This is a genomic window from Pseudomonas sp. NFACC24-1 (genome assembly GCF_900115235.1).
In the GTDB taxonomy this organism is placed as follows: Bacteria; Pseudomonadota; Gammaproteobacteria; order Pseudomonadales; family Pseudomonadaceae; genus Aquipseudomonas; species Aquipseudomonas fluorescens_AA.
Genome location: NZ_FOVS01000007.1, coordinates 1 through 53663 on the forward strand (window position 1 = coordinate 1; position 53663 = coordinate 53663).

Consider the following 53663-nt stretch of genomic DNA (forward strand, 5'->3'; position numbering starts at 1 on the left):
GTTTACCGCAGTCACGACAGCCAACACGCCTGAGCAAAACGCGGAGGCGTACCGCACGACCGAGAATCGGCAAGTCACGAACGGTACGCTCGCAATACTCATGAGTGCTTGAACAGGTTTTCTGGCACCCGCCGCAGGATGGGAATCGGGTGGGATGGGGAATCAGGTCGATCTGAAGCGCGTCGCCATCAGGCTTGATCGTAACGACAGAAAAGCCCTCCCAAAAAGGAAGGAAAGTATTAATATCGCGCATAAGAACGCCGGTTTGTTAGATGTGTTTGCTCGCACGAACATCATCAATCAAATCGGCGTTCTTGTTTCTGTGTTTCCCGGGATTCCGTGAAGAACCTTTTTTTATGCTCAGTCAGTTGGACCGAGTCGCTGCCATCGCGAGCAAGCTCGCTCCCAGAGCTGGATTCAATCCAAATCCCCATGTGGGAGCGAGCTTGCTCGCGATGGCGATCTACCAGTCACCACAACAGCTTACTTCTCTACAAACGCCCGCTCGATCAGGTAGTCACCCGGCTCGCGCATACGCGGCGAAACGGTCAGGCCGAAGCTGTTGAGCACTTCACTGGTCTCGTCGAGCATGCTCGGGCTGCCGCACAGCATGGCGCGGTCGTCCTGGGGGTTGATCGGCGGCAGGCCGATGTCGCGGAACAGCTTGCCACTGCGCATCAGGTCGGTCAGGCGGCCTTCGTTCTCGAACGGCTCGCGCGTCACGGTCGGGTAGTAGATCAGCTTGTCACGCAGGGCTTCGCCAAAGAACTCGTTCTGCGGCAAGTGCTCGGTGATGAATTCGCGGTAAGCGACTTCATTGACGTAACGCACGCCGTGGCACAGGATCACTTTTTCGAAACGCTCGTAGGTTTCCGGATCCTGGATGACGCTCATGAACGGCGCCAGGCCGGTACCGGTGCTGAGCAGGTACAAATGCTTGCCAGGCTTGAGATCGTCCAGCACCAGGGTGCCGGTGGGTTTCTTGCTGATGATGATCTCGTCGCCTTCCTTCAGGTGCTGCAACTGGGAGGTCAGCGGACCATCGGGCACCTTGATGCTGAAGAATTCGAGATGCTCTTCCCAGTTCGGGCTGGCAATCGAGTAAGCGCGCATAAGCGGGCGGCCGTTGGGCTGTTGCAGGCCGATCATCACGAACTGACCGTTCTCGAAGCGCAGGCCCGGATCGCGGGTGCACTTGAAGCTGAACAGAGTGTCGTTCCAGTGATGAACACTGAGGACACGCTCGTGGTTCATGTTGCTCATGTACGGGGACTCCTGGGAATGATGCCTGCGCCGATAATCTGCGCAATTGCATCGCATTCTAATGGCGGCGACAATATCTGTTAAATGGATTATTAAGATAAGGGTTATCGGTTATATCGATATGCGATTTACTCTACGTCAACTTCAAGTCTTCGTCGCCGTCGCCCAGCAAGAAAGCGTGTCTCGCGCTGCGGGCCAGCTCAACCTGTCGCAGTCGGCGGCCAGCACCTCCATCACCGAACTGGAGCGGCAATCGAGCTGCCAGTTGTTCGACCGTGCCGGCAAACGCCTGAGCCTCAATGCCCTGGGCAAACAGCTGCTGCCCCAGGCAGTGGCGCTGCTGGACCAGGCCAAGGAGATCGAAGACCTGCTCAATGGCAAGTCCGGTTTCGGCTCACTGGCGGTCGGCGCAACGCTGACCATCGGCAATTACCTGGCGACCTTGTTGATCGGCGGCTTCATGCAGCGCCATCCGGAAAGCCAGGTGAAGCTGCACGTGCAGAACACTGCCAATATCGTGCACCAGGTTGCCCACTATGAAATTGATCTGGGTCTAATCGAAGGCGACTGCAGCCATCCGGACATCGAAGTGCAAAGCTGGGTCGAGGACGAACTGGTGGTGTTCTGCGCTCCTCAACACCCACTGGCCAAGCGCGGCCAGGCGACCATGGAGGAATTGACCCATGAAGCCTGGATTCTGCGGGAACAGGGTTCGGGCACACGACTGACTTTCGACCAGGCCATGCGCCACCACCGCAGCGCGTTGAACATCCGCCTGGAGCTGGAACACACCGAAGCGATCAAGCGCGCCGTTGAATCCGGCCTAGGTATTGGCTGCATCTCACGCCTGGCCCTGCGCGACGCCTTCCGCCGCGGCAGCCTCGTCGCGGTGGAAACACCGGACATGGACCTGGCGCGGCAGTTCTATTTCATCTGGCACAAACAGAAGTACCAGACCTCCGCCATGCGCGAATTTCTCGAATTGTGCCGGGCGTTCACCGCCGGGGCCCAGCGCAGCGACGAAATCGTGCTGCCGGTCATTGCCTGAGCAGTTATAGCAGGATCAGGCCCCACACCAACGCGATCATCGTCAGGGCGACGAACTGGGCAGCGCTGCCCATGTCCTTGGCGTTTTTCGATAACGGATGCAGCTCCAGGGAGATGCGGTCGATGGCCGCCTCCACCGCCGAGTTGAGCAATTCCACGATCAATGCCAGCAGGCACACGGCAATCAGCAGCGCCTGTTCGACACGGCTGACGTTCAGGAAGAACGACAACGGAATCAATACGACGTTGAGCAACACCAACTGACGGAAAGCCGCTTCACCGACAAAAGCCGCGCGCAGCCCGTCCAAGGAATAGCCGGAGGCGTTGAGGATGCGTTTCAGGCCGGTCTGGCCTTTAAAAGGTGACATAGAGTGAGCAACTGATCGAAAAGGAGTGGAGAAACTAATTCAAACCCGGTCAAAAAAGCGTGAACCCGAACACTAAGCCGGCGGCGAAATTGACTCAAGTTGTTGCAGCAGCAGGGCCGCCTGGGTCCGGGTGCGTACGTTCAGTTTACGGAAGATTGCCGTGACGTGGGCCTTGATAGTGGCCTCAGACACGTTCAGTTCATAGGCAATCTGTTTGTTCAGCAGGCCTTCGCAGACCATGGTCAACACTCGAAACTGCTGTGGCGTGAGGCTGGCCAGGCCCGCGCTGGCGGCCTTGGCTTCCTCGGACACGCTCACGGCTTCAAACGCCTGGGGCGGCCAGCTGACATCGCCGTCCAGGACCGCCTTCACGGCCTTTTGAATCATCTCAAGGGAGCTGGACTTGGGGATGAAGCCACTGGCACCGAACTCCCGGGCCTTGACCATCACTGACGCTTCTTCCTGGGCCGAGACCATGACCACGGGGATCTGCGGGTATTGGCCGCGCAACAGCACCAGTCCTGAAAAACCGTAGGCACCGGGCATGTTCAGATCCAGCAGCACCAGGTCCCAATCGGACTTCGCCGTCAACTGGACTTCCAGTTCCGCGATACTGGCCACCTCCGTCAATCGGACATCCGGGCCAAGGCCCAGGGTCACTGCCTGATGCAACGCGCTGCGAAAGAGCGGGTGGTCATCGGCAATCAGGATTTCGTATGTGGTCATTTTTCAAATGATCCTGTTTTTAATGGCAGGCCCGAAGCATTCGCACCTCGCCAAGCAACTCAAGACACCGCCCTGCGGCGGCATCCACAGGGGCACGTGCAACGCCAAACATGACGTTTCAACACGGGGCGGCGCCCTGGTCGGCGCCAAGCATGCCCAGCGAAGCCGGGGTGGTCAAGCAGCACGACCGCCCCTGAGTCCAGTATGGGCCACTATTGGGCCAATACTGTGTGCGGCGTACGAATGAAGGGTTGCAACTCGGCATGGGCCGGGGTCGACACATTGACCTCCTGCTGGCCCTTGGCGCCCAGGTAATGCTGGCTGAACACATCGAAATAGGCATCCAGGGCCGACGCGGCGTCGCTATCCCCCGCCAACTCCAGACACAACGCTGCCACTTCCGCAGTGCACAGGTGCTCGCTGCGGGTCGAACGACGCAAGCGGTAGCGCGACAGTTTGTCGGGCAGCAGGCTCAGGATCGGCAGCCGGTCGAAATACGGGCTCTTACGGAAAATCTTCCGCGCCTCCGTCCAGGTCGCGTCCAGCAGAATGAACAACGGGCGCTTGGACTGATCGAGGTCCACCGTGTGGGTGACCCGCGATGGCTCGACATATTCGCCCGGAAACACAAGGTACGGCTGCCATTGCGGATCGTTCAGCAACGCCAGCAGTTGCTCATCGACCTCGGTGCGCGACCAGATGAACGCATGGTTGTCACGCACCACATCGGCAATCAGCCAACCGGTGTTGCTCGGCTTGAACACTTCCTTGTTGGTCATGATCAGGCAGACCCCGGAACGGGTTTCGACGCTCGGACGCCAGGCGCACAGGCAATGGCTCTCGATCACCCGGCAGGCGCTGCAACGGGGGGCGCGCCAGCCTCGGGCCTGGATCGGCTTGATCCCTTCATCGATGCGCTGGTCGCGCAGGCGGGCTACGGCGTTAGGGGCGTGATTCATCGTGGGCGACGCCGACAGACAGGAAAACTCGACACGAACAACACTCGGCAGGGCAATAAAGGCCGGCAGTCTACCAGAGCGCACGAGCCTGTACCGTCCACCCGGGCTCCCCTATAATCCCCGACCACTGAACGCACAGTCATGTGATCGGTCGAACCACCAGTCACTGAACCAGGAGAGTTTCATGCTGCGCCTTATCGTCCCTACCGTTGCCGTTCTGCTGGCGACGTCCTTCAGCGCTCAGGCTGCCTCGCTGAAAGAACTCGAACTGAACAAGATGCTGCAGAACGTTGCCAAGGAAAGTAGCGTCGGTACGCCGCGGGCAATCAACGAAGACATTCTCGACCAGGGGTATACCGTCGAAGGCACCGAGCTGATCAACCACCTCAGCGTGCAAAGCAGCCATGCCCAGAAAATGCGCGCCGATCCGAAGGCCGTGTATTTCCAGTTGGGCTCCACGGTGTGCACCAATCCGGGCTTTCGCAAGTTGATGGCCAAGGGAGCGACAATGCGCTACGAATTCACCGAGGTTAAGACCAACCGCCCGGTCGCGACCGAGCGCTTCCAGGAATCGGATTGCCCGAAACCCGCCAAGACGAAGAAGTAATCAACCCGAGCTTGCGCGCCGCTGCTCATCGTCGGCGCGCAATTCCGCTACCAGCGCCTGCAGGTAGCGCGAGCGCCATGCCCGCCCTTCCAGTCGACGACAGCATTCCTCTTCAAGACTCACCCGATTGGCCTGTGCCGATTCCAACAGCATCAAGTACAACTGCCTGTCGAGCTCCAGAGTCACCCTGGTCATCTCTCCCGCCTCCATGCCCGTCCGCTTCAATCCATCACGTAGCACCAGCTCTGAGCGCCAAATTACATTGCCACGCTTGGTATCAGTAAATCAGAGCGGCACGCACCCGGCCGGCAATCTGACGAGCGGCGCGATATGGCGGTGCACTTATCCAGCGGTTGCCAACGGTCACTTTTGAGCGCCATGATCAGGACAGCAAAGATCGGCTAGATTCAAAAGTATTCTGAGTATTTGCATCGGGCAGAAAGAGGCTGCCCGGCCAACACCTTGGCGTGCTTGTTTTCATCAAAAGGGAAAAACAGAACCCGCTGGATGGCTTGGTCGCCCTGCTGCAGACCGCGTCAAGCCAGGTCAACCTCCAGGCCGCTGCCTGGGCTGACGACGACACACGACGTGTCGTGGCCCTGATGAATCTCTCATCCGGGCCAGGGTCCTGTTAAGAAGGAGAAGTTGAATGCCTTATAAACCGAATGACCTGCTCAGTCGTCATTTTGAGAACCACGGCCACGACCTTACCCACAAGGTCGAAGAACAACTCAACCTGGTGTCTCCCGACAGCCCCAACCTCCCCATTTACCGTGACATGATCCTGACTGTGCTGCGCATGGCCCAGGAAGATCACAACCGCTGGAATGCCAAGATCACGCTGCAGACCCTGAGGGAACTGGAACACGCCTTCCGTACGCTCGAACAATTCAAGGGCCGGCGCAAGGTCACGGTTTTCGGCTCGGCCCGAACGCCTATCGAACATCCGCTGTACGGCCTGGCCCGAGAATTGGGCGCTTCGCTGGCCCGCTCGGACATGATGGTCATCACCGGTGCCGGCGGTGGCATCATGGCCGCTGCCCATGAAGGCGCGGGACGTGACCATAGCCTGGGATTCAATATCACCCTGCCTTTCGAACAGCACGCCAACCCGACCGTCGAAGGTACGTCGAACCTGCTGCCGTTCCACTTCTTCTTCACCCGCAAGCTGTTTTTCGTCAAGGAGGCCGATGCACTGGTGCTCTGTCCTGGCGGTTTCGGCACGCTTGATGAGGCGCTGGAAGTCCTGACGCTGGTCCAGACCGGTAAAAGCCCACTGGTACCGGTGGTCCTGCTGGATGTTCCCGGGGGCAGGTTCTGGCAAAGCGCCCTGGACTTTATCCGCGAGCAGTTGGAAGAAAATCGCTACATCCTGCCCACCGACATGAAGCTCATGCGCCTGGTCTACAACGCCGAAGAGGCCGTGGAAGAGATCAATCAGTTCTACCGCAACTTCCACTCCAGTCGCTGGCTCAAGCATCAGTTCGTGATCCGCATGAATCACAAACTAAGCGAACAGGCACTGCAGCAGATGCAGGTAGATTTCGCCGACCTGTGCCTGAACGATTGTTTTCATCAACATGACTACAGCGGTGAAGAGCACGACGAGGCCCGGTTCAGTCATCTGACACGTCTGACGTTCACCTTCAACGCCCGTAATCATGGTCGCTTGAGGGAATTGGTGGACTACATCAACCTGCCGGAAAACTGGACCCAACCTGCCCAAAAGACCCACCCCCTTACCTGGGAGCCGATCAAGGTAACCTGAGCCCATAAAAAAACGGCCCGCTATCGAAATAGCGGGCCGTTTTTTAATTAATCATCCATGCCGCGACCGCTGAACAAGCGGTTGATCATTTCCATGGAGTAGCCTCGGTACGCCAGGAAACGCCCTTGCTTGGCTCGCTCTCGTGCATCGATAGGCAAATGTCCGGAGAACTTGCGACGCCAGGTGTCCGTCAGTTGCGCCTGCCAATCGATACCGCTTTCGCGCAAGGCGAGTTCGATATCCGGGCGCTGCAAACCGCGCTGGCCCAGCTCCTCACGAATGCGCAAAGGACCGTAGCCGGAACGGGCGCGATAAGCGACGAAGCTTTCCAGGTAACGGGACTCCGACAGCAGGCCCTCTTCAGTCAAACGGTCGAGGGCCGTGTCGATCAACTCATCGGGCGCGCCACGCTGACGCAGTTTACGCGTCAGCTCGACCCGACCGTGCTCGCGCCTGGCGAGCAGGTCCATCGCGGTTCGCCGCACCGCGACGAGGGTATCGAGTACGGCGGTCATCGGATCGATCAGATGTCAGCGTCAGCCAGATCGTCAGCGGTCTCGCGATTAGCCACGGACTTGACGTCTGCAACCGGGCTCAACAGCTTGTCACGCAATTGTTTCTCGAGAGCAGCGGCGACTTCCGGGTTATCCGCCAGGAACTTGGCCGAGTTGGCCTTGCCCTGACCGATCTTGGTGCCGTTGTAGGCATACCAGGCGCCCGACTTCTCGACGAAACCGTGCAACACACCCAGGTCGATCATCTCGCCATTGAGGTAGATGCCCTTGCCGTAAAGAATCTGGAACTCGGCCTGACGGAACGGCGAAGCCACCTTGTTCTTCACGACCTTGACGCGGGTTTCGCTGCCGACCACTTCATCACCTTCTTTCACCGCGCCAGTACGGCGGATGTCGAGGCGAACCGAGGCGTAGAACTTCAGTGCGTTACCACCCGTGGTGGTTTCCGGGCTGCCGAACATCACGCCGATCTTCATACGGATCTGGTTGATGAAGATCACCAGGCAGTTGGCGTTCTTGATGTTACCGGTGATCTTGCGCAGGGCCTGGGACATCAGGCGAGCCTGGAGGCCCACGTGCATGTCGCCCATTTCACCTTCGATTTCAGCCTTTGGCACCAGTGCCGCCACGGAGTCGACGATGATCACGTCGACCGCGTTGGAACGCACCAGCATGTCGGTGATTTCCAGGGCCTGCTCGCCGGTGTCCGGTTGGGAAACCAGCAGGTCGTCAACGTTGACACCCAGTTTGCCAGCGTATTCCGGGTCCAGGGCGTGTTCGGCGTCGACGAAGGCGCAGGTCGCGCCGGCTTTTTGGGCCTGGGCGATCACGGACAGGGTCAGTGTGGTTTTACCGGAAGACTCAGGACCGTAGATTTCAACGATTCGGCCTTTTGGCAGACCGCCGATGCCAAGCGCAATGTCCAGGCCCAGGGAGCCGGTGGAGATGGAAGGAATAGCCTGACGGTCCTGATCGCCCATACGCATTACGGCACCCTTGCCGAATTGACGTTCGATCTGACCCAAGGCCGCAGCCAAGGCTTTCTTCTTGTTGTCGTCCATTAAAGTCCTCACGTAATCAATAAGGCCTGACGGCCAACACCTGTATAAGTAGCCAGTATTATTCCACAGCGATTGAGGATCGCCTACCCCTGATTTGAGATTTCTACAGCGGCATGTTGCAGCAGCCCCTCTAGCGCGGCCCTCACCGTTTGTCGGCGGACCTCGTCGCGGTTGCCTGGAAAGAAGCGCTGCTCGCTGATCAGCGTCTGGCCAACGGCCCAGGCGAGCCATACGGTGCCCACCGGTTTGCTCGGCGAACCCCCATCCGGCCCGGCCACCCCGCTGACCGCCACGGCAAAACGCGCCAGGCTTTTGCGCTGGGCGCCTTGTGCCATGGCCTCGACCACCTCGCGGCTGACCGCCCCGACCTTCTCGAACAACTGGGCCGGCACCTCCAGTTGCTGGCTTTTCTGGCGATTGGAATAGGTGACATAACCGGCCTCGAACCAGGCGGAACTCCCCGGAATCCGGGTAATCGCCTCGGCAATCCCGCCGCCCGTACAGGACTCGGCCGTGGTGACGTGGGCATTGAGCAACTGCAGGCGTCTGCCCAATTCAGCGGCCAGTTCGGTAATGTCGTCCATGGTGCTCTCCTGATTCCCCACGATTGAGGCCTACCGTACACGAGCAGTCGACGCTTGCAAGGCTCGCCGGATTACCGACCCAGCGCTCTGATATAGGCCTGACAGGCCTGCAAGGCAATCAGTGCGCGATCACCGGCGTCGGTGATGGCGATAATTCGTTGAGCATGCGCCGGGTCAAGTCGGGCGCGTGGGGCGCCATGATCCACGCCGCCGGCGCCGGTGGCGGCAGGCACTGCACAACCGACGGCAACATCGTTGGCGTCGAGGAGGACTGACAGCCGGACATCGGCAGTAGCAAGGCGATCGCGCAGGCGATCCTGGTCACGTTGGGCATCGCTCAAGGCTCGGTAATGGGTTTGTTCGCTGGTGGAGAGTTGTTGCTCAAGGGCGAGGCGTTTGTCCCGCTCGGCCTTTTGCTGCATCGCGGCCGCCTGGCTTATCTGACTCAGCGTCGCAGTCTGGGCTTGTGCCAGTTGCGCCAATTGTTGGCCATAACGCCAATCCTGGAGTCGCCACGCGAGCATTGCCGGCCCCCCCGCCAACACTGTCAGTAAAACGACAATGCCAAGGGTGCGAGCAGAAAAAGGCATCAGGCCGAAGACTGGCATAACACCGCCCTCGCCCGCGCCCAGAGTTGCAGGCGCTCCTCCAAGCCATTCAAACCACCGTTGATACGGCGGGTGATGGTGTTGAACTGATCGCGGTCGGCCAGTTCGTTCAAGCCGTTCTGCTCCCAGAACCACGCCGCGGATTCAGCGGCCCATTGCGGTTGCTCCAGCAACTGCGGCAACGTCAGCAGACGCGCGTCGCCAAACAGGCCCTGACTGCAACGAAGGTAATTGTCGCGGCCGGTAATCTGGATCAGTCCTCGGCCACGATACTTCTGGCCGTCACCGTCGGCCTGGGGTGAGTTGCCCAGGCGAACGGCCAGGGTTCCGGTATCGTACTTGCTCAGATATTGCTCACTGCCCAGCTCGCGGACATAACGCAATTGCCCCGACTCATGACCGACCTGGGCCAGGAACGCGGCCATGCGTTTGGGTGTGTCGATACGATAGCGGGACATAGCGGTGTTTAGCGCGGAAATAAAAACGCCCGCTTGGGCGCGGGCGTCGGGCATGATGTTGATGAGTTGCTGCTGCATAAGATCCATGTTCAGGTCATCGCAAGTGCATGATCAAAGATGTCCGGCCAGCCAGGACGGCGCCACCGGACGATGTTCAGTGGCTGGAAAGTGCTCATCCTGTGGCCAATCCCTCAAAGCCCGGCGATAAGCCTGAAGCTGCGTGTACTGTGTTTGGTCCAGCGTCGTACCGCCACCGTCATCCATTTCGTCGCGATCTCTCGCTATGAGGCGGTCGGTGGCTGTGAGCAATGCATCACGCCAATTCTTTTCACCGGCCATTCGTACCGTGAGCTCATTAACGGACATATCCGAGAGCACCGGGCGACCTTTGGCGTCCGACTCGATACATTTGTTCAGAAAGGGGGCGGCAAATAACGCTCTATATTCTTCATCGGTGACCTTGATCGCATCTTCAGGAAGATTGTTAGCGTGATCGATAGAGTTGTAAAACCCGCCCGTGGATTGAGCGTAATAAATCAACATATTCATCTCCCCCTCAATAACCTATCGCTCGCCATAATCCAGTCCAATTTGAATAGGCGCCATTGTAGTCCCGCCCATAAAGCCTGAATTGGCTCAGCGAGCCTGTGGAGACTCCAAAGGACGCACAAGTGGGGCCTCCATCGGTCACTACAATGTTTCTGACGGCATTAGGGAAGGACATTGGAAACGTTACGATAACGCCGTTGGCATCCGCTCCGCTGGAAGAAATGCCCCACTGCTCGATAACATATCCCGTCGGACTCGTTGCATCAGGCGTGCGCTTCCAGCCATTGGGTTGCAATGACGAAATGGACATGGCCGAATACTTCAAGGCAACAGTACCGCCAATAAGACGCCATTGGTTAGTGAGTTTAATGAACTCCGCCGTTTCGCCCAGACCAATAGTGATTGCCCCCTGCGCACCATTCGAAGCGCATAGCACATCAATAGCGGATGCCGTTGAAACGGTGACCATGCCGGTTCCCGCATTGACAATCGTCACTGTGGCGCCCTGTATGATTTCGGCGGTAGCCGGCAGTCTGGCGGTAACCGGTGTGTTACTGGCGAAACTGGCAACTCCGCCGACATCCGACACTGTCAATGTTACCCCAGTGCTGTAAACATCAAACCCGCCATACTGCATGCCCCTGCGAAGTACGTATTCTGTCGTTGCAACGGCCCTGCTGTTATCAAATAGCGGCGCGGTAAGAAACAGCCCGCTACTCCGTATGGCAGTGAGCAATTGGTTGTAGCTGGCTTCCGACGGCGCTATCCCAGCTGCCTGGATGACACTGAGTAATTCCTGCGTCACACCATTGCCCCAACTGGCGGGGATCAATGATCCCGGCGTACCTGCCAGTGGATCCTCATCCACGAACCGGCCATTCACCAGGCCCGCACTGGGCACACTTTTGGGATAATCCAAGTTCCTCTCCTTTAAATTTCAAACGGTCGAAAACGGCAATAGAAAGCCTCGCCTGTTGACTCGCGCCAACAGTGCCTGGGAAAAATGAACGTTTCTTAGCCGTCCAACCTGTATTGGGTTTAAACAGCGGACTCAGGCACGACCGGCCAGGTGATGTCGGTTGGAAAACCGGTTTGATGCTGGATGCGGTTCAATTCGACGCTGTAGAGCTTCCACTCCATCAACATCAGCTGTTCCTGGTCAGTGGCGTCGCCAATGTCTTCGGCGTACTGGAGGGGAGCGATTGTCTGAACCGTGTCCCGCAGCAGTTTGTCGCGCTTAGCTAACCCTTCGCGCTTGAGGTCGGCCAGTTTCAGCGTTTCATCAAAGACCCAGGCGTTATCACGCCAGACGTAATAGTTACCGGGCCAGGGCTCGGCGGTGTACATCTCCGGCAATTCGCCGAACTCGGTCCATTGCAAATGAGCGCCGTTGTCCTTGCGATAAACCGCCCCACGCCAGTCCACCATCTCTCGCGGAACGCCGTTCACCATGACCCATGAATGGTGCTCTTGGGCAGGGGGTAATTCGAAGGAAAGCTGGATGCCGTTACTTGGGATTTGAATGCCCATGCCGGGGGTTACGAAAAGTTCTATCGGGCCAGATAGAACACCTGAGCCGTCAAACAGATAAATATACATAATGGCCTCAGATCAGCTTGATTCGGGCGGAATAGGCAATGTTTCTAGGGCGAGTTTCAGTGCCGAAAGTGCCGATATTGCCTACAAGTTCCCCACTGGAAAAGAAAAGTGGATTGGGATACGTCGTACCAACTATCCCCGTTGCAGGAGCAGCATTAACGTCACGAGTCACGTCCCAAGAGCCATCAGCAATACCAGGCCCCGGACGATTAGCACTACCCGAACTGGTAGGCAAAAAGTGGTTGTGGCTTTCAAGGGCATACATTTGTCTGCTGCCCGCCGAACGATCAACATCTACGCCTCGGGCCTCATCCAACACGCGCAAGAACTCGCCACGAATATCGGGAAGTCGAAAGGTTGTCGCACCATCACCGCTGGTCCACGCACCTTCGTTCCCCGCTCTGGCAGCTTCGGCCACTAGCGCACCGGACGATTGCGCAAAGTCCCACAGCCACGGCCATTCGCTACGCACCAGCAAATTACCGTTAAGCACTGCATACCCGCCGGGGATAACCTGGCGTGTGCTCTCGAAGGAAATGCGTCCCAGCGCCGTCGAATCAAAGCGATTTACCGGCCACCAGACCCCAGCCTCGTCGCTGCGCAAATGCCACCAGTCACCGCTACCCATCAGCACCAAGAATGGATAACCACTGGCTGCCAAGTGAGTGTGGAACCTAACCCTATCAGTTCCTGCAGCGCGCACCGTCAGGCGGTTACCGCTGTTATCCACACGTCGCACAATCACATCGCGAACACCAAGCGCCGCATTGGCTGTCGGCAGGGTTACAGTGTTCGCACCAGCACTGGCATCGATCAGCACAAGCCCCAATTCCTCAGCGGTCAGCACTTTTGAAGCCGATAACCGTGTAATCACCGAACGCATCGGGCTGCTGCGTCCAAGGATGGTTTGCAACGCCTTGATCAACTGTCCGGTATCTGCTTCGGAGGGTGTCATGCCGGCCGCCGAGATCACGCTAAGGATTTCCTGGGTGACGCTGTTGCCCCAGACCGCTGGAATCAGCGATCCAGGCGTGCCCGCCAGCGGGTTTTCATCCACGAACCGACCGTTCACCAGCCCGACACTGGGAACACTTTTTGGATAATCCATGTTTTATTGCTCTCTATGAGATGGGGTTCAAGCACGAAGAGGTAGCGCTCGGATAATCGCAAGCACCTCATCAGCGGCTTGGCTCGCAAGATCCGCCTTGCCTTTGGCCATGTGTGCGCGAATCTGTGCCTTGGCCTTGAGGCGCAGTTCGCGAAGCGCCAGCAAGTTCGCTTCAAATTCAGCGGCTTTGGCGAGAATCTGATCCGCCGCCTGCCTGGCTGTACGGCCTTTGACGACCCACGCAGAAACGGCCAACGGGACGGCTTTTTTCGGATAACCCTGATCCTTGAAGGCCTGCGCTTCCAGGGCGGCTTGCTGGTATTCCAGAGCCCGCAACGGATCTCCGGCCATCATGCGACGGGCGCTGTCGGCAGCGGTATCGACCTTGGCGCACAGGCGTTGGACTTCCTGGCGCAACTGCTCGGCGGCATTCTCTTCGGTAAGTACCCAAGTACCGTCCTCCCAGATATGGGCGGACGAAGGTGCAGGCGGGCGAAGTCCATCTTCGTACTGGTGCAGTTCTTGAATGACTTTCATCGGATCAGCTCCCAGGACAGGTGAACATTGATTGCATTGGTAAAGTTGACGGCGATACCCACGCTGTAATCCGTCAATGCCTGGTGCCCCTTGATTCCCATGCTCAATAGCAATTCGTCGCTATCGGCATTGGTTGCGCCCAATGTGTGCTCGGCCTGGTACGACTGCCAAAGCGAGCGCGATTGGGCATGGTCAAAACTGGCCGTGACCGTGGCGACGCTTACGTCATTGACGACGTTATTGGAGAACAACACGCACATATACGGACTTGCGGTATTCGCCCAGCCCACGGCATTGTTACCGGGAGTGCTAGCGGCGGGTGACAGGTAGCTGTAATTGCCCCCTAGCCACCCAGCCTGAACAAACGCCAGCGAGGTCACGACGTTCGGCGCGGGTGTCGGATTCCCCGCCACAAGCCGCGCCGCACGCGCATGCGGATCCAGCGGCAGATACACCACTCCAGTGCCATTCACCGTTTGCGTCCAGGTCAATTGAGCACGGTTGTAAATCGTGCGAATCGTTGGCAAGGAACCTGGCGCCCCGGTCATGACCCAGGCCAGGCACATGTCCAGGGAGGTGGACGCAAAGCCGCCGCCGGACGCTCCGTTGACCGTACCCTTCAAGGACTCCGGCGAAAGGTCATACAGGCTTCCACGCTGCATATAGAAGGTCAGCACACCGCCGATGACCTGTGCGCGTAGAAAATAACTGGCGCTGGGCAATAAATCGGCGCTGCTCCAAGCCGCCGTCACGTAGGTACGTGATCGCCCCAACCGTCCACTCACCACCTCTTGTCCAATGCTGATGTACACACCCGCCGGAATCGAGACACGGCCGCCGCTGGTTGACAGTGCCGTTGGCGTTATCGCCAGGCGGGCGTCCGCTGTTGCAATCGTCGGCAGCGGCAAGGCAGTGATCGGAAGCGCGAGGTCCTGGTTCCAGCCCTTGGCGGTAACCAACTGAATCGCCTCGAGTAGCTGATCGTTCTGGGTTTCATCTGGCGTCAGATCACCCGCTTTGATGACATTCACGATTTCCTGTGTCACCCCGTTCCCCCAAGCCGCCGGAATCAACGACCCCGGCGTCCCGGTCAGCGGGTTTTCATCCACGAACTTCCCATTCACCAATCCGGCGCTGGGCACACTCTTCGGATAATCCATCTTCTATTCCCTAGTCATAATTGATGTGAACCTTGGTATGCGCCGGTGCACTGCGGTGGATCAGGCATTCCAGGGCCGAGCCCGGATTGACGCCAAAACGCTCCCCCCAATAGCTCGCACCAAAACGCCGCCCCAGCAGCAGCCGGCCACCGGTATTGAGGGTCCACATGAACTGCGCCTGCCAGGTGCCAAAATGCGCTTCGCCGAACCGTGCACGGCCCATGCGCGGCGCCTTCAGTTCGGTGATGGTGGCGTTGGGGTAACCCTGGCTCTTGGCGATTTCCACGTAATAGGCAATGGCTTGGCTGCCCACCGCCAACAACCGTCGACGCACCGCCAGACGGCGATCGTCATACAACGGCGTGGCCCCGAGGCACGGATCCGGCAGGTTCATCACCCGCTCCCAGTCCGGTACCAGCTCACTCACGCCTGCCGGGTCCATCTCGTTGAGCAGGTCGGCGGCACGGGCGTCGAGGCGGGCCAGTTCCTGGGCGATGCCTTGCAGCACATCGTCCAGTTCCGGTACGCGCTCCGGATCCCATGCCGGGCCGCTGGGCAGCAGGCTACGCAGTTGGGCCTGGTACTGTTCGGCGGTTCTTATTCCAGCCATGTGCAGCCTCCGAACGTCAGCAACTGGTTGCTGGCGGCGACGACATCGGCGACTGGCGCACTGAGTTTGTGGTCGGTTTCGCCGGTGGCGCTGCTGATGGCTTCAGCGATATGACTGAGCAACAGCGGTTCGCCGAGACCGGCTTCACGGTTATGCAAGTCGCGCAGTTGGGCCTCGATGGCGGCCCGCACGGCACTGGTGTCCGGCGTGATGCGCAGCCTGTAGTTCACCGGTACCTGCGTCGGCGCCAGCACGTGCAGCTCGGCGGTCACCGGGCGCAAGGGCTCGATGTAGGCCCGCACTTCTTCCAATTGCTCGGCGTTGGGGATCGGTTGCGGGTCATCGTCCCGCATCACGAACAGGCCGACGGTGCCTGGCCCCAGGTAGCTACCCCGGCACCAAGCACGGGTGATGCCGGGGCACTCCAGGGCCCAGGTTTCATAGTCCTGGGCCGAACCGCCGTGGGGAATCACGCGATAGGAACGGATCACCCTGGCGCGCAGGGACTCAAGGCTTTCCCTGGCAACACCGCCGGTCAGCCCCGGCGCCAGCACGGTGAAGCGATTGTCGATGCCCAGAAGCGGCTGCACCGGTGTCAGCACCAGGCCGGCGTCGGCATTGCCCAGGCTACCGGCTTCCAGCGCCGCGACGGTGGCGGTGTTCAGGCCATTGCTGGTGGTGCGGGCGGTGGTCACTTTATAAGTGCGGCCATCGGTGGATTGCAGCAGCGTATCGACATCCAACACGGCACCTGCCGTAGCGCTGAAGCTGACATTGCCGCTGGCCACTTGGGCCGCTTTGCGCGCCTGGTTCAGGCGCAGGGCGGCGATGCGTTCCAGGGTGGACTCATCGGCTTTGTCCGGCAGGATCTGCTCGGCGATCCAGTCCAGGTAGCCATACAGGCCGTAGGCGGCGCCGCCAAGAGTGCGGGCCAGCACTTGGGCATCGGACTGGCGCAGCGAATCGCTGGCCAGGTCGCTTTGGGCGCGTTTGATCAGCACCGGCAGCGAAGGGGTTTCAAACGGCATAGGTCACCTGCCAACTGTTATCGGGGTTGATGTCCAGGCGCTCGCCGTCGGCCAGGGTCAGGACCGTGCTCAGGTTCAAGCGCTGGGCGTCGAGGCGTTCGCTGATGATGTCGATGGCGCTGCAGTGGCCGTCATCGATCAGCCATTGCAAGGCTTCGCGGGCATAGAATTCGGCGTCGAGCTGGGTCTGGCGGGTCAGCTTGACCCGGCGCAACAGCCACAGCCGCGAGCCGATGCGGTCGTCGGCAACGGTGGGAAAGGTGTCGCCCCACCAGCCGAAACGTTCGTCATCATCGACGGCATCGTCGTCAGCGGCGCGGCGCCAGGTGAACAGGCTGATCAGCACCGAGCGGGTCAGCGCGGCGTGCAGGTTCTGGCTGATGAACATCATTGGCCTCCCGCCGGCGCGCCGGTCTGGCCGTTGCCGGCCTGTACGCCGCCATGCACATGTTTGATCTGGCTGATGCCGCCGGCGATCTGGTCGCCTTGGGAGACGATCTTGCCGGTGTGGTTGATGACCGGGCTGTCGATGTTCACCGCGCTACTGGCGCGGATGTTCAGGGTTGCAGTCTCGATGTCGATGACACGACCGCGCTTGAAGTGGAGCTTGTCGCCTTCGTCGGTGTAGAGCGCCACTTCGCCGGGGGCCAGGGCCTGGAGACGGAAGCGGCGATCGGCAACCACCAGGACCACGGCATGGGAGCGGTCGCCCCCCAGGAACGTGGCAATGCCCTCGGCACCGGCCAGCGGGTTGCTGGTGAAGCCGTAGGGTTCGAAGTGCTCCATGTCGTCGTTCACTTCGCCGGCGGTGAGGCGCATTTGCAGCGACTGCAGCTTGGTGGCCGAATGGGCGAGCACGACAGTGCCGCGCGCCAGGAGGCGGGTCAGTAGGCTCATTGAGGTTTCCTTGAGAATCGGGGACTTGAACGCGGTGTTCGGATCAACATCTCTGTTGGCTGCACTGCCGCTATCGCGAGCAAGCTCGCTCCCACAAGGGATCTGTGGTGGGCGGACACTTTTGGGGCGCTCCCACAGGGAATCTGTGGCGGGCAGGCATCGGCGGGGCTCAGGTTTTTGGCGGCACCGGGTTGGCGTCGAAGGTATGCGGCGGTGCGACTTGCAGGGTGGTGACGGAGCCCTGTGCCGACAGCGAGTACGTCACTTTGGAAATCAGCATGTCTGCGTCGAACCCCAGCACCGGGTCGATCACCCTTACCAAAGTATTGTGCCGCCACAAGTCGCCATTGGCCTGGCGCCAGCCTTGCACGCGGTAGGTGGTGGTCAGGGCCTTGCCGGTGCGGATGGCGCTTTCCCAATCGGCCCGTTGCTGGGCCAGTTCGAAGGTCAACTGCGCGCTCTCGCTGATCACCGTCACCCGCTTGCGTTTGAAGCCCAGATCGGTGGCGGTGCCAGAGACTTCACTTACCGCCGCCCCGCTCTGTTGATCATTGCCCTTGTGCTGGCCGATGACCCGGTATTCGGAGAACACCTGGCTATAGTCCATCGGTGCGTTGCCCGACAGAATGTTCTTGCCCAGCTCCAATACATCACTGGCCCGCCCACCGCTGCCGGGTTTGGCCAGCAACACACGTCCTTGTGCGTCGTCGGTGGAGAACACTCGGAACAACGTCAGCAAACGGTCGATGGATTGAAAGACCGTTTCCCCCGGCACGATGCTGTGTTCGCTCAACCGCGCGGTTTCAGGGATCTCGCTGATGACTCCCACGCCGTATTGCGATGCCAGGGCCTGGACGATGCTCAGCAGCGTTTGCCCGCGCCATTGGGTCGGGCGGTTGATCGCGGCGCAGTCCACCAGGTCCTGGGTCTTGGAACCGCCTTCAATGCTCAGGCTGATCTGTCGACCGTCATAGCTGACCGGTGCCTTGAACACATAACCGCTGAGGACCAGATCGGCACCAATGCGCACCTGGCATTCATCGCCCGGACGGATCGGCACCGCTTGGGTCTGCCCCGGCCATTGCCAAGTGATGTCGAGTTTAAAGGTGCGAAACTGGCGCTCCAGGTCCGCACTGATTTCCACGCTTTTCCAGCCGCCGTAATCCAACCCGCCGACAGTAAGCGAGACAGCGTTGTCGAGCTCGTTCATGGCTTACTCCCCCGAGACTTTCAGGTCATTGGGCGGCAGGAAACCAGGATGGGCGACGCCGTTACGCTGGGTCACTTCCGTCACCCGGGTGGCATCGGCGAATTGCTGATACGCCACCACCAGCGCCGGCAGGCTTTGCTTGAACGACAGGTTGATCAGCCTGACGCCCGAAGACGCCACCGCCGTCAGGTGCGCGGCCATTTGCTGGCGCAGGTTGTTCATCGCCTGGTAGTGCTCCGGATCAGCCTTGAGGGAGGCCTGCCAGATCGCCTCGTTAAGGGCATCGCGCAGGGCCAGCACATCGTCGGCCACCGGCACGTCCCGGCGCCGTACCGGTTGTACGGCCTGTTGCGCCACCGATGGCGTGGCGCCCAACTTGACCGCAGGCGCTGCTACCGGCATCGCCGCAATCCATTGCGCGGCCTGCACCAACAGTGTGTCCTGCACCAGGTCGGCCACGGCCTGGGCCGCCGCCGTGGTGTCCTTGCCCGTCGTGAGTTTGGGCGCGTCGGCCTTGCGAATGGCCTCCACCTGTTGCGACACGCTGGCAATCACGCCGCGATAGCCGTCACGGGCAAAGTCCTTCAGTTCCCGAATATCGCCCAGCAACCCCTTGAACTCGGCCACCACCTCCTTGGGCAACGCTTTCACCGCCTTGACCAGATCGCTGAGTTGCCGATAGGTCTCGATCAACGGCTTGAGTTCCTGCTCGATCACGCCGTAGATTTCCTTGAGGCTGTTGCGCAGGTCAGCGATGCCGATCCGTGCGGCCTTGATCAAGGTCATGGCGTCTTCGAAGCGCCGCACCGCCGAACCGAGGAAGCTGTCGGCCGAGACCAGCAGCAGTTTCTGGCTGTTGATCGTGGCCGAAGGGAATTGCAGCGGCTGGTCGGGGTAGAACTTCAGCGCGAACGTCACCAGCCCGCCGTCCTGACGGGTCTGGGTCATGTCGCACTCACCAACCTTGACCTGCAGGCGCCCCAGCCACGGGTGCACCAGTTCGCCGCTGCCCTGCTCCAAGGCCTTGAGCAGCTTGTCGCGCTGCTCCAGGCAATCGGGGCCGACGATGAACGCCGTCAGCTCATGAGTTTTTGCCTGCTGGCCGAGCCCCTCGAAAAACGGCTGGTCACGCTGTGGATATTCATGCAACTGGCCTTTGTGGCCGACCGGGGTTTTCGCCTGGTCGACCCAGAACCCGACGCCACGAAACGACGCCGGCAACAAACGATCACGCCAGCTCATTGGAGCCTCCTGTGGACAGTGAGCGATAGCCGATGCGCGAACTCACCGCCAGGGCCGGTTGATTGGTCTGGGGCGGATCGGCGCGCAACCCGGCCGGCGCATTTTCGAAACGCACGGTCAGGCCGCCTTCGAGTTGCGTGCGGTTATTGGCGGCGCTTTGTTGCACCAGGGCGCTGGAGGTTTGTGGCAACGTACCCGGCGCCAGCGAGGTCTTCGCCGGAACGTTGGCGGAGGCTGGCGCCAGGCTGGACGACAGACCCGGAGGCTGCTCGCTGGCCGCGCCAAAAAACGCCGGCGCCAGCTCACCTTTGCCTTCGGCGTTGGTGGCGCGCTGCGCCTCGGTCAAACCCTCGACCTTAGCGGTGAACGAGGTGATCATCTCGCCGAAGCCGCCGTTAAAAAATGCCTTGATCGGCGCGATCACCGCCTGCAACTCGTTCCACCACTGGCTGAACCACTCGCCCACCGGCCCCCACTGCTTGACGAGCCCCTCGACGGGGGACCAGTCGAACAGGCCGCTGAACACCGCCAGCATGATTGACACCTGGTTGCGCACGCCCTCCCAGATCCCGGCGAAGACTTCACCGATCGTGCCCCAGTTGGCCATGATCAGTCCCAACGGCGTCCAGTCGAACAGGCCTTTCAAGGCGTCCATCACCGGCACGGTCAAGGCCCTGAGCAGGTCCCAGATCGCCGCGAACAACCCGGTCAGGGGCGCCCAATTGGCAACGATCAAGCCCAAGGGCGACCAGGCGAACAACGTCTGCATGAAACCGATGACCGGCGTTGCCGCCGCCACGATCACATTCCAGAGTGCGCCAAAAAAACTGCTGATCGGCCCCCAGTTGCTGATCACCTGCCCCATCGGGGTAAAGGCGAACATCGTCTTGAAGAACTCGACCATCGGCAGGACGATCGGCGCAAGCCTCTGCCAGAGTCCGGCGAAGAACGCTGAAATCGGCGCCCAATGGGCGATGATCATCCCTGCCGCCAAGGCGATGCCCATGGCAATCAAGCCGATGGGGTTCATCTTCAAGGCCAGGCTCACCACTTCGAACGCCTGGCTCGCGCCGCTGACCGCCATCTGAATCGCGTTGAACGCCACGACGCCATTCGCCAGGCCCTGTACCAGTTGCGGGTTGTCCTGCAGCACCTGGGCCACGCCGCTGACCATGGGCTGCAAACTCACCGCCACCGCATTGACCGCAGGTCCCAAGGCCGAACCGAACTGCACCGACACGTTACTGATGGAAGTCTTCAATCCCTCCAGGTTCTGTGCCGCCATACGGGGCGCTTCAGGGGCCTGGACGGCGCTGGCCGCCGCGCTCGCGGCGCCCGCTTCGTCCTTGAAGGCCAGCGCCGACTTGAGCCCGTCCATAAAGGGCTGGTCCAGGCCGCCGCTGGGCAGCAGACCGGAAATATCCAGGCTGCCCAGGCCCGTGGCGTCGAGGTTCTGCTTGAAACTCGCGACCTTCGCACGAAGGCCGGCGAGCTTGGGTGACAGCTCGTCGATGCCCGTCAGCAGCACCGCCTTTCTCTCTACCTTTTGTGTGTCTGCCATCACTGCACCTGCTGCGTCGCATTGATCCGTTGCGCGTGCTCCAAGGATTCGCGGAGCACATCCAGTGGCCTGGCCATCATCTGTTCGGGGTCAACCTTCCAGAACCAGGCCAGGTCATAGGCGGCGGCGATCAGGTCGCCGATGGCTGCGACGCCGCACTCATGAAAAAACTCGCGACGGCCCAGCTCAGGGCATTGAGGTCAGCCAGGTCCAACTGGTTGACCGACGACGGTGGGATGCCGGCGCACACCGCGATGTATTTGGCCGCGACGTCCATGTCCAGGCTCACCTCCTCGCTCTTGTCGATCTTGTAGGGCAGCGCCTTGATCGCCCGGACCTCTTGCACCGTCGGACGGCGCAGGGTCAGTTCGCTCAGCGGCTCGCCGTGGGCCTCGATGGCCACGCGCAGCGTCACGAGATCAGTCATTGCCAGGTCCCCTTGATGCCTTCGAATTTCAGCTCGATGGTGGCGTCGTCGCCCTTGGACACCGGCTCTTCCACCAGGTAGGCGCCGGCCAGCACGTAGACCTTGCCGTTGTTGAATTCGCAGGTGACGGTCATATCAGTGCCGGCGACCAGCTGCTTGAGCGGGAAGTCCGCGGTGTGCAGGGCCGTCACCTTGAAGGACGGGGCGATGTCGGTTTCCTTGTAGAAACCCGGTACGACGGTTTCGCGTTTGGTGAACATCAGTGGCGCTTCGCAGCCGCCATTGATGGTCAGTTGAGCGCCGTCCACTTTGACGTAGCAGGTGCCCGCAATCAGTTGACCCATGGTGTTTCTCCCTTCAAATAAAAAGCCCACGCAAGGTGGGCTGAATGCATGCGACTGAGTGCTACCGTCAGGCGGCGGCGTCGTATTGCAGGCGGAATTGGTTGAGCAGCGCGAACACCCGCAGGCCGTTGATGTAGTCCGGTGGGAACAGCACATTGACCCGGCTCGGGTCCTGGCTGTCACGCTCGACAACCAGGTGTTCGGCGAACAGCTCGGCGTTTTCCACGTGGCCTTCCAGTTCGAGCTTGGCGTATTGCGCGATCAGTTCGCCGCGGATGGTGCTCGGGGTCACGATAGGCTGGCCGGCGCCGAAACGGGTGCCGTCGGAGGCCAGTTTGTGGCGACCGTACTTGCTGGTGATCACGCTTTGCAGGCGGCGGACGATGAACGCCGACTGGTGCATGGTTTCGCTGTCCAGGTAGGAGTTGTCAGCCTGGCCGAAGGCATTCTTCTGATACGTGGTGATGGAACGCTGGATGCGTACGTAGCCACCTTCGTAATACGCCGTGGCGATGCCGTAGTTGAGCAGCGACTGGCGCTCGGTCAGGGTGAAACGCTCGCTGGCCGGTGCCGGGTCCAAGCCTGGCAGGCTGCCGCTCTGGGTCGGACGGCTGGCGTCGGCGGAGATGAACACCGCCGTGCGAGCCGCCAAGGCCGCGGCCTGGACCCAGAACGGTTGCGGCACGCCCAGCTCCAGGGCCTGGAGGGTCATGTGCTGGTCGTTGCGCGCCTGTCCGGCGGCGACCAGGGTACCAATGGTGCCGCGCTTGGCGCTGTAGACATGGCCGAACAACTGCTTGGCCCAGGACCAGCGGCCGGTGTTGTCGTCCATCACCGCTTGCCAGGTGTTGAGGCTCGCCACGTCGGACCAGGGCATGGCGATGAATTCGAAAGGCTCGTCGCCCAGGGCCGCGACGGCAGCGGTCTGGTCCGGCACGCCGGCGCCACCGGTCATCGCGGTGATGGCGGTGGTCAGTCCCGCCGGGGTGTCTTCGCCATTGCTCTTGCCCAGGCGATTGAACTGCAGGCTGATGTCGTTGCCGCTGTCGCCGGTCCATTTGGCGCTAAGGGTCACGACGCCTTCGGCGGCCGCAGCGGTCACCGGCAGGTCGGCGGCGGCGTTGATTTTCAAGGCCAGCGCAGTGGCGGCCTGGGCCGCCGTGGCGCCGTTGACGATGGCGGCCTGGACGCGCACACCGCCGACGTACAGGTTGAGCACACCGCTTTCAGTCGCGGTGCCGGTGAAGGTCAGCACGCCCTTGGCGATGGCGCCTTCGACGTTGTGCAGCGGCAGGCACCAGATTTCGCCGAGCGGGTCGGTCTTGCGCCAGGTTTCGTACATCGAGGCAAGCATCGAGCCTTGCCCGCCGATGTTCTTGGCCAGCGCGACGCTGGACACCAGCACCAGTTTGCCGACATCGGCCGGGGCGACATTGTCGTTGACCTGGGCGACGATCAACCGGCGCATGGCCGATGACGCGCTATTGGCGGCCGAGTTGTCCATCTCGGCGTAGAACAGCGGAACACGAATGTCCGCGGGAATGTTGCTGAATCCGATCGCCATTATTTGGCTCCCTGTGGTTTGGCCGTTTTCACGGCTTTGGTAGTGATATCGCCATCGGCCAGACGTCGACGCCACCAGGCGTTGTCCGGCACTTCACGGCCCTCGAGGGGCAACAGATCGCCCGCTTCCGGGTCCGGTACGGCACGGCCCGGGGCCGGCAGCACGGTGATGCGTTTGCTCATGGGGTTACGTCTCCAGAGAAAGTCAGTTCCACGCGCCCGTCGGGGCCGGGACGTTTCAGGTTGGGGTCCGCCGGGTCGATGGCATCGACCCGCACGGTGGCCCCGGTAAAGGACGACAAGCCGTCCAGTTCACGCTCGTGCCAGCTTTCGGCAGGCTGGCTCGCCAGATTGCGGCCCAGCTGGAACTCGGCGAAAAAGCGCAGCCGGTACGACACCCGGCTGTTGTTGAGGGAAACCAGTTCGCTGCCGTCATACTCGACGCCGGTGTACTCAGCGCCCGGCTTGAACCCCACCAGCGCGCGCCACAGTTCGGCCCGCAGGTCGTGCAACAGATCCAGCGCTTTTGTCGCGTCAGTGGCGTCGAGCACCAACACGGCATCGAAGCGATCACGCACCGCTTGCAGCGTGACGTTCTGAGCCGCGTTCTTGCTGGCGATGTCGGCGGTGGGCAATACATAGGCGCAGGGGGTTTGCAGCGGGGTCTCGGCTTGCAGCGTGGCGAGGTCAAAACCTGCGGCCACACGCTGGGCAAGCGTCGGACATTGCTCACGCAACTGCGTGAGGATCGGTGTGATCTTCAAGGGGAGACTCCAGTATCTGAAGGTGCGAATCTCCCCTGTGGGAGCGGGCTTGCTCGCGAAAGCGGTGGGGCAGGCAGCATTGATGTCGGATGTGCTGTCGTCTTCGCGAGCAAGCCCGCTCCCACAGAGGGACTCGGTTGGGCGCAGGGGGTATGTGCAACGCTGAACAAAACTGTGGGAGCTAGCTCGCGATGGCGGCGTGTCAGTCAGTGCAAATGTTGAATGTCGGGGCGCTATCGCGAGCAAGCTCGCTCCCACAGGGGGATCAGGCCTTGGCATCCAGGCAGGTTGCATCAATCAAGCAGCGATAGCTTTTTTCCCGGTCGCCACTGGCGGTGACCTTGTCAATCGACCAGCGACCGCGCATGAAATCCGGCCAGGAGGGATCCAGCAGGACGATGCCCTCGGCGGACAGCCCCGGGTTACCCGGGCACTCGATCGTCACCTTGAGCGCTTCGCGCAGCATCCGACGAACCTCGCCTTCACCGGCGGCGCGGGCATCGTCGGCGCTCTGGAAGCGCTGGCGCAGGGTCTTGAACGGGGCGATACCGCTCTCCTCGACCTGCAGCTTGCCCGCTGCCGCATCCCACCAACGGGTCTTGCAGCCTTGGTACTTGGCCCGGGCGCCTTCATCCAGCTTGGCCGAAATGAAGGCGTGATCGCCCGGGCGGTTGTTGGTCGTCACCGCCAGTTTCATTTCGGGCAAAACTTTGCCCGACAACGACTTCGCCTGGCCGCGCCGGGCCAGCACATACAGTTCGTTGACCGGCTTGGCGACGGCGTCATACCGGTGGGCCAGACGCGTGAGGAAACCCATGTCGGTTTCGTTGGACTGATCGATGTGCTCGATCTTGATCAGCGACAGGTCCGGCGCCACCCGCGGGGAAAACCCGTGCCTGGAGGTCAACTGACGAAACAGCGCGCCCAAGGTCGTCGGGCCATGGCTGACGGAGCGGCGCTGCTTGAATCCGGTCTGGTCCGCCGCACTGAACGGCGCGGCCATGGCCACCAACGTCAGGCGCAACGGGAACAGCGTCGGCGTGCGCCGGGTAATGACGAACTCGCCCTTGTCCACCAACCCCGACTCCAGATAACCGACCCGCAGACCGATTTTCCCGCCCAGGCTGGGCAAGCCTTCAAGCCCCTCCAGGCTGATCGTCAACGTCAGTTGGTCGGACTCGATTCCCGCCGCGTCGACGTGGCTCCAACTGAGCAATCGTTCGTTGAGCAGCGCGGCGTTCGCGCCATAAATTTCCACCGCAGGCGTGAAACCCAATGACATGTCGCCTCCTTAATCCCAGGCCGAAACCGGTGGGGTTGCCACGGGCTTGAGGTCCACTTCCGGCAAGACAACCCATACGCCCGCCGGCAACACCGGGCCCCATTCAGCCAACCCCGGATTGAGCAACCAGAGCGCCTCCTCGACGATATCGTCACAACGCTCCAGTTCTCGGTACAGCAGCAGATTCACCGAATCACCGGCGATACTTCGAACCCTACGCATTGGCGAACTCCATCAATTCAACCACCCAGCCGACCACCATCGCCGTGCCGTCATTGATGATTTCGGTCTGGGTTTCCGTGACCTTGTTGATCTGCCACAGGCCCCAGTTGCGGCCAATGCCATCGACCAACGGCAGAGGGATGCGCTGCGCCTGCAATGCGCGCAGCTCATCGAGACGATCCATGGCGGTCGCGTACATCGACTTGCCCGTGATCGTCAGCCCTTGCAGCCCCTGGCCGATCTGGCTGGACTTGGGTTTGCTGGTGAGAATGTCGATGCTTTTCCAGCCACCGTCCGACGTGTGTACCAGTTGGTGGTACGCAAACTTTCTCGACAGCCCAAAGATGAAACTGCCGAGTGCCATTTGTTGACGCATCACGTACCTCCGTCGGTCAAGGCAGCATCACTGCGCATGGCCAGTGAGCTGGGCATGGTCGTCAAGCCGAATTGGCCCGAGAGCTGCTGCACGACCAGGTTGGCCAACTGACTGGCACTGGCCTGGTCCTGGCCGTTGATGTAGATGTTCGCGGTCATGGTGTTCTGCTGTGTGGTTGTCTGGGTGCTGGCCAAGTCTTTGCTGACCTGGTCTGGAGCAGCGAGCCTGTCGGCGGGGGCGACGAGTTTTTCCCCCAGGGAGGCGCCGGCATCGCTCCCCAGCCAGCCGCCCAGCAGTCCGCCAACCAGCCCCCCAATGGCAGTGCCGATCACCGGAACGACACTGCCCAAAGCGGCACCGGCCGCAGATCCCGCAGCCGCGCCTGCCCAGCCGCCACCCGCGGCTCCCAGGCCTGCGCCCATCATCCGTTTGTCGCCGGTCAGCACACCCTCGGCCACATCAGCGACGGCGCCGACCACTTTCAATGGGCCGGGCGCTTTGCGCGTCATCGAGCGTAATGAGGCCGTTGGCCCGAGTGGAAAACGCCCTGCGGTCCCCCGCGAGCCTCGTGTACTGACGCGTATTTTCGGTCCTCTCGTGGATTCGGGACGCTGGCTGGCATTGCTTGTATCCAGCTTGTCCCCAGGAGGATTTTTCCTGAAGTCTTCGGAGATCACCTCGCCCAGTCGGCCGGGAAGGTGCGCAGCAGCCTTGCCCAACACCCGCTTGGCCACCTGATTGGACATCTCATCCGCTACGGCTTTGAGCAGCGCCCCCACCAGCGGTTTGATCGCCGCCCCCAGCAGCACGATGGCCGCGGTGGCTTTAGGGGAGGACTCAGCCAACTCACTCATGCCATCGGTCAACGACCCCAGCCACTGAAACGAGCTATCCGCCACAGGCATCATGGCGTTTCCCGCGGCCATCGACAAACGCTCGTTGCGGGCGTTGAGGATGTTCAACTGGCCTTGCCGGGTTTTCGACAGCGCCAATGCGTCCTGCCGCACCGAGCCGTCGTTGCCCAATTGCGACGTGGCGTATTGGCCTGGGTCTTTCACCTGCAAGAAGGCGGCGTTCACATCGGGCAACTTCTGCGCCATGCGCAGCACCGCCTCATCGCCATTGCCGAAGAGCGTGGCGGCAAGGGTCGAGCGCTTTTCGGCCGGTTGCGCGTTCAACGCCGCCAGCACCGTCATCACCGTGCCAGGCGCGGTGTCCTTGTCACGCAAACCGCTCGCCACCGCCTTGGGCTCCAGGCCCAGCTGTTTCCAGGCCGTTTGCTCGGTGGCGGAGGTCTGGTCAGCCTTGCCCAGAGCCGTGGTGAAACTATCCAGCGCCACGCCGGCTTCAGCTTGTTGGGTACCGGAATTGAGCAACGCCGCCGTCAACGCTGCGGCTTGTGCAGGGGCCAAGCCTGCCGTCGTCGCCGCCGCACCGTCACGCTGCAAGACCGCACCGATCTCAGCCGGTTTCGCACCATTGGGTAGCTTGCCCAACTGATTGGCGGCATCCGCCAAGTCAAAGGCTTCGGCGCCGTTGAGCTTCATGGAGATGCGCCAGTCAGCCAGCATTTCGGCGGCCTTCATGGCCGGCATCTCGAACGCCGTCGCAGTGACGCCAGCATCCGAGGCAAAACGCGACAGCGCCAACTGTCGCTCCGAGGCATCGTGCACGTCACTACCGATGCCCTTCCCCGCCGCCAGGCTTTGCATCCTCACCACTTCAACCGCCGTGGTGCCCCTGGCCGCCACCAACGGTGCGGTGGCGATCTGCTGGGTTGACTCAGCCACCTGTTGAATCTGGCGCGGCCCGAATTGGGTGGCCTTTTTCAGATCGGCCATGGCCGAATCCATCGCTATCGCGGGTTTGAGCAGCGCCGGTGGTTCGATACCGCCACTCGGCTTGCCCTTTGGCTCACTGGCCGACTCGCCCTTGGCGTCGGCGCCCATCGTTTGGGAGAACAATCGTTGCGCCGACAGCTTCACGGTCAGCGACTCGATTGCCGTTGTCAGCACGCCAAGCTTGAGCCCGAGTGTTTCCAGCGCCAGATCGAGGCTCGCCAGTTGGTCCCTGGCGAACGCGCCTTGCGCCGACACGCCACTGGTGAGGCTGGTATTACCGAACGCCAACCCACTCTCGTTGAAGGCTGCGTATTTGAGCGAATATCTATCGTCCGCCATCCCGCTCTACTCCTGTTTCACGCCAAGGCGAGCGATCGCGATGTCGTAGCGGCGCAAGGCCTTGCCGGCGTCCCACTCCAGGATTTCCGCCTCACTTACCGAGTAAATGAGCGGCACCACATCGAGGATCACTTCGATGTCGCGCTCCGAAAGAAGTCCGCCGGTTTGTTTAAAAAATCGTCGATGCGCACCTGCAACTGGGTCCAGTCGGGCACGGTCAGCCGATCGAGATCGGGAATCATCAGGCCAGTGCAATGGGCGGTGATGAACTCCGCGCGTTCCTTGGCCGTCTTCAGTTTCTTCATCGCCTTGGTGGCCCGCAGCACCGGCATTTCCAGGGTCAGCGAAGTCATGCTGCGGCCCGCGACGTCGAGCGGTTGCAGCAGCTGTACCTGGTCAGGGTCGACGGGTGCGCCGGCCACCTGTTCCAGGAAGTGGGACGTCGGACGGCTGGACATTTCATGCACGTACTGCGCAATGCTCACGTAGTCCGGGCGCTTGAGCTGGTCGAGCTCCTTGACCGACAGCCCGGTGGCCAGTTTGGCCAACTCGAAAAACTGATCGTCTTCGTCATCGCCGGCGCGGGCCAGGGCGTCTTTTTGCGCGGCGTAGTACAGCGGCTTGAGGGGGAGTTGCTCGATCTGTGTTTCGTCGTCACCGGTGATCGGCGACAGCAAGACATGAACGGGAGGCGTCCAGGACATGGAATCAGTTCCTTGATGAATACTGGGAAGGCGCAACACGGGGCAGTAATCGCAAATCTCTGGCTGGGCGGATTCCCCTGTGGGAGCGGGCTTGCTCGCGAAAGCGGTGGGTCAGGCAACATTAATGTTGGATGTGCTGGCGCATTCGCGAGCAAGCCCGCTCCCACAGGGACTGCGTTTAACTGACCGGCATTGCGAGTACTGCGGTGATTAAGGCAACAACACCGCACGGCGAGCATCACCGAGGATGTCGACGCCGTTGAGCACGAACTTCTGGGTACGCACGTCGATGTCGATCACCGGGATGCCGTTTTCCAGGCGGTTGTAGGTGCGGCAGGACAGATCGAGGATGGTCTTGGGCTTCTCGTTCATCTTCAGCGTGGTTTCCTCAAGGGACTTCAACTTGCCGCCCACCGTGTGGTAGGTGAACCAGGTGTTGCCGTCCTGATCCTGGCCGGCTTCACGCACGTTCAGCAGAATGTCGTCGCCCACACTCACGCCCAGCGCCAGCATGACTTCCGGACCGAGGCCTTGCAGCGTCAGCTTGGCCGTCAGCGCTTTGCCGGCCTTGGCCATCTCCTCGCCAATGAAACGGCCGCCACGCATCTCTTCCATCTCGAATTCGATCTTCGGCGGGGTGAAATCTTCCACGGTCGCCGACAACGGCAGGCCCTGCAGGGTGGCCGCGATGGCCTGTCTTACGCGGTTGGTAAACATTAGAGAACGTCCTCCAGGAACTGCTCGATGATTTCATCGCGGGCATTGAGTTGGTAAATCATGTGTTCGTTCGGCGCGTAGCGGCCGTAGTCGATGACCACGTACCAGGTGCCGTTCTTGTACTTCTCGACGCTGTTCAATTCCGGGTGCAGGTACACGCTGCCGCCAGGAATGGTTTCGTCAGCGACCAGGGTTTGCAGCCAGTCGTTGATGCGCTTGACCTCCTGGTCCATGAACGACTTGGTCAGGTTCTTCGCCATGGCCTTCTGGCCGGCCTTCACCAGCTTGCGGCTGATGGCATCTTCCAGGCCGACGTAGCTGATGAACTTGCCGGTGATGGAACGGTTGCCCAGCAGCGAGAAGCCGCCGAGGATGGTCCGGGCGTAGTAGCTGACGCCGTAGCGGTTGAGCAGATCGCCTTCGGTGGAGGTGTCGAGGATGTTGTATTCCACGGTGCGGGAAACGTCTTCGGCGTAGGTGACCTGGTTGCCCGGGCTCTCCCATTGCTTGACCTTGGCGAGGGCGGCGATGGCCAGGCTCGACGGGGCCAGGAAGACGTTTTTCTTCGCGGCCTTGGAGTACACCGCCGGCATGTTGTGCACCACCAGGCAACGGTCGAAACCAAGGTCCGCGCCGCCCAGTTCCTGGCTGTAGGTCACCTGGTCGGCGACCGCGACGTCCTTGCCATCGAGTACCACACGGGCCTTGATGCGCTTGCCGAACGAGGCGAACTCGCTGGCCACGGCCTTGGTGCCGGTAAAGCCTGGCGCGCCGATGATGGTCAGGTCTTCAGCGACCCCACTCAATGCGGCCAAGCCCAGCTTGCGCCCGGTCTGCGCCTCGATACCGCCGATCACGTTGTTCTGCGTGTCGGCCAGCGTGGCGCCCTCTTCGACGATGACCACGTACACCGGCACCTTGACCACTTTGAGGATCTGGTAGACGGCGTGGAACAACGTCCCCGCCTCGGCACCGGTCGGATCCAGCTGGGCCTGGGTGGTGAAGCTGTTGATACGGAACGGGGTGTTTTTCGGAATCAGCGGGTTGGCATTCGGCGCGGTGCCGACCAGCCCGATGACGTTGTCACCCAGGCCACCCATGGCCTCGGGAGATTCAGTGGCATTGACGGTAATGCCGTTGTGCTCGAAGTTCAAAACCTCAGCCATGGTTATTCAGCCTGTTTGGTGGCGGCCTTTTTGGCCGGGGTGGTTGCAGAAGCCGGTTCGACGGCTTCGGTTTTTTTCAGCTCCAGGCGACCGGCGCTGCGCAAGGCGTTGGCCTCGACGTCGAGCAGGTCGAGTTCCTGGCCGGTGGTCGACCAGTGACCACCGCCGATGGGGAATGGGAGGAGCACGGTGTAGGTTTGGCGTGGTGCCATTTTTTGGGTTCTCCAGATATGAAAAAGCCCCTTGAGAAGGGGCTGTCGGATGTTGTCAGTTGTTTTGGCGGAAAAGAAAACGCCCCTTAGTTACGGGGCGGTTACTGGGATTGCTCGGCGAGCCAAGACGGTGTGAGCGGACGATGCTCCTTCAGCGGGAACTCCCCGGCCTCAGGCCAATTACGTAGAATCCGGCGATACGCTTGCAGCTCAGCGTATTGCTCAACCGAAAGCGTGGTTTCGGTCCCATCTTCCAGCTCATCTCGATGACGCGTTACCATCCCATCAGTAAGTGAAAGCTGCCTATTCCGCCATGCACGCTCAACGAGCGATAGCTCAGCTAGCGTCGGCAATGACGGGTCTTGCAATTGCGGAAAACCATCAGGCCCCCTGCCGATGATCTTCCTCCCCTGTCGCGGCTCAAAGAGCGCCGCATGATCTTCATCAGATATCTCAATGCCCCCGTTATCAATTAGCTCGAAGGCAAATCGACCGTCTTCTTCAATCCATTTTGCGTACATAGTCGCCTCAGTAGCCGATGGCTAGCCAGTTGTAACCACCCACAGTGACAGCAGAGTTATTGCCAGCCACATTAGTGATGTAGCCCGTAAAACCTGTACGGGTCGGTATCCCGGACTGACAAACGGATGGATTCGTCGCGGAAGTAGCCCCGGAATAGATCGCCCCTACGTACATACAGGCTGTAGGGAATGCGACAGGAAACGTTACCGGCACTGTTCCTGTCGCGACATCCGTTGAAGCGTGTCCGATTTTGAATATCCAGCCGCTTGGTAATACCTGATTGGCGGTATTTCCAAAAATTGCGGCAAATGCATTGGAGAACTTCAACGCAGCGGTACCGCCGACCAATCGCCACTCGCCGGTTAGTCTGGTCAATATCGCAAAATCACCCTGTCCCAAAACAACTGTTATTGCGCTTCCGCTCGAATTAGTAATCTGCTCGCCATTCGAAGCCAGCAGCGTGACAGCACCTGCCCCACCACTCAGAACCATGATCATGGCTCCTGGCCCTACTGGCGCGGTGGGCGGCAAAGTAACGTTGATCGCCGTCGACGCTGACGCAGTAACGATGCCGCCAGCGCTTGAATTCCCCAGAACGGTGTTGGCGCTGACCGAGGTGAGGCTCGACCACTCGACCCCCATTCTCTTCACAAACTCAGTAGTTGCCAGCAACTTGCTGCTGTCGAATTGTGCCGCAGTAGCACCAAACACCTTGGAATATTGCAACTGCGCGGATCCAGCAGCCCACCAGGCGCTCGCACCATTACCGGTCAGTTCCAGTGAGGCGCCTATTTGCAACTCAATACTTGTAATCTGTCCGGCGCCCGAGTTTATGCTGTCAGTACCAGTACAAACGACAGTGACAACGCCGCTGCCGATATTGCGGAAGTGGATCGCGCCACCATAGGGTAAAGCGTTGACCGGCGGCAGGGTGAGTGTGAACGACCCGATGGCCGTAACCAATGTGCCTGCGGCAGCCGCCGTCAACGTGGCTGCTGCCGTCGCGTTGGTAAAGCCGCGATAGTTACCGCTGGCACGCATAACGTATTCAGTCGTCGCGATCGACTTCGTGTTGTCGAATAGCGGCGGCGTATTTGCCGTCGGATTAACGAGCACCGGCGAATTGAGCGGCGCAAATCCTTGAGTGATGTTCTGAAACGTCAACGCCGTAGTGCCCAGTACAATCGTACCGTCGGTAATCAACTGCCAGATCGTGTTGGCAAGCGTCGCGCCCTCCTCCACCGAGACAATCAACCCCGAAGTCACGTCGACGCTCGCATCGGCATCCTTTGCCCGAACCCAAGCGCCGTTCGCAACCACGTAGATACCGTTGTCTTTCGCCAATGTCTGGGACTTGACCAAGACCCGGTTCCCGGCGATCACCGCAACACCATCGATGGCTTGCGCGCCACTCAAGACAATGTTGGCCGTCGTCGCCACCCGCACGGACTGTTTCCTGTCGAGTTTGGCCAATTCGTCGGCAACGTAGCTGGCAACCCAGGCCCGAGTCGCCTTGACCACCGTATCGTCGATAAGCAACGTCACCAGCTCGGCATTGCTGGTCTCAAAGATCGAGCGAATGTAGAACTCTTTCCCCGAACCGGACGTTGCCAGAATCGGCTTGAACGACTCCGGGTATTTGACGATGGCGTACAGGATGCCCGTATCCGTCCAGATCCCGGCCTCTCGCACATACCAGCCACCTACATCAGAAGGGATGGTGACCTCGGCCAGCAACCAGCTCGGGTTGTTTTCATCCTGGAACAGCGCATTGAGCGGCCCACGCCAGACTTCGCGCTTGAGTGCCGTCGCCGTTGCGGCCGGGTTGTATTCCGCGCCGCCGCCGTCACCGACGGAAATCTGCGACAGCTTGATCGGTGTGCCCGCCGCCTTGCAGGCGGTTTCGTAGGCGATCCCCGCATCGGTGAGCAGGGTGTAGTAGTCGGCCATTTAGGACCCCTGTGGATAAATAGTGGAGGTTTCGACGCTGTAGAGCGCGGCGGCCATGAAGGCCTGGCCCGAGGCTTCGAGCCCTTCGATGACAACCGGATAAACCGTGGTCAGTTCGCCGCACAGCGTCGCGGCGCCGATGACGTGCCTGCCGAAAGCCCTCAAGCCGACAGACACCGTCAAGGTGTCGCGCTCGCTCTTGGCATCGGCCAGGCGACGGTCGAGACGGGCATCGATGACTTCGCTGTAGGGCTGCTCGGTAAACGCCCTGACGGAAAAACTGTAGGGCGGACCCGGTGGCGTTTGCTCATACCAGGCGCGTACTTCAGGCATCAGTTGCAAACCCTTGGCGGCATTTTCCAGCGCCTTTCGCGTTCCGGCCTGCCGCGCGGTGGGCCAGGCGAGTTCAACGGTCAGGCGCTTTTCAACTGCGGGCGCCGCGGAACTCCATTCACTGACGCCGCGGTCTGCTGCGAGATATGGCAGGAACGCCAAGGGCGTGGTCGCCGGGTTCATCAGCTCGGGAAATGGCGGATCGATGCGTTCGAGCAGCCGGGCGAAACCGAGATCCAGGGCCCGTTCCAGTGGCGAACTGTTGATCGGCAGCAGGCTCAGGCGAGGTGTGTCGTCACTCATAACGTCTCCACCTCGACCTCGACGCCCGTGCAGTACGGGGCCTGGAAAGCCGTCGTCACCATCGGTGCAAGCGGTTCAAGAATCTGGAGCTGAACCGCGCCGGCATTGTGCAGCGTGTAGTCGATCCAGCTCGGGTCCACTCGACCTTCCAATCGATGACACGCCTCGGCGTATTCCCGCAATTGCTGTTCGGCGGCAACCTGGGTCAAGCCCGAATCCGGGCCGGCATTGATCTTCGCCACGACGCGGATTTTGTAGGGTTTGATTTGCGCAGCCTGCACGATGACCAGATCGGTTTCCGGTCGTACATCAGGCCGGGCGAAGTGCTGGCGAACACCGTTCAGCAGCGCTTCGGATGGTGTGCCGTCGCCCTCGCGGGAAAGCACCGTGATCGTGACTTCGCCCGGTGCCGTCCGGCGTCCGTTGCCGTCCTTGACTTGCGCGGCGAGACCATCCGGATCGAACGTGTAGGTCACGTTCACGACACCGCCTGCGGCACTGTCCACCTTCACCACTGGCCGTTCACCGAGGGTGAAGATCTCCCGCCGATACTGCATGCGCGAGCCGGCCGCCGGGGCGTGGGGCGCCAGGTAGTAACGCAAGCGGGCGTCATCGTCACTCTCGTACACCGGGGCGATGGGCGGGAAGGCCGCCGGATCGCCCGGGTCGAGCAACTGACGTTCCAGACCCATGTCCGCCAGGCGAGCATCGAGGTTGGTCCCGGTGGCCCACCACGCCAGCATCTGCTTGATGCGAGCGTTGTATTTGCGTTCGTGGGTTTGCAGCCGGACACAGAACGCCTCGAGGGCCAGGGTCAGCAGTTCGCTTTCGTTCTCGAGGCTGTCCAACAGCTTGGCCGCACTCCCGGGAGAGCGAGCGCCGACGTACTCGATAACGAAAGTCTTGAACTCTGCGAGCAGATCCTCGAACGCGTCGACGGTGACGATGGCCGGTTCAGCCAACTGGTTCTGGCCGGGGATCAACATGCTCATGTCACCACCTCAAAAGTCTGTTTACGGTTTTTCCAGGTGCCGGCGAAGCGCAGCAGCAAGCCGGCGCCGTGTCGGCTGGCGACAATGACCTGCGGCTCGAAATCACTGATGCCGTTTTGTGGGTTGTAAAACGCTTGGGCCGCGTGGCTCTGGGCAAGGATCAGCAGGTCGTCGCCGAGGTTCTGCCCCAGCAACTGCGTGAGTGCGCAGCCATACAACGGGCGCTTCTGGCGAGTGCCCAACGGCGTGGTCAATGCACGGGTGGCGCGCTGCACGAACTGCAGCCAGTCGTCGACGGTGGCGCCGGTATTTCGATCGATTCCAATCATGAGGAAATCTCTTATGCGGTACTGATGACGCGTCCTTGGTGATCCACCACCGGGCCGCTCAGGTGCACACCGGAAGCGTCGAGCCGCAGGCCGACGGCGCCCAGTTGCAGTTCGATGGTCTCGGGCGTCATCGCCAGCCGCGCCGGGCCGATGTTCAGCTCGAGGGATTCACGAGAACCGCTGAACGCCGCCGGGCCGTTTTGCCAGTGCAGGACATGGCTGGCGTGGTCGTAGCCGTTTTCCGTACCGTCCTGATAAAGACGACGCGTCAGCGAGGCCTGGGTCGAGACGGGCGGGAACTGACCGCCGTTGAGGCCGAACAACGCCACCGCCTGCCCGCCGCTCTCGCCGCCGCCATGGTTCAGCAACAGGCACTGCTCGCCCACGGACGGAATCCGCGACTCGCTCTGGGCGCCGGCGCTCGGGTTGAAAAAGCGGATCGCCGGGGTCAGCAGGCCACCATGGCTGACCTTGCAGGTGTTGCTGGCCGCATCGACTTCCTGGCAAACGCCAATGCGGCAGAAACTCTCCGCACGCCGATGCAAATCTTCCAGCTCGGTTTCCATCTGAGCCAGACGCTCGATGATCGGCCCCAGATGCATCCGTAACAGCCCATCGAACATGGCTCAGCCCTCGAGTGCGGTGTATTGATCCGGGTCGTCGATGTTCGACACTTCCCAGGTACTAGCAAATTTCGGAATGCCCAACGGGTCCTCCAGCAGCGTCGGGCCGAGGTACAGGGTTTGGTTGAAGGAAAGGGTCCAGGCGCTGTACACCCGTGCTTCGTGGATGAGCGTGGATACGAGGCCATCGATTTCCGTGGGCAGGTCGCATTGATCTCCCGACAGGCCCCAGCGGTTATCCACGACCAGGTGCTTCAATTCACCGGCCAGATCGCAGGCCTCCCAGCCTGGAACGGCCATGACCACTTGCAGGGAAACCGTCAGGACATGGGCGATACGCCCGTCATTGGCACGCTTGCCTGATGCATCGCGTTCAATGGCAATCAGCACCCAGGGTTGGTCATCGGTGCCATCGAAATCCTGGGGGCTACCGACTTTCAAGGTGGGATAAGTGATGCGCAGTGCCTGGGCAATGGCGACAAACAGCTGCGACGGTTTTTCGATAAGGACGGGCATTGATCGCCTCCTTGTGTATGGATCAGCGAGGTGGGTTCACGGCTGGTCGGGCGGAAGATCCCGCGGTGGCACTTCGCATACGCCGATCCGCTTGGCGACCCAGCGCTCGTAAAGACCGATCGCCACATCGGCACCGGCCATGGCGGTCAGGCAACCCAGCGCGCAAGCACTCCAGATCGACATACCGAGGGCATACAACAGCATGGTTGCCGAAACCCCGCAGACCACGCAGGCACCGGAGCGCAGCACCACGCGACGCAGCAACGGCCAGCCACGGGCGCCCTCCTTGTCAGCGCGCCACATCTCGCCGGACACCCCGCCCACCAGGGCGAGCACGATGACCAGCCAGATCGGCATGTCCAGCAACGCTTGTTGCTCGTTTGTCATGTCTCGTTTCCTGGGGAGTAAGGGTTTGAAGTTAAGGGGCCCAATCGCGCTTATCGAGTGATGAGCATGTCGATGCTGGTCGCGTCGCAGGAGTTGTTGGCCTTCCGGTCGATGACCAGATAAAGCGAAGACGTCGGCGTAACCGCTACGCTATTCAACATAAACGTAGTGCTGCCGCCGTTTGCCAGGCTTCCGGACTGGAGCACGGTGTCGCCCAGGTTGAGCGACCAGCCAATCCCATCCCCGCAGGCGTTATGCAGGTCGTTGACCCGACCCAGCACGTTGATGTTGCCGGTGACAGGACTGGCCCAGCGGAAGATGCTCTGGCTGTTGGTGCCGGGATGTGTGGCTACGTCGCCCTGCTTGAATACGAAACTGGTGCCTGAACCCGTGAAGGTGAAATTTGCGTTGGGAATGGAAATCCAGGCTCCCGTAGCATCGTCCCGCCAGCAGGTGGTTGGCTGGCCATTGCATGTCCCCGCCTTGAACGTAGGAAAGAGCGTGTAGTTAGCCGAGACATTCCCCCCCGATTTGTTTTGCATGAATGACCATGGCGAACCGGCCGGTGCGGCTTCGATCATCAGGTACATGTCCCGGGCCAAGTTCCACGACATGGCCGTATCAGCCCAAGTGTTCAGGGATACGAAGGACGACAGAAACGCAGTCGCCAGTAGGATTTTTTTGAGTAATTTCATTTTTCTTACCTCGATGGATGTCATTGAGTACGGAGTGCAGGGTCTATTCCGCACGCTGTTCGCTCGCCGGCGTTCACTCGAGGCTCAACGGCCTTCACATGATTCAACGTCCCACACCGGGAACATTTGATCTGGAGTTCGGTGTTCTCGCCCACGCGGGCCAGAAGTCGTTTGCAGTGACCGCATCTGAAATTCTTCAGCATTGAAAGTCCTCCATTGGCGGTGGTGATGTGTTTGAACGCACCTCACGGTGCAGGCATTCCAAAAAGCCCGGTTGCCCAGGCTTTTCAGTAATGCGCTTGATCTTTCGGCGCGACTGGCGCGGTACGGATCCATTCAAATTGTTCCTCCGGCCGCGGTCCCTGCCCGCCGGATAACTGCTTCTGGTGCTTTACGCTGCACACCCGGGTCAGTTGCCAACCCTCTGAACCGTTAAGGCCGGTTCATCGCTGCCTGTTGGTGGAACTAAAGAGCTTCGTTGCCAGCCACTTTGTCGAGCGGCTTGGACACAGAATATGCATGGATGCATATACAGTCAATGCACAAACGCATTTATTTATGCACAGAGAATGCGTAAATGCATGTAGCCTTTGCAAATACGGGGTTGCGGGTTTTCGGGAGGCGAAAAAAAACCCGCACGGCGGCGGGTTTTATCTGACAGCGGAGGGGTTAACGGGCGTACATGCCCCACCAGAAGACGTGACCGAGGATGACGATTTGCTCGTCCTGCATTTCCTGGAACGTGTAGTCCTCGTCCGGATGTTCGTCGCGGTTGAAGCTGCGCAGGCGGATGCCGGTGGGCAGGCGATAAAGCTGCTTCACCCGCAGTTGGCCGTTGTGATTGATGGCGTAGAGGTCACCATCGACGATGTCGCCGATCCCGCATTTGCCTGCGTTCACCCCGACCGTGGCACCGTCGCGCAGCACCGGCAACATGCTGTTGCCGCGCACCGTCACGCACTTGGCCTGGTCGAACTGCACGCCGTTATGCCGCAGGCTGCGCTTGCCGAAGCGCAGGCTTGAGCGCTCGCTTTCCTCGATGACGAATCTTCCTGATCCAGCAGCCAATTCAACCTCGCGCAGAAAAGGGACCGACACTTCGTCTTCTTCGACGGGTGTTTCGTCGTCCCACAGGCTTATGTCCTTGAGTTCGGAATGCGGCTCATCGCGGCGGGCATTGCCGGCGGGCACAACGTCCGCGCGCCCGCGCAACTGGTCGGTGCTCACCGCGAAGTACTCGGCGATCTTCGAGATGTGTTTATCCGAAGGATCGACGATCTTGCCGCTGAGGATCCGCGAGAGAGTGGACTGAGGCACGCCGGTACGCCGGTGAAGCTCCGTGGGGGAGATCCCGTGCTGATCGAGCAATGCTCTTAATACGGTAGAAACGTTGCGTTTTTGCATAACGCGCATAGTGCTTGTTCTTTTCGCAGAAGACAAATGCTGTTTTGCATAAGCATGCATATGAATGAACAAATCACCGCCTCAAGGTCAGTTGATCGTTCCCACGCTCTGCGTGGGAATGCATCCCGTGACGCTCTGCGTCACCTTCCAGAAGCGGAACGCGGAGCGTCCCTGGCGGCATTCCCACGCTCTGCGTGGGAACGATCCGCTGGGTATCAGGCCGATTGCGTTCTATCCAATCCTTGGATGAGGAATTTCCCCTACAACCTCTTGGGAAATCCCTCGATCCGCTTCCTTCAAATGTGCGACACCAGGCTACATCGCCTTGCGCCTCTGCCTACGACTGCGCCAGAATCCGCCGGCTTGTCCACCTTGGATCCCATCGGTACTTTGGACTCGTCACTGCCCATCAGTGATCGGGTTTAGTAGCTCGATATCCAAGATGTTCATTGCTCCATTCAGTCAGGTACTCCTGAACTCAATGGTGGCTGTGCGCAGGGCGCCTTCGGGTGCGCCGGTTTCTTGGATCCCCGGTCTACTAACCTGCGTACAGCTGCCACCCACTTCGTTTAGTAGCGAATGAGTGGTGGCTCAACTTCAAGGATCCATAGAATGCCGAAGAACACTCCAAATCCCCCAGACGATCACGTCTCCCGCAACACCAAGAAACTCGATGACGCGGCCACCCGCGCCCTGGACTATTACCTCAAGCCGAAAGCCGACAAAGACACCTCTGACACACCCGACACCCTTTTCATCATCGCCCCCGACATCGACGCCGAATGCCTGCTCGCCAACCTCAGCGAAACCCTGGCCTCGGCCAATGCGATGGTCAGCGACCTGGCATTCGACCTGGAGGGCTCACGACGACATATCGCGCTGGGGGTTCAGCAGATGATTGAGTTGGGACAGTTGTTGGCGAATCGGGCATTGGATGTGGTTGAGCCGAGTTAGGCGTTTTTGATCGTTCCCACGCTCCGCGTGGGAATGCATCCCGTGACGCTCTGCGTCACCCTCCAGAAGTGGAACGCGGAGCGTCCCTGGCGGCATTCCCACGCGGAGCGTGGGAACGATCCACTGGGTATCAGGCCGATTGCGTTCTATCCAATCCTTGGATGGGGAATTTCCCCTACAACCTCTTGAGAAATCCCTCGATCGCGTCCTTCAATTTGCGTCACCAGGCTACATCGCCTTGCGCCTCTGCCTACGACGGCCCCAGAATCCGCCGGCTTGTCCACCTTGGACCCCATCTGTACTTTGGTTCTCGTCACTGCCCATCAGTGATCGGGTTTAGTAGCTCGGTATCCAAGATGTTCATTGCTCCGTTCAGTTAGGTATTCCTGCACTCAATGGTAGTTGTGCGCAGGGCGCCCTCGGGCGCGCCGGGTCCTTGGATCCCCGGTCGACTAACCTGCGTACAGCCGCCGCCCTCGTTTAGTCGCGAGTGAGCGCTTCGCGCTGGAGCGCCAATGAACAGCCATCTGGAGCGCACTATGATTTCGATCAAGCAAGGCTTGCCCAAAGGAGCCAAACGCCCCTTTGCTGATTTCATTCGTAACGCAAAATCGAAGGAAAAGAAGCGTGTTTACCGCATGGTATTGGCTGAGGCTACCAAGCAGCAGAATCTGGTGATGATGCAAGCCGAAGTAAAACGAGCCTGATCTCCAGGTTCAAGAGAGCCCGAGCAAGTGTCGTAATGCCGTCCAACATTTTCCTCGACTGTCGTGCCGCCTTCGCGAGCAAGCCCGCTCCCACAGGGGAAACGCGGTCCCACCAAGAACCAGGTCGGCTATCAGGCCGCCTCGCGGTGGACGTTGATCTCGGCGCCCCATTAACCACGTTGGCTGAACGAAGGTATTGCGCAGTGGGCCCACGGAGCAATGCCTTCGTTCAGGCATGCCGAGCCTAGGCGAGGCACCGAGTGGTGGGGCATAAAGCGTTTTGCTTACTTTTGCGCTTCTCAAAAGTGAGCCGCCGTAAGGGCGGAACCATAAGTAGCCGTTACCGCAGCAACGGATATACACACAATCCCAAACGCTGGGTAGCACCAGACCACCCATGTTAACCTTGCGCCCATCGCGGAAAAGCCGGGCCAATGCCCCTCCTTTTGCCCCACACCTTTCAACGAGCTTGCCTGACACCCCATGAATACAGCCGTGAACGACCTGTCCTCCCACACGCCCATGATGCAGCAATACTGGCGCCTGAAGAACCAGCACCCTGACCAGCTGATGTTCTACCGCATGGGCGACTTCTACGAGATCTTCTACGAGGATGCGAAGAAGGCTGCCAAGCTGTTGGACATTACCCTGACGGCGCGTGGGCAATCGGCGGGCATGGCGATTCCGATGTGTGGGATTCCTTACCACGCGGCGGAAGGTTACCTGGCGAAACTGGTCAAGCTCGGCGAATCCGTGGTGATTTGCGAGCAAGTCGGCGACCCGGCCACCAGCAAGGGCCCCGTGGAACGCCAAGTCGTGCGGATCATCACCCCGGGTACGGTCAGTGACGAGGCCTTGCTGGATGAACGCCGGGATAACCTGATCGCCGCGGTGCTGGGGGATGAACGCCTGTTCGGCCTGGCGGTGCTGGACATCACCAGCGGCAATTTCTCGGTGCTGGAAATCAAGGGCTGGGAAAACCTGCTGGCGGAGCTGGAGCGGGTCAACCCGGTGGAGCTGTTGATCCCGGATGACTGGCCCAAAGACTTGCCGGCGGAAAAACGCCGTGGCGTGCGGCGTCGGGCACCGTGGGATTTCGAGCGCGACTCGGCGCTGAAAAGCCTCTGCCAACAGTTTTCCACCCAGGACCTCAAGGGCTTCGGCTGCGAGAACCTGACCCTGGCCATTGGCGCGGCCGGTTGCCTGCTGGCCTACGCCAAGGAAACCCAGCGCACCGCCCTGCCCCACTTGCGCAGCCTGCGTCACGAACGCCTGGATGACACCGTGGTGCTGGACGGCGCGAGCCGCCGCAACCTGGAACTGGACACCAACCTGGCCGGCGGGCGCGACAATACCCTGCAATCGGTGGTCGATCGCTGCCAGACCGCCATGGGCAGCCGCCTGCTGACGCGCTGGTTGAATCGGCCGCTGCGGGACCTGACCGTGCTGCTGGCGCGCCAGACCTCCATTACCTGCCTGCTGGATCGTTATCGCTTCGAGCAGTTGCAACCGCAGCTCAAGGAAATCGGTGACATCGAGCGCATCCTCGCCCGTATCGGCCTGCGCAACGCCCGTCCCCGTGACTTGGCGCGCCTGCGCGATGCCCTCGGTGCCTTGCCCGAGCTGCAAGTGGCGATGACCGACCTCGAAGCGCCGCACCTGCAGCAACTGGCGCGCACCACCAGCACCTACCCGGAACTGGCCGCGCTGCTGGATAAAGCCATCATCGACAACCCGCCGGCGGTGATCCGCGACGGTGGCGTGCTGAAAACCGGCTACGACGCCGAACTCGACGAGTTGCAGTCACTGAGCGAAAACGCCGGCCAGTTCCTGATCGACCTCGAAGCCCGGGAAAAAGCCCGCACCGGCCTGGCCAACCTCAAGGTCGGCTACAACCGCATCCACGGCTACTTCATCGAGCTGCCGAGCAAGCAGGCCGAGCAAGCCCCGGCCGATTATGTTCGTCGCCAGACCCTCAAGGGCGCCGAGCGTTTCATCACCCCGGAACTCAAGGCGTTCGAAGACAAGGCGCTGTCAGCCAAGAGCCGCGCCCTGGCCCGGGAAAAGATGCTCTACGAAGCATTGCTCGAGGACCTGATCAGCCAACTGCCACCGTTGCAGGACACCGCCGGTGCCTTGGCGGAACTGGACGTGCTGAGCAACCTGGCCGAACGCGCGCTGAACCTGGACCTGAATTGCCCGCGCTTCGTCAGCGAACCGTGCATGCGCATCAGCCAGGGCCGTCACCCGGTGGTCGAGCAGGTACTGACTACGCCGTTCGTGGCCAACGACCTGAGCCTGGACGACAACACCCGCATGCTGGTGATCACCGGTCCGAACATGGGCGGTAAATCCACCTACATGCGCCAGACCGCATTGATCGTGCTGCTGGCCCACATCGGTAGTTTCGTCCCAGCAGCCAGTTGCGAATTGTCCCTGGTGGACCGGATTTTCACCCGGATCGGTTCCAGCGACGACCTGGCCGGTGGGCGTTCGACCTTCATGGTGGAGATGAGCGAAACCGCGAACATACTGCACAACGCCACCGAACGCAGCCTGGTGCTGATGGACGAAGTCGGACGTGGCACCAGCACCTTCGACGGCCTGTCCCTGGCCTGGGCGGCGGCCGAACGGTTGGCGCACCTGCGGGCCTACACGCTGTTCGCCACCCACTACTTCGAACTCACCGTATTGCCGGAAAGCCAGCCGCTGGTGGCCAACGTGCACCTCAACGCCACCGAGCACAACGAGCGTATCGTGTTCCTGCACCATGTGCTGCCCGGCCCGGCCAGCCAGAGCTACGGCCTGGCAGTGGCGCAATTGGCCGGCGTACCGAGCGAAGTGATCAGCCGTGCCCGTGAGCACCTGAGCCGCCTGGAAACCACCAGCCTGCCCCACGAAGCGCCACGCCCGACCAAGGGCAAGCCGGCCGCACCGCAGCAAAGCGATCTGTTCGCCAGCCTGCCACATCCGGTGCTCGACGAGCTGGCCAAACTCGATCTGGACGACCTGACCCCACGCCGGGCGCTGGATTTACTCTATACATTGAAGACACGGATCTAACGCACAGGCTTTCAAGCTGTTAGAATCTCGCGCGGTTTGGGATGCTGCGGGCTTTTAGCCTGGTTCGCAGACTATCGCTCCCAAACCTTGCGAGCCCACCGTGAAGGGTCTTCGCTGCCGCCGCCTGAGGAGAGAATTAGAAATGACCTTCGTCGTCACCGACAACTGCATCAAGTGCAAGTACACCGATTGTGTAGAAGTCTGTCCGGTGGACTGCTTCTACGAAGGCCCGAACTTCCTGGTCATTCACCCGGACGAGTGCATCGACTGCGCCCTGTGTGAACCGGAATGCCCGGCGAATGCCATCTTTTCGGAAGACGAAGTGCCGGCCGGCATGGAGAACTTCATCGAGCTGAACGCCGAACTGGCGGACATCTGGCCGAACATCACCGAGAAGAAAGACGCTCTGCCGGACGCTGAAGAGTGGGATGGCAAGACTGGCAAGATCGCAGACCTGGAACGCTGATTACCCATCGTTCGCTGAAAAGGCCCCTTGCGGGCCTTTTTGCTTTTCCGGGTTCAAGAAATCGCAGGCAAAAAAAGGGGCGGTTTGACCCGCCCACATTTTTTCCCTAATCCCTTTAATCCTATTCATCGTCCTGATGAATCGCGTCCTGCGATGTCCTTCCTTCCCATCATCCTTGACGGGTGTGTCTGTCCGTCGACACAGGACTGATATTAGTATTTTCCCAGGCGAGTGCAACGCGGCTGATACAGGTGGCTTGCTTTGTAACGTTTCGTTCATCAACAAATTTTCCTTATAAATCATATAAATAAGAAAATATCACGGCGTTTATAGCGGTCTGTCCCGCCAATGAGAAACCGATCACTTACGCAACACTAGGCAAAGGCTTACACGCTGAATCTATAAATAGAGAAGGCGTAGAAACGCACTCTGGTGGCGAGGGGATTTAGCGAAACGTCGCACCGCCCCGTGGGACTGCGTAGAGTCTCAAATTATTGAATTGAACGCCGCGGTTTCTGTTTCAGGGCCGCTTCGCGCCCAACAGGGATAAATCCCCTCGCCACAAGAGTGCATCACATAGCGTAGTGCTCAATACATCTGCCCAAACACGGAAAAGCCCCGAACCAGTCGGGGCTTTTCTTGCTGCGCTGCACTCGGGTTATTGAAACAGCGACTCACTCGACAGGCCATTCTTCTCCAGTATCTCCCGGAGACGCTTGAGGCCTTCCACCTGGATCTGCCTGACCCGTTCACGGGTCAAACCAATCTCCAGGCCTACATCTTCAAGGGTGCTGCTTTCATGCCCCCGCAAGCCGAAGCGGCGGATCACCACTTCCCGTTGCTTGTCGGTCAGCTCCGAAAGCCACTGGTCGATGCTCTGGGACAGGTCATCGTCCTGCAACAGCTCGCATGGATCGGTAGGTCGATCATCGGTGAGGGTGTCCAGCAAGGTTTTATCCGAGTCCGGCCCCAGGGAAACGTCCACCGAGGAGACCCGCTCGTTGAGCCCAAGCATGCGCTTGACCTCACCCACCGGTTTTTCCAGCAGGTTGGCGATTTCCTCGGGTGACGGTTCATGGTCGAGTTTCTGGGTCAACTCGCGGGCGGCCCGCAGGTAGACGTTCAGTTCCTTGACCACATGAATCGGCAACCGGATCGTCCGGGTCTGGTTCATGATCGCCCGTTCGATGGTCTGGCGGATCCACCAGGTGGCGTAGGTCGAGAAGCGGAAGCCGCGCTCGGGGTCGAATTTCTCGACGGCGCGAATCAGGCCCAGGTTGCCCTCTTCGATCAGGTCCAGCAGCGAAAGCCCACGATTGACGTAGCGTCGGGCGATTTTCACCACCAGGCGCAAGTTGCTTTCAATCATGCGTTTTCGACCGGCTGGGTCGCCACTTTGCGACAGCCGCGCAAAATGAACTTCTTCCTCGGGGGAGAGCAGTGGCGAGAAACCGATTTCATTGAGGTACAACTGGGTGGCGTCGAGCGCCCGGGTGTAATCGATGTACTTATGTTGTTTAAGTGAAGCGGAGTGTCTGGATTTGGCACGAACGGAAGGTGGAGTCGCCCCTTCATCATTCGACATCGAATCCATAGCGATGCCGGTCTCCATAAGGAGAACCTCATCGTCGATGTCAAACTCCGGCACTTCTTTACTGAGAGCCATTGTTATAGTCCTTTGGTGAGTTCGACCTCAAGCTCAAGCGACGCCTTTATCCTTGGCAACGCTGGAGCCTGTTCCCTCTACGTGACGGAACAGGCTGACAATCAAATCAACGACGTGGCAGGAATTGCAGCGGATCGACTGGTTTACCTTGCCGGCGAATCTCAAAGTGCAGTTTCACCCGGTCCGTTCCCGTTGATCCCATTTCGGCAATTGTCTGTCCGACCTTGACCTGCTGCCCCTCCCGAACCAACAGCCTGCGGTTGTGACCGTAGGCACTGACGTAGGTATCGCTGTGTTTGATGATCACGAGTTCGCCGTAGCCCCTCAAACCACTCCCGGCGTACACAACCGTGCCATCAGACGCGGCTAAAACAGGCTGTCCCAAATCCCCGGCGATATCAATTCCTTTATTCAAACTACCGTTTGAAGAGAATTTTCCAATGAGAACGCCATTAGAAGGCCATCCCCAGCCAGTCGGGGCGGGACCCGCAGGAGGCATCGGAGCAGGGGCCGGTTTGCTCGCGACGGACGGTATTACCGCTGTCCCAGACCCCGCCGGCCGGCGAATGACCGTGGTTTTGCTCGACGACGAAGCCGTCGAACCCGACTGTGTCACCACCGCGGTAGGTGTTGAACCGCTACGGCCATCGAAGCGAATCGTCTGACCGGGGTGAATCGTATAAGGCGCAGGAATGTTGTTGCGTGCCGCGAGGGCCTTGTAGTCCCAGCCGTAGCGAAAAGCGATGGAAAACAGCGTATCGCCGCGACGGACTACATATTGGCCGGTCGTTACCGTAGGACGTTGAGGTGTTGCGCTGTTGCGATCGACAACCCGGACATTGCTCGACGGCGTACTGGAACAACCGACCAGCAAAGTGCTCAAGACAAGGCCAGTCACCAGGCGCTGAAAGCTCGTGATACCCATACGCTGCGCAATGACTGTGAGACTCACCCGCCGCTCCCTTTGTGGTGGCTGAAAAATTGGAGGCTGCCTGTCCAGGCAGCGTTCATACAAATATAGCTGGCAACGACTGCGCTTCTATTAATGAAGCGCAACGCGCCGCCGCACACGTTTGCTCGACGCCATTGGGCTCTGTTCAGCGAATCGGTGCCGCTGTAAGACACAGGCGTGGCCACGGAATTCAGCGTCTGTTTATAAATGCTCAGGCCAACGGTCCATTGAGCAACGGCACGAACCGTACCGCTCCCAGGACGTGTCGCGAAAAACCGTGTTCTTCGCGCACGATCAGCATCAATTGCTGGACTTCACCGGCACCCACGGGAATGACCAGCCGTCCACCTGGGGCGAGCTGATCCAGCAGGGCCTGGGGCACGTCGGTGGCCACCGCGGTCACGATGATGCCGTTGTAGGGCGCCAAGGCCGGCCACCCTTCCCAGCCATCGCCCCAACGAAACACCACGTTGCGCAGGTTCAGCTCCACCAGGCGTTCCTTGGCGCGATCCTGCAGCACCTTGATCCGCTCGACGGAAAACACCCGCTCGACCAGTTGCGACAACACCGCCGTCTGGTAACCCGAACCGGTACCGATCTCCAGCACCTTGTCCAGCGGCCCGGCCTCAAGCAGCAACTCGCTCATGCGGGCAACCATGTAAGGCTGGGAAATGGTCTGGTTGTGGCCGATGGGCAACGCCGTGTCTTCATAGGCGCGATGGGCCAGGGCTTCATCGACGAACAGGTGCCGCGGCGTGCGGCGAATCACCTCCAATACCTGGGCGTTGGACAGCCCCTCTTCATAGAGACGCTGGATCAATCGTTCACGGGTGCGCTGGGAAGTCATGCCAATCCCGCGGCGCATCATATCGTCTTGCTCGCGAGCCATCAGCGCAGCCCCTCCAGCCAGCCATCGAGACTTCGAAAGGCGTCATTGAAGGTGCGGTCCAACTGCAACGGCGTGATCGAGACATAACCTTGCATCACCGCATGGAAGTCGGTGCCCGGCCCGCCGTCCTCGGCATCCCCGGCGGCGGCGATCCAGTAGCCGGCCTTGCCGCGTGGGTCGACCACGTGCATGGGCCTGGCAGCGCGGGCGCGGTGGCCCAGGCGCGTGAGCTGGATGCCACGGATATGATCGAGCGGCAGATTCGGGATATTCACGTTCAGCACCGTACGTGGCGGCAGGTCCAGCGCACCATGGGCTTCGACCAATTTACGGGCGAAGTAGGCGGCGGTCGGCAAATTGTCGACCTGGCGTGAAACAAAGGAAAAGGCGAACGACGTGTTTCCCAGGAAGCGACCTTCCAGGGCAGCAGCGACTGTCCCGGAATAAAGCACGTCATCCCCCAGGTTGGCGCCCAGGTTGATGCCCGACACCACCATGTCCGGTGCTCGTTCCAGCAACCCGTTGATACCCAGGTGCACGCAATCGGTCGGGGTGCCGTTGAGGCTGATGAAACCGTTATCCAGATAGCAGGGGTGCAACGGACGGTCGAGCGTCAGCGAGCTGCTGGCGCCGCTTTTGTCCTGGTCCGGAGCGATGACCACGCACTCGGCAAAATCCGCCAGCGCAGCATAAAGCGCGGCAAGACCGGGTGCTGTCACCCCGTCGTCGTTAGAAATCAGAATACGCATGGGCTGTCCGTCTGCCCCACCGGCACCAGATCGACGAGTTCGCGCACCAAGACAGTGGCGAAACATCCGGCCGGCAGGACGAATTCCAATTGCAGAATGTCAGGCTGGGGATAATGCCACGACAGCCCGCCAATGGGCAGTCGCAGGATGCGACGTTCGTGACTCATTCCCGCGTTTATCAACCAGTCCCGCAGATCGGCCTCGCCCTCGGCGATGGCCTGTTCCAACTCGAAGGTCGCACCAGCGGCAGGCGATGGTCCCTCGCCCCACTGCGGCCCGGTCGGGTGCAGATCGAGGATCGCCAGGCGTGGATCGCTGCATTCAGCCTCACCGGCGGGGAAGAAACTGCGGCTGTCGGTGAAGGCCAGCAAGTCGCCGACCTGCGCTTGTTGCCAGGTGCCATCGGCGACCCGCGCCGCCAGCACCCGGTTGAACAGGAAGCTGCGGGCGGTGGACAACAGCCGCGAGCGCACATTGCGCTGTTCCGGCAAGGCCTTGCGCGCGGCCCAGGCACGGGCATCGACGACATTGCCGCCGTCATGGCCGAAGCGCTGGGCACCAAAATAATTGGGGATGCCCTGGCGGACAATCTGTTGCAGACGTGCGTCGATCGCCGTCGTGTCGCCCTTGAATTGGGTCAGGCGCAAGGTGAAACCGTTGGCCGAGTGCGCGCCACGTTGCAGCTTGCGCCTGTGACGTGCGGTCTTGAGGATCTTCAGCGTGTCGTTCTGTGCCGCCGACAGATCCGGATCGGCCTTGCCCGGCAGTTGGACGCTGAACCACTGGCGGGTCAGGGCCTGGCGGTCCTTGAGCCCGGCGTAGCTGACGGTGCGCAACGGCACGCCGGCGGCCTTGGCAATGCGCCGGGCGGCCTCTTCAGTGTTCAGGCCGCGCTTTTCCACCCAGATCCACAAATGCTCGCCATCGCCCGTCAATGGGATATCGAGCACTTCGTCGACCTGGAAATCTTCAGCGGTGGCCTTGAGGACCGCGCTGCCCAACGATGGGCCGTAGGCCCGCGGCCCCAACAGTTCCAGTTCGGTCATGGGCGCAGCAACAAGGCAACGGAATGGACGGCAATGCCTTCTTCACGGCCGACGAAACCAAGCTTCTCGGTGGTGGTGGCTTTCACGTTCACTTGGTCCAGCTCAACTTGAAGATCCTCGGCGATCAACTGGCGCATCGCTTCGATGTGCGGAGCCATTTTGGGGGCCTGGGCAACGATGGTGTTATCGACATTGCCGACTTTCCAGCCCTTGGCATGGATCAGCGCGACCACATGGCGCAGCAGCACGCGGCTGTCGGCGCCTTTGAATTGCGGGTCGGTGTCGGGGAAGTGCTTGCCGATGTCACCCAGCGCCGCGGCGCCGAGCAAGGCATCGCTCAAGGCATGCAGCAGGACATCACCGTCAGAATGCGCGAGCAGCCCGAAGCCGTGTGCGATCCGCACGCCGCCCAGAGTAATGAAGTCGCCTTCAGCGAAACGGTGAACATCGTAGCCGTGGCCAATACGCATAAAAAAACGCCCCGATTTTTGTCAGGGCGTGATTCTACCTGCATTAGACGTTTAGAGCGCGCGCATGATGCTGCAAGTGGTCGTCAATGAAGCTGGCGATGAAGAAGTAGCTGTGGTCGTAGCCCGGTTGCAGGCGCAGTTCCAACGGATGGCCGGCGGACTTGGCCGCCTGTTGCAAGGCTTCGGGCTTGAGCTGGTTGGCCAGGAAATCATCGCGATCGCCCTGGTCCACCAACAATGGCAGCTTCTCCTGCGCCTCGGCAATCAATGCACAGGCGTCCCATTCCCGCCATTTCGAGCGCTCTTCCCCCAGGTAACGGGAGAACGCCTTCTGGCCCCATGGGCAATCCATTGGATTGTTGATCGGCGAAAAGGCCGACACCGAACGGTAACGCCCCGGGTTGCGCAAGGCGCAGACCAGCGCACCGTGGCCGCCCATGGAGTGGCCACTGATACCGCGTTTGTCCGAAGCCGGGAAATGCGCTTCGACCAGCGCCGGCAATTCCTGCACCACGTAGTCATGCATCCGATAGTGCCGCGCCCACGGATCCTGCGTGGCGTTCAGATAAAAGCCCGCCCCCAGGCCGAAGTCCCAGGCATTGTCCGGATCGCCCGGCACGTCGGCACCACGGGGGCTGGTGTCCGGCGCGACGATGATCAGGCCCAACTCGGCGGCCATGCGCTGGGCGCCGGCCTTTTGCATGAAGTTCTCGTCGGTACAGGTCAGCCCGGACAGCCAATACAGCACCGGCAACTTGCCGCCCTGCTCGGCTTGCGGTGGCAGGTACACGGCAAACACCATGTCACAACCCAGCACGTCGGAACGGTGCCGGTAGCGCTTGTGCCAGCCGCCAAAGCTTTTCTGACAGGAAATGTTTTCCAGACTCATGACCGACCTCAGAAATGGATAACGGTGCGGATGCTCTTGCCTTCATGCATCAGGTCGAACGCCTTGTTGATATCTTCCAGGCCCATGGTGTGGGTGATGAAGGTATCCAACGGGATCTCGCCCTTCTCGGCCATTTCCACGTAGCTTGGCAATTCGCTGCGCCCGCGCACGCCGCCAAAGGCCGAACCGCGCCAGACGCGCCCGGTCACCAACTGGAATGGACGGGTGGCGATTTCCTGCCCGGCCCCGGCCACGCCGATGATCACCGACTCGCCCCAGCCCTTGTGGCAGCATTCCAGCGCGGCGCGCATCAACTGGACATTGCCGATGCATTCGAAGGAGAAGTCCACGCCACCATCGGTCATGTCGACGATGACTTCCTGGATCGGACGGTCGAAGTCTTTCGGGTTGACGCAATCGGTGGCGCCCAGTTGCTTGGCGATTTCGAACTTGGCCGGGTTGATGTCGATGGCGATGATCCGCGCGGCCTTGGCCTTCACGGCGCCGATCACGGCCGACAGGCCGATGCCGCCCAGGCCGAAGATCGCCACGGTGTCACCCGGCTTGACCTTGGCGGTGTTGAGCACCGCGCCGATGCCCGTGGTGACGCCACAACCCAGCAGGCAGACTTTTTCCAGCGGCGCTTCTTTTGGGATCTTCGCGACGGAGATTTCCGGCAGCACGGTGTACTCGGAAAAGGTCGAGGTGCCCATGTAGTGGAAAATCGTCTCGCCCTTGTAGGAAAAACGCGAAGTGCCATCTGGCATCAGGCCTTTGCCCTGGGTGGCGCGAATCGCCTGGCAGAGGTTGGTCTTGCCCGACTTACAGAATTTGCACTGGCCGCACTCCGGCGTGTACAGCGGGATCACATGGTCACCCACCGCCACCGAGGTCACGCCTTCACCGATGGCTTCGACAATGGCGCCGCCTTCATGACCCAGGATCGACGGGAAGATCCCTTCCGGGTCGGCGCCCGACAGGGTGTAGGCGTCGGTGTGGCAGACACCGGAAGCCACCACGCGCAACAGCACCTCGCCCGCCTTGGGCATGGCGACGTCGACTTCAACGATTTCCAGGGGTTTCTTGGCCTCGAAGGCAACGGCAGCGCGCGACTTGATCATCCGGGTTCTCCAGCAAATAAATACAGGACCGGGAGTGTAATCCTCCGCCGGACAATGAATAATCCAGCCAAAAGCAAAACATTATTGCTGTACAGGGATAATCTTTCATGTCCGATAACCGCTGGGAAGGCATCGACGAATTCGTGGCCGTGGCCGAATGCAGCCAATTCACCGCCGCGGCCGAACGTCTCGGGGTTTCGTCCTCCCATATCAGTCGACAAATCGTACGGCTCGAAGAGCGTCTACAGACACGCTTGCTCTACCGCAGCACCCGCCGGGTGACCCTGACCGAAGCCGGACAAACTTTTTTGCAGCATTGCCAGCGTCTGCAGGATGGACGCGAAGAAGCACTGCGAGCCGTCGGCGACCTGACCAGCGAACCCAAGGGCATGCTCCGCATGACCTGCGCCGTGGCCTATGGCGAACGGTTTATCGTGCCACTGGTGACGCGGTTCATGGGCCTCTACCCGCAGTTGCGGGTCGACATCGAGCTGAGCAATCGCCCACTGGACCTGGTGCATGAGAGCCTGGACCTGGCGATTCGCCTGGGTCGCTTGCAGGACTCCCGTCTGGTCGCCACGCGCCTGGCGCCCCGGCGCATGTACGTGTGCGCCTCCCCCTCTTACCTGGAACGCTATGGCCGGCCCCACAGCGTGTCGGAACTGAGCCGCCACAATTGCCTGGTCGGCAGCTCCGACATCTGGCAACTGGAGCAGAACGGGCGGGAATTTTCCCAACGGGTGCAGGGAAACTGGCGCTGCAACAGTGGGCAAGCGGTGCTCGATGCGGCGCTGCAAGGGGTGGGGTTGTGTCAGTTGCCGGATTATTACGTGCTGGAGCATTTGCACAGTGGTGCATTGATCTCGCTGTTGGAAGCCCATCAGCCGCCGAATACGGCGGTGTGGGCGTTGTATCCACAGCAGCGGCATCTGTCGCCGAAGGTGCGCAAGTTGGTGGAGTATTTGAAGGAGGGGTTGGCGCAGCGGCCGGAGTATCGGGGATGACAGTGAATTTTATGTTGCCTGAACGATTGCTATCGCGAGCAAGCTCGCTCCCACAGGGGTTTATCGTCGAATGATGGGCAAGTGTTCCACACCGGTCCATTGTGGGAGCGAGCTTGCTCGCGATGGCGCCGGCCCAGATGCTGAAGCTCTAACGAGGGGACAGGTCCCGCTTAATGCCGATTCGCCCAACGCTGGCGCAACCACTCGAGGT

The 53663-nt window shown here is 60.5% G+C and carries 67 protein-coding genes (1 of these 67 running past the window's edge); 9 read left to right on the plus strand and 58 right to left on the minus strand.

Annotated elements, in window-relative coordinates; all coding sequences use genetic code 11:
• The coding region (locus tag BM317_RS08585; RefSeq protein WP_256574100.1) for a transposase family protein at positions 1-244 on the minus strand (244 nt) is incomplete at its 3' end.
• Here BM317_RS08585 and BM317_RS31035 point away from each other — a divergent pair.
• Positions 155-343 (plus strand): hypothetical protein, encoded by a 189-nt coding sequence (locus BM317_RS31035; RefSeq protein WP_170842285.1) that lies wholly within the window; start codon positions 155-157, stop codon positions 341-343. The two genes, BM317_RS08585 and BM317_RS31035, sit on opposite strands and share 90 nt — an antisense overlap.
• 140 nt (positions 344-483) lie before the next feature.
• Here BM317_RS31035 and fpr read toward each other — a convergent pair whose 3' ends face one another.
• Entirely contained in the window at positions 484-1263 is a 780-nt protein-coding gene (gene fpr, locus BM317_RS08590) for a ferredoxin-NADP reductase (protein ID WP_003184787.1), read from the minus strand.
• Positions 1264-1384: 121 nt separating this feature from the next.
• Here fpr and BM317_RS08595 point away from each other — a divergent pair, with 121 nt between their 5' ends.
• Positions 1385-2311 carry a LysR family transcriptional regulator gene (locus BM317_RS08595; RefSeq protein WP_170842270.1) on the plus strand — a complete coding sequence of 309 codons (927 nt, stop codon included), beginning with the start codon at positions 1385-1387 and terminating at the stop codon, positions 2309-2311.
• Positions 2312-2315: 4 nt separating this feature from the next.
• Here the strand turns inward: BM317_RS08595 and BM317_RS08600 are convergent, their stop codons facing one another.
• The 3 genes from BM317_RS08600 to BM317_RS08610 form a co-directional block, all read right to left on the minus strand.
• A complete protein-coding gene (locus tag BM317_RS08600; RefSeq protein ID WP_053118952.1) occupies positions 2316-2678 on the minus strand; it encodes a diacylglycerol kinase in 363 nt (120 codons plus the stop codon).
• 72 nt (positions 2679-2750) lie between these two features.
• Positions 2751-3404, minus strand: a complete 654-nt coding sequence (gene erdR / locus BM317_RS08605; protein ID WP_092165927.1) for a response regulator transcription factor ErdR — start codon at positions 3402-3404, stop codon at positions 2751-2753.
• A 212-nt stretch (positions 3405-3616) separates the two neighbouring features.
• Entirely contained in the window at positions 3617-4363 is a 747-nt protein-coding gene (locus BM317_RS08610; RefSeq protein ID WP_092473980.1) for a tRNA-uridine aminocarboxypropyltransferase, read from the minus strand.
• A 184-nt stretch (positions 4364-4547) separates the two neighbouring features.
• On the opposite strand from BM317_RS08610, the gene BM317_RS08615 reads away from it, so the two are divergent.
• Positions 4548-4970 carry a quorum-sensing-regulated virulence factor family protein gene (locus BM317_RS08615; RefSeq protein WP_003198359.1) on the plus strand — a complete coding sequence of 141 codons (423 nt, stop codon included), beginning with the start codon at positions 4548-4550 and terminating at the stop codon, positions 4968-4970.
• On the opposite strand, the gene BM317_RS08620 is transcribed toward BM317_RS08615, so the two are convergent.
• A complete protein-coding gene (locus BM317_RS08620) occupies positions 4971-5165 on the minus strand; it encodes a hypothetical protein (RefSeq protein ID WP_072410549.1) in 195 nt (64 codons plus the stop codon).
• 454 nt (positions 5166-5619) lie between these two features.
• On the opposite strand from BM317_RS08620, the gene BM317_RS08625 reads away from it, so the two are divergent.
• Complete coding sequence (locus BM317_RS08625; protein WP_092165925.1) at positions 5620-6738, plus strand: LOG family protein; 1119 nt, start codon at positions 5620-5622, stop codon at positions 6736-6738.
• A 47-nt stretch (positions 6739-6785) separates the two neighbouring features.
• On the opposite strand, the gene recX is transcribed toward BM317_RS08625, so the two are convergent.
• The 43 genes from recX to BM317_RS08840 all read right to left on the minus strand — a co-directional run bounded on the left by recX (position 6786) and on the right by BM317_RS08840 (position 39476).
• Positions 6786-7253: a recombination regulator RecX gene (gene recX, locus BM317_RS08630; protein ID WP_092165923.1), complete on the minus strand. Its 468-nt coding sequence runs from the start codon at positions 7251-7253 to the stop codon at positions 6786-6788.
• Between the two features lie 8 nt (positions 7254-7261).
• Positions 7262-8314 (minus strand): recombinase RecA, encoded by a 1053-nt coding sequence (recA, locus tag BM317_RS08635; protein WP_003198351.1) that lies wholly within the window; start codon positions 8312-8314, stop codon positions 7262-7264.
• An 83-nt stretch (positions 8315-8397) separates the two neighbouring features.
• Complete coding sequence (locus BM317_RS08640) at positions 8398-8898, minus strand: CinA family protein (protein ID WP_092473982.1); 501 nt, start codon at positions 8896-8898, stop codon at positions 8398-8400.
• 71 nt (positions 8899-8969) lie between these two features.
• A complete protein-coding gene (locus BM317_RS08645) occupies positions 8970-9506 on the minus strand; it encodes a lysis system i-spanin subunit Rz (protein ID WP_092473984.1) in 537 nt (178 codons plus the stop codon).
• The gene (locus tag BM317_RS08650) at positions 9488-10051 is read right to left on the minus strand and encodes a glycoside hydrolase family 19 protein (RefSeq protein WP_092165919.1); all 564 of its coding nucleotides are present in this window, start codon (positions 10049-10051) and stop codon (positions 9488-9490) included. Before BM317_RS08650 ends, BM317_RS08645 begins: the two co-directional genes overlap by 19 nt.
• 24 nt (positions 10052-10075) lie before the next feature.
• Complete coding sequence (locus BM317_RS08655; RefSeq protein WP_170866251.1) at positions 10076-10513, minus strand: phage tail assembly chaperone; 438 nt, start codon at positions 10511-10513, stop codon at positions 10076-10078.
• Positions 10514-10520: 7 nt separating this feature from the next.
• On the minus strand, positions 10521-11432 hold the full coding sequence (locus BM317_RS08660; protein WP_092165917.1) for a gp53-like domain-containing protein: 912 nt from the start codon (positions 11430-11432) through the stop codon (positions 10521-10523).
• Between the two features lie 119 nt (positions 11433-11551).
• Positions 11552-12112, minus strand: coding sequence for a tail fiber assembly protein (locus BM317_RS08665; protein ID WP_092165915.1), 561 nt, complete (start codon positions 12110-12112; stop codon positions 11552-11554).
• Positions 12113-12119: 7 nt separating this feature from the next.
• A complete protein-coding gene (locus BM317_RS08670; RefSeq protein ID WP_092165913.1) occupies positions 12120-13220 on the minus strand; it encodes a phage tail protein in 1101 nt (366 codons plus the stop codon).
• A 27-nt stretch (positions 13221-13247) separates the two neighbouring features.
• Complete coding sequence (locus BM317_RS08675; protein WP_092473986.1) at positions 13248-13757, minus strand: phage tail protein; 510 nt, start codon at positions 13755-13757, stop codon at positions 13248-13250.
• The gene (locus BM317_RS08680; RefSeq protein WP_092473988.1) at positions 13754-14917 is read right to left on the minus strand and encodes a phage tail protein; all 1164 of its coding nucleotides are present in this window, start codon (positions 14915-14917) and stop codon (positions 13754-13756) included. Before BM317_RS08680 ends, BM317_RS08675 begins: the two co-directional genes overlap by 4 nt.
• 10 nt (positions 14918-14927) lie before the next feature.
• Positions 14928-15527 (minus strand): YmfQ family protein, encoded by a 600-nt coding sequence (locus BM317_RS08685; RefSeq protein ID WP_060738955.1) that lies wholly within the window; start codon positions 15525-15527, stop codon positions 14928-14930.
• Complete coding sequence (locus tag BM317_RS08690; protein ID WP_092473990.1) at positions 15515-16555, minus strand: baseplate J/gp47 family protein; 1041 nt, start codon at positions 16553-16555, stop codon at positions 15515-15517. The genes BM317_RS08685 and BM317_RS08690 overlap by 13 nt, the downstream gene beginning before the upstream one ends.
• Entirely contained in the window at positions 16545-16943 is a 399-nt protein-coding gene (locus BM317_RS08695) for a phage GP46 family protein (protein ID WP_092473992.1), read from the minus strand. Before BM317_RS08695 ends, BM317_RS08690 begins: the two co-directional genes overlap by 11 nt.
• The gene (locus tag BM317_RS08700; protein WP_092165905.1) at positions 16943-17452 is read right to left on the minus strand and encodes a phage baseplate assembly protein V; all 510 of its coding nucleotides are present in this window, start codon (positions 17450-17452) and stop codon (positions 16943-16945) included. The genes BM317_RS08695 and BM317_RS08700 overlap by 1 nt, the downstream gene beginning before the upstream one ends.
• Before the next feature lie 169 nt (positions 17453-17621).
• The gene (locus BM317_RS08705) at positions 17622-18662 is read right to left on the minus strand and encodes a phage baseplate assembly protein (protein ID WP_092165903.1); all 1041 of its coding nucleotides are present in this window, start codon (positions 18660-18662) and stop codon (positions 17622-17624) included.
• A gap of 3 nt (positions 18663-18665) precedes the next feature.
• Positions 18666-19904, minus strand: a complete 1239-nt coding sequence (locus BM317_RS08710) for a DNA circularization protein (RefSeq protein ID WP_092473994.1) — start codon at positions 19902-19904, stop codon at positions 18666-18668.
• On the minus strand, positions 19891-21465 hold the full coding sequence (locus tag BM317_RS08715; RefSeq protein ID WP_092473996.1) for a phage tail tape measure protein: 1575 nt from the start codon (positions 21463-21465) through the stop codon (positions 19891-19893). Before BM317_RS08715 ends, BM317_RS08710 begins: the two co-directional genes overlap by 14 nt.
• A 130-nt stretch (positions 21466-21595) precedes the next feature.
• Complete coding sequence (locus BM317_RS08720) at positions 21596-21892, minus strand: phage tail assembly protein (protein ID WP_092165897.1); 297 nt, start codon at positions 21890-21892, stop codon at positions 21596-21598.
• The gene (locus tag BM317_RS08725) at positions 21889-22236 is read right to left on the minus strand and encodes a phage tail tube protein (RefSeq protein WP_003198314.1); all 348 of its coding nucleotides are present in this window, start codon (positions 22234-22236) and stop codon (positions 21889-21891) included. Before BM317_RS08725 ends, BM317_RS08720 begins: the two co-directional genes overlap by 4 nt.
• 67 nt (positions 22237-22303) lie before the next feature.
• Positions 22304-23800: a phage tail sheath subtilisin-like domain-containing protein gene (locus tag BM317_RS08730; RefSeq protein ID WP_092473998.1), complete on the minus strand. Its 1497-nt coding sequence runs from the start codon at positions 23798-23800 to the stop codon at positions 22304-22306.
• The gene (locus BM317_RS08735; RefSeq protein ID WP_053152846.1) at positions 23800-23982 is read right to left on the minus strand and encodes a DUF2635 domain-containing protein; all 183 of its coding nucleotides are present in this window, start codon (positions 23980-23982) and stop codon (positions 23800-23802) included. Before BM317_RS08735 ends, BM317_RS08730 begins: the two co-directional genes overlap by 1 nt.
• Positions 23979-24563, minus strand: coding sequence for a phage tail terminator protein (locus BM317_RS08740; RefSeq protein ID WP_092474001.1), 585 nt, complete (start codon positions 24561-24563; stop codon positions 23979-23981). The genes BM317_RS08735 and BM317_RS08740 overlap by 4 nt, the downstream gene beginning before the upstream one ends.
• Before the next feature lie 265 nt (positions 24564-24828).
• Positions 24829-25845 (minus strand): contractile injection system protein, VgrG/Pvc8 family, encoded by a 1017-nt coding sequence (locus BM317_RS08750; protein ID WP_092474003.1) that lies wholly within the window; start codon positions 25843-25845, stop codon positions 24829-24831.
• A 9-nt stretch (positions 25846-25854) separates the two neighbouring features.
• Positions 25855-26067, minus strand: a complete 213-nt coding sequence (locus tag BM317_RS08755; protein WP_058542798.1) for a tail protein X — start codon at positions 26065-26067, stop codon at positions 25855-25857.
• Positions 26060-26443, minus strand: coding sequence for a phage tail protein (locus tag BM317_RS08760; RefSeq protein WP_092474005.1), 384 nt, complete (start codon positions 26441-26443; stop codon positions 26060-26062). Before BM317_RS08760 ends, BM317_RS08755 begins: the two co-directional genes overlap by 8 nt.
• A complete protein-coding gene (locus BM317_RS08765) occupies positions 26443-28623 on the minus strand; it encodes a phage tail tape measure protein (RefSeq protein ID WP_092165888.1) in 2181 nt (726 codons plus the stop codon). The genes BM317_RS08760 and BM317_RS08765 overlap by 1 nt, the downstream gene beginning before the upstream one ends.
• 6 nt (positions 28624-28629) lie before the next feature.
• Positions 28630-28755 carry a hypothetical protein gene (locus tag BM317_RS31040; RefSeq protein ID WP_256573040.1) on the minus strand — a complete coding sequence of 42 codons (126 nt, stop codon included), beginning with the start codon at positions 28753-28755 and terminating at the stop codon, positions 28630-28632.
• On the minus strand, positions 28752-29327 hold the full coding sequence (locus tag BM317_RS08770; protein WP_092165887.1) for a phage tail assembly protein: 576 nt from the start codon (positions 29325-29327) through the stop codon (positions 28752-28754). The genes BM317_RS31040 and BM317_RS08770 overlap by 4 nt, the downstream gene beginning before the upstream one ends.
• A gap of 210 nt (positions 29328-29537) precedes the next feature.
• Entirely contained in the window at positions 29538-30044 is a 507-nt protein-coding gene (locus BM317_RS08775; RefSeq protein WP_092165886.1) for a phage major tail tube protein, read from the minus strand.
• The gene (locus BM317_RS08780) at positions 30044-31210 is read right to left on the minus strand and encodes a phage tail sheath protein (protein WP_060738969.1); all 1167 of its coding nucleotides are present in this window, start codon (positions 31208-31210) and stop codon (positions 30044-30046) included. The genes BM317_RS08775 and BM317_RS08780 overlap by 1 nt, the downstream gene beginning before the upstream one ends.
• A gap of 2 nt (positions 31211-31212) precedes the next feature.
• Positions 31213-31422, minus strand: a complete 210-nt coding sequence (locus BM317_RS08785) for a hypothetical protein (RefSeq protein WP_092165885.1) — start codon at positions 31420-31422, stop codon at positions 31213-31215.
• A gap of 101 nt (positions 31423-31523) precedes the next feature.
• Positions 31524-31943 (minus strand): phage tail assembly chaperone, encoded by a 420-nt coding sequence (locus tag BM317_RS08790; RefSeq protein ID WP_092165884.1) that lies wholly within the window; start codon positions 31941-31943, stop codon positions 31524-31526.
• A 7-nt stretch (positions 31944-31950) separates the two neighbouring features.
• Entirely contained in the window at positions 31951-33894 is a 1944-nt protein-coding gene (locus BM317_RS31045) for a phage tail protein (protein ID WP_256574096.1), read from the minus strand.
• Positions 33895-34530, minus strand: a complete 636-nt coding sequence (locus tag BM317_RS08800) for a phage tail protein I (protein WP_092474007.1) — start codon at positions 34528-34530, stop codon at positions 33895-33897.
• Positions 34527-35522 carry a baseplate J/gp47 family protein gene (locus BM317_RS08805; RefSeq protein ID WP_092474009.1) on the minus strand — a complete coding sequence of 332 codons (996 nt, stop codon included), beginning with the start codon at positions 35520-35522 and terminating at the stop codon, positions 34527-34529. Before BM317_RS08805 ends, BM317_RS08800 begins: the two co-directional genes overlap by 4 nt.
• A complete protein-coding gene (locus BM317_RS08810) occupies positions 35519-35851 on the minus strand; it encodes a phage baseplate protein (protein WP_025212146.1) in 333 nt (110 codons plus the stop codon). Before BM317_RS08810 ends, BM317_RS08805 begins: the two co-directional genes overlap by 4 nt.
• Positions 35852-35862: 11 nt before the next feature.
• Positions 35863-36474: a phage baseplate assembly protein V gene (locus BM317_RS08815; RefSeq protein ID WP_092474011.1), complete on the minus strand. Its 612-nt coding sequence runs from the start codon at positions 36472-36474 to the stop codon at positions 35863-35865.
• A gap of 3 nt (positions 36475-36477) precedes the next feature.
• Positions 36478-36990: a hypothetical protein gene (locus BM317_RS08820; protein WP_092474012.1), complete on the minus strand. Its 513-nt coding sequence runs from the start codon at positions 36988-36990 to the stop codon at positions 36478-36480.
• 36 nt (positions 36991-37026) lie between these two features.
• Complete coding sequence (locus BM317_RS08825) at positions 37027-37377, minus strand: phage holin family protein (protein ID WP_025212143.1); 351 nt, start codon at positions 37375-37377, stop codon at positions 37027-37029.
• 50 nt (positions 37378-37427) lie between these two features.
• The gene (locus BM317_RS08830; protein WP_092165879.1) at positions 37428-38072 is read right to left on the minus strand and encodes a hypothetical protein; all 645 of its coding nucleotides are present in this window, start codon (positions 38070-38072) and stop codon (positions 37428-37430) included.
• Between the two features lie 20 nt (positions 38073-38092).
• Complete coding sequence (locus BM317_RS08835; protein ID WP_092165878.1) at positions 38093-38275, minus strand: Com family DNA-binding transcriptional regulator; 183 nt, start codon at positions 38273-38275, stop codon at positions 38093-38095.
• A 466-nt stretch (positions 38276-38741) separates the two neighbouring features.
• Positions 38742-39476 (minus strand): LexA family transcriptional regulator, encoded by a 735-nt coding sequence (locus BM317_RS08840; RefSeq protein ID WP_003198297.1) that lies wholly within the window; start codon positions 39474-39476, stop codon positions 38742-38744.
• Between the two features lie 612 nt (positions 39477-40088).
• On the opposite strand from BM317_RS08840, the gene BM317_RS08850 reads away from it, so the two are divergent.
• The 4 genes from BM317_RS08850 (at position 40089) to fdxA (ending at position 44666) form a co-directional block, all read left to right on the plus strand.
• Positions 40089-40430 (plus strand): DUF6124 family protein, encoded by a 342-nt coding sequence (locus BM317_RS08850; RefSeq protein ID WP_092165876.1) that lies wholly within the window; start codon positions 40089-40091, stop codon positions 40428-40430.
• Positions 40431-40945: 515 nt separating this feature from the next.
• Entirely contained in the window at positions 40946-41137 is a 192-nt protein-coding gene (locus tag BM317_RS08860; RefSeq protein WP_092474018.1) for a hypothetical protein, read from the plus strand.
• 495 nt (positions 41138-41632) lie between these two features.
• Entirely contained in the window at positions 41633-44200 is a 2568-nt protein-coding gene (gene mutS / locus BM317_RS08865) for a DNA mismatch repair protein MutS (protein WP_170866253.1), read from the plus strand.
• A 142-nt stretch (positions 44201-44342) separates the two neighbouring features.
• Positions 44343-44666: a ferredoxin FdxA gene (fdxA, locus tag BM317_RS08870; RefSeq protein ID WP_030139464.1), complete on the plus strand. Its 324-nt coding sequence runs from the start codon at positions 44343-44345 to the stop codon at positions 44664-44666.
• Between the two features lie 658 nt (positions 44667-45324).
• On the opposite strand, the gene rpoS is transcribed toward fdxA, so the two are convergent.
• The 8 genes from rpoS to BM317_RS08910 all read right to left on the minus strand — a co-directional run bounded on the left by rpoS (position 45325) and on the right by BM317_RS08910 (position 52448).
• Positions 45325-46332: an RNA polymerase sigma factor RpoS gene (gene rpoS, locus BM317_RS08875; RefSeq protein ID WP_047227588.1), complete on the minus strand. Its 1008-nt coding sequence runs from the start codon at positions 46330-46332 to the stop codon at positions 45325-45327.
• Between the two features lie 106 nt (positions 46333-46438).
• Positions 46439-47284, minus strand: coding sequence for a peptidoglycan DD-metalloendopeptidase family protein (locus BM317_RS08880; protein WP_060738980.1), 846 nt, complete (start codon positions 47282-47284; stop codon positions 46439-46441).
• A 211-nt stretch (positions 47285-47495) separates the two neighbouring features.
• A complete protein-coding gene (locus tag BM317_RS08885) occupies positions 47496-48131 on the minus strand; it encodes a protein-L-isoaspartate(D-aspartate) O-methyltransferase (RefSeq protein WP_161796107.1) in 636 nt (211 codons plus the stop codon).
• Positions 48132-48172: 41 nt separating this feature from the next.
• On the minus strand, positions 48173-48922 hold the full coding sequence (gene surE / locus BM317_RS08890) for a 5'/3'-nucleotidase SurE (protein WP_092165870.1): 750 nt from the start codon (positions 48920-48922) through the stop codon (positions 48173-48175).
• Positions 48910-49968, minus strand: a complete 1059-nt coding sequence (truD, locus tag BM317_RS08895) for a tRNA pseudouridine(13) synthase TruD (protein WP_092165866.1) — start codon at positions 49966-49968, stop codon at positions 48910-48912. Before truD ends, surE begins: the two co-directional genes overlap by 13 nt.
• The gene (ispF, locus tag BM317_RS08900) at positions 49965-50438 is read right to left on the minus strand and encodes a 2-C-methyl-D-erythritol 2,4-cyclodiphosphate synthase (RefSeq protein WP_057451684.1); all 474 of its coding nucleotides are present in this window, start codon (positions 50436-50438) and stop codon (positions 49965-49967) included. Before ispF ends, truD begins: the two co-directional genes overlap by 4 nt.
• A 43-nt stretch (positions 50439-50481) precedes the next feature.
• Complete coding sequence (gene fghA, locus BM317_RS08905; RefSeq protein WP_092165865.1) at positions 50482-51327, minus strand: S-formylglutathione hydrolase; 846 nt, start codon at positions 51325-51327, stop codon at positions 50482-50484.
• An 8-nt stretch (positions 51328-51335) separates the two neighbouring features.
• Positions 51336-52448 carry an S-(hydroxymethyl)glutathione dehydrogenase/class III alcohol dehydrogenase gene (locus BM317_RS08910; protein ID WP_060738985.1) on the minus strand — a complete coding sequence of 371 codons (1113 nt, stop codon included), beginning with the start codon at positions 52446-52448 and terminating at the stop codon, positions 51336-51338.
• 107 nt (positions 52449-52555) lie between these two features.
• Here BM317_RS08910 and BM317_RS08915 point away from each other — a divergent pair, with 107 nt between their 5' ends.
• A complete protein-coding gene (locus tag BM317_RS08915) occupies positions 52556-53452 on the plus strand; it encodes a LysR substrate-binding domain-containing protein (protein ID WP_092165854.1) in 897 nt (298 codons plus the stop codon).
• 170 nt (positions 53453-53622) lie between these two features.
• Here BM317_RS08915 and ispD read toward each other — a convergent pair whose 3' ends face one another.
• Positions 53623-53663: the 3' portion of a 2-C-methyl-D-erythritol 4-phosphate cytidylyltransferase gene (ispD, locus tag BM317_RS08920; protein WP_072408301.1), read on the minus strand. It continues 667 nt past the right edge of the window; only the last 41 of its 708 coding nucleotides appear in the window; the start codon falls outside the window, past its right edge — the gene reads right to left on this strand; its stop codon occupies positions 53623-53625.

Excerpts from the sequence above, each read along its gene's own strand:
- BM317_RS08830 (WP_092165879.1), bottom strand. The coding sequence starts at position 38,072 with ATGAAATTACTCAAAAAAATCCTACTGGCGACTGCGTTTCTGTCGTCC.
- BM317_RS08680 (WP_092473988.1), bottom strand. The coding sequence starts at position 14,917 with ATGGATTATCCGAAGAGTGTGCCCAGCGCCGGATTGGTGAATGGGAAG.
- BM317_RS08835 (WP_092165878.1), bottom strand. The coding sequence starts at position 38,275 with ATGCTGAAGAATTTCAGATGCGGTCACTGCAAACGACTTCTGGCCCGC.
- BM317_RS08825 (WP_025212143.1), bottom strand. The coding sequence starts at position 37,377 with ATGACAAACGAGCAACAAGCGTTGCTGGACATGCCGATCTGGCTGGTC.
- BM317_RS08760 (WP_092474005.1), bottom strand. The coding sequence starts at position 26,443 with ATGCGTCAACAAATGGCACTCGGCAGTTTCATCTTTGGGCTGTCGAGA.
- BM317_RS08700 (WP_092165905.1), bottom strand. The coding sequence starts at position 17,452 with ATGAGCCTACTGACCCGCCTCCTGGCGCGCGGCACTGTCGTGCTCGCC.
- truD (WP_092165866.1), bottom strand. The coding sequence starts at position 49,968 with ATGACCGAACTGGAACTGTTGGGGCCGCGGGCCTACGGCCCATCGTTG.
- BM317_RS08915 (WP_092165854.1), top strand. The coding sequence starts at position 52,556 with ATGTCCGATAACCGCTGGGAAGGCATCGACGAATTCGTGGCCGTGGCC.
- BM317_RS08775 (WP_092165886.1), bottom strand. The coding sequence starts at position 30,044 with ATGTTTACCAACCGCGTAAGACAGGCCATCGCGGCCACCCTGCAGGGC.
- BM317_RS08750 (WP_092474003.1), bottom strand. The coding sequence starts at position 25,845 with ATGTCATTGGGTTTCACGCCTGCGGTGGAAATTTATGGCGCGAACGCC.
- BM317_RS08695 (WP_092473992.1), bottom strand. The coding sequence starts at position 16,943 with ATGTTCATCAGCCAGAACCTGCACGCCGCGCTGACCCGCTCGGTGCTG.
- BM317_RS08675 (WP_092473986.1), bottom strand. The coding sequence starts at position 13,757 with ATGAAAGTCATTCAAGAACTGCACCAGTACGAAGATGGACTTCGCCCG.
- BM317_RS08710 (WP_092473994.1), bottom strand. The coding sequence starts at position 19,904 with ATGAGCTGGCGTGATCGTTTGTTGCCGGCGTCGTTTCGTGGCGTCGGG.
- BM317_RS08705 (WP_092165903.1), bottom strand. The coding sequence starts at position 18,662 with ATGAACGAGCTCGACAACGCTGTCTCGCTTACTGTCGGCGGGTTGGAT.
- BM317_RS08790 (WP_092165884.1), bottom strand. The coding sequence starts at position 31,943 with ATGTACGCAAAATGGATTGAAGAAGACGGTCGATTTGCCTTCGAGCTA.
- BM317_RS08690 (WP_092473990.1), bottom strand. The coding sequence starts at position 16,555 with ATGCCGTTTGAAACCCCTTCGCTGCCGGTGCTGATCAAACGCGCCCAA.
- BM317_RS08860 (WP_092474018.1), top strand. The coding sequence starts at position 40,946 with ATGAACAGCCATCTGGAGCGCACTATGATTTCGATCAAGCAAGGCTTG.
- BM317_RS08785 (WP_092165885.1), bottom strand. The coding sequence starts at position 31,422 with ATGGCACCACGCCAAACCTACACCGTGCTCCTCCCATTCCCCATCGGC.
- BM317_RS08765 (WP_092165888.1), bottom strand. The coding sequence starts at position 28,623 with ATGGCGGACGATAGATATTCGCTCAAATACGCAGCCTTCAACGAGAGT.
- BM317_RS08850 (WP_092165876.1), top strand. The coding sequence starts at position 40,089 with ATGCCGAAGAACACTCCAAATCCCCCAGACGATCACGTCTCCCGCAAC.
- BM317_RS08610 (WP_092473980.1), bottom strand. The coding sequence starts at position 4,363 with ATGAATCACGCCCCTAACGCCGTAGCCCGCCTGCGCGACCAGCGCATC.
- recA (WP_003198351.1), bottom strand. The coding sequence starts at position 8,314 with ATGGACGACAACAAGAAGAAAGCCTTGGCTGCGGCCTTGGGTCAGATC.
- BM317_RS08770 (WP_092165887.1), bottom strand. The coding sequence starts at position 29,327 with ATGTCCTGGACGCCTCCCGTTCATGTCTTGCTGTCGCCGATCACCGGT.
- rpoS (WP_047227588.1), bottom strand. The coding sequence starts at position 46,332 with ATGGCTCTCAGTAAAGAAGTGCCGGAGTTTGACATCGACGATGAGGTT.
- fpr (WP_003184787.1), bottom strand. The coding sequence starts at position 1,263 with ATGAGCAACATGAACCACGAGCGTGTCCTCAGTGTTCATCACTGGAAC.
- BM317_RS08840 (WP_003198297.1), bottom strand. The coding sequence starts at position 39,476 with ATGCAAAAACGCAACGTTTCTACCGTATTAAGAGCATTGCTCGATCAG.
- BM317_RS08780 (WP_060738969.1), bottom strand. The coding sequence starts at position 31,210 with ATGGCTGAGGTTTTGAACTTCGAGCACAACGGCATTACCGTCAATGCC.
- BM317_RS08665 (WP_092165915.1), bottom strand. The coding sequence starts at position 12,112 with ATGTATATTTATCTGTTTGACGGCTCAGGTGTTCTATCTGGCCCGATA.
- BM317_RS08595 (WP_170842270.1), top strand. The coding sequence starts at position 1,385 with ATGCGATTTACTCTACGTCAACTTCAAGTCTTCGTCGCCGTCGCCCAG.
- BM317_RS08715 (WP_092473996.1), bottom strand. The coding sequence starts at position 21,465 with ATGGCAGACACACAAAAGGTAGAGAGAAAGGCGGTGCTGCTGACGGGC.
- BM317_RS08645 (WP_092473984.1), bottom strand. The coding sequence starts at position 9,506 with ATGCCAGTCTTCGGCCTGATGCCTTTTTCTGCTCGCACCCTTGGCATT.
- BM317_RS08810 (WP_025212146.1), bottom strand. The coding sequence starts at position 35,851 with ATGATTGGAATCGATCGAAATACCGGCGCCACCGTCGACGACTGGCTG.
- BM317_RS08650 (WP_092165919.1), bottom strand. The coding sequence starts at position 10,051 with ATGGATCTTATGCAGCAGCAACTCATCAACATCATGCCCGACGCCCGC.
- recX (WP_092165923.1), bottom strand. The coding sequence starts at position 7,253 with ATGACCGCCGTACTCGATACCCTCGTCGCGGTGCGGCGAACCGCGATG.
- BM317_RS08600 (WP_053118952.1), bottom strand. The coding sequence starts at position 2,678 with ATGTCACCTTTTAAAGGCCAGACCGGCCTGAAACGCATCCTCAACGCC.
- BM317_RS08625 (WP_092165925.1), top strand. The coding sequence starts at position 5,620 with ATGCCTTATAAACCGAATGACCTGCTCAGTCGTCATTTTGAGAACCAC.
- BM317_RS08730 (WP_092473998.1), bottom strand. The coding sequence starts at position 23,800 with ATGGCGATCGGATTCAGCAACATTCCCGCGGACATTCGTGTTCCGCTG.
- BM317_RS08800 (WP_092474007.1), bottom strand. The coding sequence starts at position 34,530 with ATGAGTGACGACACACCTCGCCTGAGCCTGCTGCCGATCAACAGTTCG.
- BM317_RS08725 (WP_003198314.1), bottom strand. The coding sequence starts at position 22,236 with ATGGGTCAACTGATTGCGGGCACCTGCTACGTCAAAGTGGACGGCGCT.
- BM317_RS08910 (WP_060738985.1), bottom strand. The coding sequence starts at position 52,448 with ATGATCAAGTCGCGCGCTGCCGTTGCCTTCGAGGCCAAGAAACCCCTG.
- BM317_RS08655 (WP_170866251.1), bottom strand. The coding sequence starts at position 10,513 with ATGAATATGTTGATTTATTACGCTCAATCCACGGGCGGGTTTTACAAC.
- BM317_RS31035 (WP_170842285.1), top strand. The coding sequence starts at position 155 with ATGGGGAATCAGGTCGATCTGAAGCGCGTCGCCATCAGGCTTGATCGT.
- BM317_RS08735 (WP_053152846.1), bottom strand. The coding sequence starts at position 23,982 with ATGAGCAAACGCATCACCGTGCTGCCGGCCCCGGGCCGTGCCGTACCG.
- BM317_RS08815 (WP_092474011.1), bottom strand. The coding sequence starts at position 36,474 with ATGTTCGATGGGCTGTTACGGATGCATCTGGGGCCGATCATCGAGCGT.
- ispF (WP_057451684.1), bottom strand. The coding sequence starts at position 50,438 with ATGCGTATTGGCCACGGCTACGATGTTCACCGTTTCGCTGAAGGCGAC.
- BM317_RS08755 (WP_058542798.1), bottom strand. The coding sequence starts at position 26,067 with ATGCGTAGGGTTCGAAGTATCGCCGGTGATTCGGTGAATCTGCTGCTG.
- erdR (WP_092165927.1), bottom strand. The coding sequence starts at position 3,404 with ATGACCACATACGAAATCCTGATTGCCGATGACCACCCGCTCTTTCGC.
- fdxA (WP_030139464.1), top strand. The coding sequence starts at position 44,343 with ATGACCTTCGTCGTCACCGACAACTGCATCAAGTGCAAGTACACCGAT.
- BM317_RS08885 (WP_161796107.1), bottom strand. The coding sequence starts at position 48,131 with ATGACTTCCCAGCGCACCCGTGAACGATTGATCCAGCGTCTCTATGAA.
- BM317_RS08620 (WP_072410549.1), bottom strand. The coding sequence starts at position 5,165 with ATGACCAGGGTGACTCTGGAGCTCGACAGGCAGTTGTACTTGATGCTG.
- BM317_RS08820 (WP_092474012.1), bottom strand. The coding sequence starts at position 36,990 with ATGCCCGTCCTTATCGAAAAACCGTCGCAGCTGTTTGTCGCCATTGCC.
- BM317_RS08720 (WP_092165897.1), bottom strand. The coding sequence starts at position 21,892 with ATGACTGATCTCGTGACGCTGCGCGTGGCCATCGAGGCCCACGGCGAG.
- BM317_RS08685 (WP_060738955.1), bottom strand. The coding sequence starts at position 15,527 with ATGGCTGGAATAAGAACCGCCGAACAGTACCAGGCCCAACTGCGTAGC.
- BM317_RS08615 (WP_003198359.1), top strand. The coding sequence starts at position 4,548 with ATGCTGCGCCTTATCGTCCCTACCGTTGCCGTTCTGCTGGCGACGTCC.
- BM317_RS08670 (WP_092165913.1), bottom strand. The coding sequence starts at position 13,220 with ATGGATTATCCAAAAAGTGTTCCCAGTGTCGGGCTGGTGAACGGTCGG.
- surE (WP_092165870.1), bottom strand. The coding sequence starts at position 48,922 with ATGCGTATTCTGATTTCTAACGACGACGGGGTGACAGCACCCGGTCTT.
- BM317_RS31045 (WP_256574096.1), bottom strand. The coding sequence starts at position 33,894 with ATGGCCGACTACTACACCCTGCTCACCGATGCGGGGATCGCCTACGAA.
- BM317_RS08640 (WP_092473982.1), bottom strand. The coding sequence starts at position 8,898 with ATGGACGACATTACCGAACTGGCCGCTGAATTGGGCAGACGCCTGCAG.
- BM317_RS08805 (WP_092474009.1), bottom strand. The coding sequence starts at position 35,522 with ATGAGCATGTTGATCCCCGGCCAGAACCAGTTGGCTGAACCGGCCATC.
- fghA (WP_092165865.1), bottom strand. The coding sequence starts at position 51,327 with ATGAGTCTGGAAAACATTTCCTGTCAGAAAAGCTTTGGCGGCTGGCAC.